The organism is Achromobacter sp. D10 (assembly GCF_035282245.1).
In the GTDB taxonomy this organism is placed as follows: domain Bacteria; phylum Pseudomonadota; class Gammaproteobacteria; order Burkholderiales; family Burkholderiaceae_B; genus Achromobacter; species Achromobacter insolitus.
This window is the reverse complement of record NZ_JAYJLE010000001.1, coordinates 56,204-112,930: the sequence shown is the minus strand read 5'-3', so window position 1 is coordinate 112,930 and position 56,727 is coordinate 56,204. Positions and strand designations below refer to the sequence as shown.

Annotated in this window: 49 protein-coding genes and 2 tRNA genes (2 of these 51 only partly in view); 28 read left to right on the top strand and 23 right to left on the bottom strand. The window is 65.6% G+C overall.

Annotated features, from left to right (window positions below; translation table 11 throughout):
* The 6 genes from VCS63_RS00520 to VCS63_RS00495 all read left to right on the top strand — a co-directional run.
* Positions 1-217 carry the 3' portion of a cupredoxin family copper-binding protein gene (locus tag VCS63_RS00520; protein WP_323877995.1) on the top strand. It extends 152 nt beyond the left edge of the window, so 217 of the gene's 369 nt are visible here — the last part of the coding sequence; the start codon falls outside the window, past its left edge; its stop codon occupies positions 215-217.
* 22 nt (positions 218-239) lie between these two features.
* A complete protein-coding gene (locus VCS63_RS00515; RefSeq protein ID WP_323877993.1) occupies positions 240-932 on the top strand; it encodes an RNA polymerase sigma factor in 693 nt (230 codons plus the stop codon).
* 232 nt (positions 933-1,164) lie between these two features.
* A complete protein-coding gene (locus VCS63_RS00510) occupies positions 1,165-4,905 on the top strand; it encodes a patatin-like phospholipase family protein (protein ID WP_323877991.1) in 3,741 nt (1,246 codons plus the stop codon).
* A 43-nt stretch (positions 4,906-4,948) separates the two neighbouring features.
* Positions 4,949-5,755, top strand: coding sequence for a peptidoglycan-binding protein (locus tag VCS63_RS00505; protein WP_253636271.1), 807 nt, complete (start codon positions 4,949-4,951; stop codon positions 5,753-5,755).
* A gap of 50 nt (positions 5,756-5,805) precedes the next feature.
* On the top strand, positions 5,806-6,441 hold the full coding sequence (locus VCS63_RS00500; protein WP_323877990.1) for a hypothetical protein: 636 nt from the start codon (positions 5,806-5,808) through the stop codon (positions 6,439-6,441).
* A gap of 33 nt (positions 6,442-6,474) precedes the next feature.
* Positions 6,475-6,834 carry a hypothetical protein gene (locus VCS63_RS00495; RefSeq protein WP_323877989.1) on the top strand — a complete coding sequence of 120 codons (360 nt, stop codon included), beginning with the start codon at positions 6,475-6,477 and terminating at the stop codon, positions 6,832-6,834.
* Between the two features lie 100 nt (positions 6,835-6,934).
* Here VCS63_RS00495 and VCS63_RS00490 read toward each other — a convergent pair whose 3' ends face one another.
* The 4 genes from VCS63_RS00490 to VCS63_RS00475 form a co-directional block, all read right to left on the bottom strand.
* On the bottom strand, positions 6,935-8,674 hold the full coding sequence (locus tag VCS63_RS00490; protein ID WP_242663704.1) for an ABC transporter ATP-binding protein: 1,740 nt from the start codon (positions 8,672-8,674) through the stop codon (positions 6,935-6,937).
* A gap of 112 nt (positions 8,675-8,786) precedes the next feature.
* Positions 8,787-8,862 (bottom strand) — tRNA-Phe (locus VCS63_RS00485).
* A 35-nt stretch (positions 8,863-8,897) separates the two neighbouring features.
* The gene (locus tag VCS63_RS00480; protein WP_323877987.1) at positions 8,898-11,387 is read right to left on the bottom strand and encodes a mechanosensitive ion channel family protein; all 2,490 of its coding nucleotides are present in this window, start codon (positions 11,385-11,387) and stop codon (positions 8,898-8,900) included.
* A gap of 220 nt (positions 11,388-11,607) precedes the next feature.
* Positions 11,608-11,683, bottom strand: a tRNA-Phe gene (locus tag VCS63_RS00475).
* Between the two features lie 306 nt (positions 11,684-11,989).
* Between VCS63_RS00475 and hemA the strand changes: the two genes are divergently transcribed.
* The 5 genes from hemA (at position 11,990) to VCS63_RS00450 (ending at position 16,262) form a co-directional block, all read left to right on the top strand.
* Complete coding sequence (gene hemA, locus VCS63_RS00470) at positions 11,990-13,264, top strand: glutamyl-tRNA reductase (RefSeq protein ID WP_042796220.1); 1,275 nt, start codon at positions 11,990-11,992, stop codon at positions 13,262-13,264.
* A 90-nt stretch (positions 13,265-13,354) separates the two neighbouring features.
* Complete coding sequence (prfA, locus tag VCS63_RS00465; RefSeq protein ID WP_042797529.1) at positions 13,355-14,437, top strand: peptide chain release factor 1; 1,083 nt, start codon at positions 13,355-13,357, stop codon at positions 14,435-14,437.
* 8 nt (positions 14,438-14,445) lie between these two features.
* Positions 14,446-15,270 (top strand): peptide chain release factor N(5)-glutamine methyltransferase, encoded by an 825-nt coding sequence (prmC, locus tag VCS63_RS00460; protein WP_323877985.1) that lies wholly within the window; start codon positions 14,446-14,448, stop codon positions 15,268-15,270.
* A 94-nt stretch (positions 15,271-15,364) separates the two neighbouring features.
* Positions 15,365-15,691, top strand: a complete 327-nt coding sequence (gene grxD / locus VCS63_RS00455) for a Grx4 family monothiol glutaredoxin (RefSeq protein ID WP_042797530.1) — start codon at positions 15,365-15,367, stop codon at positions 15,689-15,691.
* A gap of 7 nt (positions 15,692-15,698) precedes the next feature.
* Positions 15,699-16,262: a UbiX family flavin prenyltransferase gene (locus VCS63_RS00450; RefSeq protein WP_054457626.1), complete on the top strand. Its 564-nt coding sequence runs from the start codon at positions 15,699-15,701 to the stop codon at positions 16,260-16,262.
* A 72-nt stretch (positions 16,263-16,334) separates the two neighbouring features.
* On the opposite strand, the gene VCS63_RS00445 is transcribed toward VCS63_RS00450, so the two are convergent.
* From VCS63_RS00445 to VCS63_RS00420, 6 genes are read right to left on the bottom strand one after another with little or no spacing between them, the layout of a single operon-like run.
* Positions 16,335-17,375, bottom strand: coding sequence for a cyclase family protein (locus tag VCS63_RS00445; RefSeq protein WP_042796224.1), 1,041 nt, complete (start codon positions 17,373-17,375; stop codon positions 16,335-16,337).
* 5 nt (positions 17,376-17,380) lie between these two features.
* Positions 17,381-18,160, bottom strand: a complete 780-nt coding sequence (gene pcaD / locus VCS63_RS00440) for a 3-oxoadipate enol-lactonase (protein WP_253636266.1) — start codon at positions 18,158-18,160, stop codon at positions 17,381-17,383.
* Between the two features lie 19 nt (positions 18,161-18,179).
* Complete coding sequence (locus VCS63_RS00435; RefSeq protein ID WP_063641344.1) at positions 18,180-18,476, bottom strand: YciI family protein; 297 nt, start codon at positions 18,474-18,476, stop codon at positions 18,180-18,182.
* Positions 18,477-18,489: 13 nt separating this feature from the next.
* Positions 18,490-18,765 (bottom strand): muconolactone Delta-isomerase, encoded by a 276-nt coding sequence (catC, locus tag VCS63_RS00430; RefSeq protein ID WP_042796227.1) that lies wholly within the window; start codon positions 18,763-18,765, stop codon positions 18,490-18,492.
* 57 nt (positions 18,766-18,822) lie between these two features.
* Entirely contained in the window at positions 18,823-19,467 is a 645-nt protein-coding gene (locus VCS63_RS00425; protein ID WP_042796228.1) for a 3-oxoacid CoA-transferase subunit B, read from the bottom strand.
* Complete coding sequence (locus VCS63_RS00420) at positions 19,464-20,153, bottom strand: 3-oxoacid CoA-transferase subunit A (protein ID WP_042796229.1); 690 nt, start codon at positions 20,151-20,153, stop codon at positions 19,464-19,466. The genes VCS63_RS00425 and VCS63_RS00420 overlap by 4 nt, the downstream gene beginning before the upstream one ends.
* A gap of 145 nt (positions 20,154-20,298) precedes the next feature.
* Between VCS63_RS00420 and VCS63_RS00415 the strand changes: the two genes are divergently transcribed.
* On the top strand, positions 20,299-21,081 hold the full coding sequence (locus VCS63_RS00415) for an IclR family transcriptional regulator (RefSeq protein ID WP_042796230.1): 783 nt from the start codon (positions 20,299-20,301) through the stop codon (positions 21,079-21,081).
* Positions 21,082-21,128: 47 nt separating this feature from the next.
* On the opposite strand, the gene VCS63_RS00410 is transcribed toward VCS63_RS00415, so the two are convergent.
* The 4 genes from VCS63_RS00410 to ppc all read right to left on the bottom strand — a co-directional run bounded on the left by VCS63_RS00410 (position 21,129) and on the right by ppc (position 27,639).
* Positions 21,129-21,857, bottom strand: coding sequence for an SDR family NAD(P)-dependent oxidoreductase (locus VCS63_RS00410; RefSeq protein ID WP_323877982.1), 729 nt, complete (start codon positions 21,855-21,857; stop codon positions 21,129-21,131).
* A gap of 153 nt (positions 21,858-22,010) precedes the next feature.
* A complete protein-coding gene (locus VCS63_RS00405) occupies positions 22,011-23,351 on the bottom strand; it encodes a short-chain fatty acid transporter (RefSeq protein ID WP_042796232.1) in 1,341 nt (446 codons plus the stop codon).
* Between the two features lie 180 nt (positions 23,352-23,531).
* Positions 23,532-24,467: a 3-hydroxyacyl-CoA dehydrogenase family protein gene (locus VCS63_RS00400; protein WP_063641341.1), complete on the bottom strand. Its 936-nt coding sequence runs from the start codon at positions 24,465-24,467 to the stop codon at positions 23,532-23,534.
* A gap of 322 nt (positions 24,468-24,789) precedes the next feature.
* Positions 24,790-27,639 carry a phosphoenolpyruvate carboxylase gene (ppc, locus tag VCS63_RS00395; protein WP_063641337.1) on the bottom strand — a complete coding sequence of 950 codons (2,850 nt, stop codon included), beginning with the start codon at positions 27,637-27,639 and terminating at the stop codon, positions 24,790-24,792.
* 171 nt (positions 27,640-27,810) lie between these two features.
* On the opposite strand from ppc, the gene queC reads away from it, so the two are divergent.
* Positions 27,811-28,530, top strand: coding sequence for a 7-cyano-7-deazaguanine synthase QueC (gene queC, locus VCS63_RS00390; RefSeq protein ID WP_042796234.1), 720 nt, complete (start codon positions 27,811-27,813; stop codon positions 28,528-28,530).
* Positions 28,531-28,579: 49 nt separating this feature from the next.
* Here the strand turns inward: queC and VCS63_RS00385 are convergent, their stop codons facing one another.
* Together VCS63_RS00385 and VCS63_RS00380 are read right to left on the bottom strand one after the other, a co-directional pair.
* The gene (locus VCS63_RS00385) at positions 28,580-29,770 is read right to left on the bottom strand and encodes an MFS transporter (RefSeq protein ID WP_063961153.1); all 1,191 of its coding nucleotides are present in this window, start codon (positions 29,768-29,770) and stop codon (positions 28,580-28,582) included.
* Complete coding sequence (locus tag VCS63_RS00380) at positions 29,767-30,312, bottom strand: GNAT family N-acetyltransferase (protein WP_063641335.1); 546 nt, start codon at positions 30,310-30,312, stop codon at positions 29,767-29,769. Before VCS63_RS00380 ends, VCS63_RS00385 begins: the two co-directional genes overlap by 4 nt.
* Positions 30,313-30,426: 114 nt before the next feature.
* On the opposite strand from VCS63_RS00380, the gene VCS63_RS00375 reads away from it, so the two are divergent.
* Positions 30,427-31,317 (top strand): LysR family transcriptional regulator, encoded by an 891-nt coding sequence (locus tag VCS63_RS00375; protein WP_042796236.1) that lies wholly within the window; start codon positions 30,427-30,429, stop codon positions 31,315-31,317.
* On the opposite strand, the gene VCS63_RS00370 is transcribed toward VCS63_RS00375, so the two are convergent.
* Complete coding sequence (locus tag VCS63_RS00370; RefSeq protein WP_063961147.1) at positions 31,265-32,302, bottom strand: 2-isopropylmalate synthase; 1,038 nt, start codon at positions 32,300-32,302, stop codon at positions 31,265-31,267. The two genes, VCS63_RS00375 and VCS63_RS00370, sit on opposite strands and share 53 nt — an antisense overlap.
* A 344-nt stretch (positions 32,303-32,646) precedes the next feature.
* On the opposite strand from VCS63_RS00370, the gene VCS63_RS00365 reads away from it, so the two are divergent.
* Positions 32,647-33,462 (top strand): AraC family transcriptional regulator, encoded by an 816-nt coding sequence (locus tag VCS63_RS00365; RefSeq protein ID WP_104653975.1) that lies wholly within the window; start codon positions 32,647-32,649, stop codon positions 33,460-33,462.
* Between the two features lie 107 nt (positions 33,463-33,569).
* Positions 33,570-35,438 (top strand): dihydroxy-acid dehydratase, encoded by a 1,869-nt coding sequence (ilvD, locus tag VCS63_RS00360; RefSeq protein ID WP_042796238.1) that lies wholly within the window; start codon positions 33,570-33,572, stop codon positions 35,436-35,438.
* A gap of 398 nt (positions 35,439-35,836) precedes the next feature.
* On the opposite strand, the gene glpK is transcribed toward ilvD, so the two are convergent.
* Both glpK and VCS63_RS00350 read right to left on the bottom strand, forming a co-directional pair.
* Entirely contained in the window at positions 35,837-37,363 is a 1,527-nt protein-coding gene (gene glpK / locus VCS63_RS00355) for a glycerol kinase GlpK (RefSeq protein ID WP_063961145.1), read from the bottom strand.
* Complete coding sequence (locus tag VCS63_RS00350) at positions 37,350-38,804, bottom strand: DHA2 family efflux MFS transporter permease subunit (RefSeq protein ID WP_063641329.1); 1,455 nt, start codon at positions 38,802-38,804, stop codon at positions 37,350-37,352. The genes glpK and VCS63_RS00350 overlap by 14 nt, the downstream gene beginning before the upstream one ends.
* Positions 38,805-38,902: 98 nt before the next feature.
* Between VCS63_RS00350 and VCS63_RS00345 the strand changes: the two genes are divergently transcribed.
* The 4 genes from VCS63_RS00345 to VCS63_RS00330 all read left to right on the top strand — a co-directional run bounded on the left by VCS63_RS00345 (position 38,903) and on the right by VCS63_RS00330 (position 41,418).
* Positions 38,903-39,091, top strand: coding sequence for a DUF3460 family protein (locus VCS63_RS00345; protein ID WP_042796240.1), 189 nt, complete (start codon positions 38,903-38,905; stop codon positions 39,089-39,091).
* Positions 39,092-39,107: 16 nt separating this feature from the next.
* Entirely contained in the window at positions 39,108-39,998 is an 891-nt protein-coding gene (locus VCS63_RS00340; protein ID WP_042796241.1) for a segregation and condensation protein A, read from the top strand.
* A 36-nt stretch (positions 39,999-40,034) separates the two neighbouring features.
* The gene (gene panC / locus VCS63_RS00335) at positions 40,035-40,889 is read left to right on the top strand and encodes a pantoate--beta-alanine ligase (protein WP_042796242.1); all 855 of its coding nucleotides are present in this window, start codon (positions 40,035-40,037) and stop codon (positions 40,887-40,889) included.
* A 115-nt stretch (positions 40,890-41,004) separates the two neighbouring features.
* Positions 41,005-41,418, top strand: coding sequence for a response regulator transcription factor (locus tag VCS63_RS00330; protein WP_063641328.1), 414 nt, complete (start codon positions 41,005-41,007; stop codon positions 41,416-41,418).
* Positions 41,419-41,586: 168 nt separating this feature from the next.
* Here VCS63_RS00330 and VCS63_RS00325 read toward each other — a convergent pair whose 3' ends face one another.
* A complete protein-coding gene (locus VCS63_RS00325) occupies positions 41,587-42,366 on the bottom strand; it encodes a copper resistance protein NlpE N-terminal domain-containing protein (RefSeq protein WP_063641327.1) in 780 nt (259 codons plus the stop codon).
* 203 nt (positions 42,367-42,569) lie between these two features.
* On the opposite strand from VCS63_RS00325, the gene VCS63_RS00320 reads away from it, so the two are divergent.
* The 7 genes from VCS63_RS00320 to VCS63_RS00290 all read left to right on the top strand — a co-directional run bounded on the left by VCS63_RS00320 (position 42,570) and on the right by VCS63_RS00290 (position 54,265).
* Positions 42,570-43,418: a prepilin peptidase gene (locus VCS63_RS00320; RefSeq protein ID WP_278482544.1), complete on the top strand. Its 849-nt coding sequence runs from the start codon at positions 42,570-42,572 to the stop codon at positions 43,416-43,418.
* 31 nt (positions 43,419-43,449) lie between these two features.
* Entirely contained in the window at positions 43,450-44,097 is a 648-nt protein-coding gene (gene coaE / locus VCS63_RS00315; protein WP_175201914.1) for a dephospho-CoA kinase, read from the top strand.
* A 42-nt stretch (positions 44,098-44,139) separates the two neighbouring features.
* Positions 44,140-44,892 (top strand): cell division protein ZapD, encoded by a 753-nt coding sequence (gene zapD, locus VCS63_RS00310; protein WP_042796245.1) that lies wholly within the window; start codon positions 44,140-44,142, stop codon positions 44,890-44,892.
* Between the two features lie 356 nt (positions 44,893-45,248).
* Positions 45,249-46,523, top strand: a complete 1,275-nt coding sequence (locus VCS63_RS00305; RefSeq protein ID WP_175201915.1) for an MdtA/MuxA family multidrug efflux RND transporter periplasmic adaptor subunit — start codon at positions 45,249-45,251, stop codon at positions 46,521-46,523.
* 13 nt (positions 46,524-46,536) lie between these two features.
* Positions 46,537-49,635: an MdtB/MuxB family multidrug efflux RND transporter permease subunit gene (locus tag VCS63_RS00300; RefSeq protein ID WP_112966684.1), complete on the top strand. Its 3,099-nt coding sequence runs from the start codon at positions 46,537-46,539 to the stop codon at positions 49,633-49,635.
* Positions 49,632-52,745 carry a multidrug efflux RND transporter permease subunit gene (locus VCS63_RS00295; RefSeq protein ID WP_323877977.1) on the top strand — a complete coding sequence of 1,038 codons (3,114 nt, stop codon included), beginning with the start codon at positions 49,632-49,634 and terminating at the stop codon, positions 52,743-52,745. The genes VCS63_RS00300 and VCS63_RS00295 overlap by 4 nt, the downstream gene beginning before the upstream one ends.
* The gene (locus tag VCS63_RS00290) at positions 52,742-54,265 is read left to right on the top strand and encodes an efflux transporter outer membrane subunit (protein WP_042796247.1); all 1,524 of its coding nucleotides are present in this window, start codon (positions 52,742-52,744) and stop codon (positions 54,263-54,265) included. The genes VCS63_RS00295 and VCS63_RS00290 overlap by 4 nt, the downstream gene beginning before the upstream one ends.
* 55 nt (positions 54,266-54,320) lie before the next feature.
* Here the strand turns inward: VCS63_RS00290 and VCS63_RS00285 are convergent, their stop codons facing one another.
* Together VCS63_RS00285 and VCS63_RS00280 are read right to left on the bottom strand one after the other, a co-directional pair.
* Positions 54,321-54,590: a hypothetical protein gene (locus VCS63_RS00285; RefSeq protein WP_042796248.1), complete on the bottom strand. Its 270-nt coding sequence runs from the start codon at positions 54,588-54,590 to the stop codon at positions 54,321-54,323.
* Positions 54,591-54,600: 10 nt separating this feature from the next.
* Complete coding sequence (locus tag VCS63_RS00280) at positions 54,601-55,374, bottom strand: SDR family oxidoreductase (protein ID WP_042796249.1); 774 nt, start codon at positions 55,372-55,374, stop codon at positions 54,601-54,603.
* A 141-nt stretch (positions 55,375-55,515) separates the two neighbouring features.
* Here VCS63_RS00280 and VCS63_RS00275 point away from each other — a divergent pair, with 141 nt between their 5' ends.
* Positions 55,516-56,424, top strand: a complete 909-nt coding sequence (locus VCS63_RS00275) for a LysR family transcriptional regulator (protein WP_323877974.1) — start codon at positions 55,516-55,518, stop codon at positions 56,422-56,424.
* A 63-nt stretch (positions 56,425-56,487) separates the two neighbouring features.
* Here the strand turns inward: VCS63_RS00275 and VCS63_RS00270 are convergent, their stop codons facing one another.
* On the bottom strand, positions 56,488-56,727 hold the end of the coding sequence (locus VCS63_RS00270) for an amidase (protein WP_323877973.1). It continues 1,179 nt past the right edge of the window; 240 of the gene's 1,419 nt are visible here — the last part of the coding sequence; its start codon lies beyond the right edge, outside the window — the gene reads right to left on this strand; the stop codon is at positions 56,488-56,490.

The following is a 56,727-nucleotide window of genomic DNA, read 5'->3' as shown; positions in this document are numbered from 1 at the left end:
GTTCATGCCAGCGACGCTGATGGTCAAGCGTGGCGACAAGGTCACCTGGATCAATAAAGATCTGGTCCCGCATACCGCGACTGCCATTTCCAAAGCGTTTGATTCGGGTGTGATCGCGTCGGGCGCGTCCTGGACCTACACTGTGCGGGAGGAAGGGAGCAGCGCCTATGTCTGCCTGTTCCATCCGACCATGCAGGGAACCCTGATTGCGCAATGATGCGCGGGCGGAGGCCTGACCCATGACTGCACTTGCGGCGCTGGCGCCGACGCCGGCCGAGGATGATGACCTGGCCCTTGCGCATCGCATCGCGGCGGGCGAGGAAACTGCATTCGAATTCATGATGCGGCGGCACAATCGACGCCTCTACCGCCTGGCGCGCGCCACGCTGCGTAACGATGCCGACGCCGAAGACGCCCTGCAGGAGGCCTATCTGGCGGCCCACAGGCACATCGGAGATTTCCGCGGCGAATCGACCCTGTTCACCTGGCTGTCGCGGCTGTTGCTCAACGAGTGCTACGGCCGGTTGCGCAAGCACAGCCGCCGCGAGGCGCTGTTTCCCATCGCCGACGATATAGAGCATGAGGTTGATGCGATGACCATCAACGACTTCGACCCGCCATACCACGCCGCCGCCCGCGCTGAAATCAGAGGCTTGCTGGAAGCGCGGCTGGATTCCTTGCCCATCGCGTTCCGCACTGTGTTCGTGCTGCGCTCGGTCGAGGAACTGTCCGTAGAGGAAACGGCGCGCTGTCTGGACATCCCCGAGGCCACCGTCCGCAGTCGCCACTTCCGCGCCAATGCCTTGCTGCGTGAAGCGCTCGCGCGGGATATCGGGGCGGTGGAGAAGAGCCTGTTTGAGTTTGCAGGGGACGATTGCGATCGCATCGTTGCGACCACGCTTGCGCGCCTGCGGGAGCAGAAACGGACTTAAGTACATACCCAAAATTGGGGATGATCGACGTAGCAAGCGTCTAGTACAAAAGTGCGAATTGATTTCTGACGGTCCGGCGGCTCTAACCCCCGCACGAGGTGCGCGATTGCGCACTTCGCTGCGGAAGCGGTAATGCCGGCACACTGGTCCGGCTTGCCTAAAAGCGCGCCATTTCGTTCTTGGCTGCGCGGTCGGAGCCTATGTCGATAACCGCCGTCCAGCGGGAGGAGTCATGAGCACGATGTTGGATGCGTTGATCAAGGCCCGGCGCGAGGCGCTGGATGACCATACCTTGCCCCCAGATGCATCAAGAAAATGGGGACTCGCCCTGTCAGGCGGGGGAATTCGCAGTGCCACATTTTGTCTGGGGCTGATCCGATCTCTTGCCAGGCATGGAACCCTATTGCGCTTTGACATGCTGTCCACAGTTTCGGGCGGTGGCTACATAGCGGCCATGGTAGGCAGCCTGTTCAATCGTGCGAAAACGCCGTTGGAAGCGCAAGCAGTACAGAGCGCATTGGGCAACAAGAACGGAGCCTGGTTCTTGTGGTGGCTGCGAGCGAACGGTCGCTATCTGATTCCCAGCGGCATCAAGGATACGGTATTTGTTTGCGCGATGCTCCTCCGTAACCTCGCAGGCGTGCATTTCGAACTTGGTCTGTTGGCGCTGTTGTTAGGCATGTCTCTTGCCGTTGTAAACATGGCTGGCTGGGCGGCCATCGCCCAACTCGGGTTTATGGAGCCATCAGCCAGCTACTTCGATATGGTCCGATGGCTCCCGTCCTGGCTTCCGGTAGTTTGGCTTTTGCTGCCTGTCCTTGCCGTCGCCGGCGCCGTCTACGCAGTGGCATATTGGGCCCAGCCCATGGTCGCGACAAGTCTGCGCAACGGGAGACTTCTGTCGATATGGTTACTCGTGCTGTTGGCGGGGGGGGCGTTCGCGTGGGCATTCTGGCGTTATGGCCTGGTTGACGACGGTGTTGGTGCCCAGGTGCGCACCACGTTGTGGATTGCGGCGCTCGGCGCGTTGTTCGTCTGGCTGGTGGCAGTGCCATTGGTGCGCCGGCAACTGAAGAAGCGGGATGATTCGCAGCCAGGCCTGATAGACGCTCAGGTACGCAATGTCCTAACACGCAGGCTGGCATTCTGCTTGAGCGGATTTGGTGCGATTCTGATTCTGGGGTTGGTGGACCGGGCGGCCTGGGTTCTGGCATTCGAGCCAAATGGGCTGATGAGCGCGGGTGCCTTTCTGGTCGTGGCGGCAGCCGTCTTGCGTGCCGGCCTCCCACTGCTATCCAGTGCGACAAAGCCGCGCGGAAGCATTGCTATGGGAAGCTTGTTGTGGGTGGGCCGCATCGTAGGCTACATCCTGACGTTCTTGCTATGCGCATGGTGGGTATCGATCGTGTTCAAGGCGGCGATAGGAGCGGGCTTCCAGTCACCAGAGTTCCAGTATCAAAAAGCATTCGTCGTGCTGGCGCTTTTCTTTGCGCCCATCATGGCCTACATCGCGTTCACAGGAAGAAATTTCGCGTTTCTGAATAGATCGTCGCTCCACGCCTTTTACAAGGCTCGTCTCACACGCAGCTATCTTGGCGCAGCGAATGAGCGTCGGTTTGGCCAGGAGGGCCTACTGGGCGCCCTGGAAACGGTGCCGAACGTGTTGCTGGCCAGCCTGGCCGGGAAAAGGATCGGAGACGTCATGCCGGGCGATGACATGAGTCTTGATGCATACCGGCCGCAGGCTTCGGGAGGGCCGATCCACATGATCAATCTCTGTGTGAATCAGACACGGGACCCGCGCGGAGGGCTGTTCAACCGCGACCGGCTGGGGTTGCCGCTGACGCTGGTTTCAGGCGGATGGATGAATGTGGGTCAGGAGGGTTGGCGGAAACTGGCGGAAAGCGCCCAACTCAGCGTTGGGGCGTGGATAGCCATTTCCGGCGCTGCGGCAGCGCCTGGGCTGGGTGATCGGACTCGCGGGGGTTTATCTGCGCTTCTGACATTTGCGGGCGTGCGCACAGGGTATTGGTGGAGCGGCTCTGAACGAGCAGAACAGACGGGCGTGCAAACCAAGCATTTGCGTACACCGCGCCTGGCCAAATCGCGTGGCCTGCTTGATGAACTTTTCGGCGTATTCAAGGGCACGAATGGTGCGGACTGGTTCTTGACCGATGGTGGGCACTTCGAGAACACCGGCGCTTACGCTTTGCTGGCGGAACGTGCTCGCGTCATTGTGTTGGCCGACTGTGGTGCCGATCCCCTGTATGCGTTTGGCGATCTTGAGAACCTGGTTCGCAAGGCGCGCATAGATCTCAATGCGGAGATTCTGTTTCAGCGTCCGAAGAGGCCGAATCAGCCCGCTGGATTTGGTTCCCTCAATGAACTGGCTTCATCGTCCGGAACAGCTTGCCTGGCGGTCGCGCGGGTGATTTACGACGGTGATGCAGAGCAGACGGGAATCATGATCATCGTCAAGCCCAACCTATGCGAGGGATTGCCTGTGGATCTTGTGAATTTCAAGGCGAAGAACCCTGATTTTCCACAGCAGACTACGGCCGACCAATTTTTTTCCGAGGCGCAATGGGAAAGCTACTTCCAATTGGGCCAGTTCATGGGACGCAGCCTCAGCCCTTCCTTTCTCAGAGGTATGCTGAATAACTTGGCGGAAGAGTTCGAGGCCGACGAATGTACGCCGTTCGATATGTCACCGGCTGGATCGAAGCCAATCGGAGAACAGGGCAAGAGCGGAACGAATAGCCGTCTGCCTGCGAGAATTGCCGCGACGGCAGTCGGGACGACCATAGGCCTAGGCGCGGTTGCAACGATAGGTGTGTCTGCGTGGCAGTACGTCGAAAATAGCCGGGCGCAGCTTGACCAGAGAAATGTCGAAGAACGTAACGTATTCAAGGCTAGGGAACGCGAAGCGCTCCGGGAGCTGACCGCGCTTTGGCATGAACTTCCTTCAAGACCGGCTGATGGCGCGCCGCCGAACCTAGATCCCAAGGCCTATAGCCTGCTTGCGGCTGCATTGCTGCGAGTGTCCGACACCCTGTGTCCCGATACCGGCACAGGATGGTTACTCAAGTCGCCTTTGGCGCAACGGATCTATGACGATGGAATGCGGGGCTGCCGGGCCATCGAGGGGGCACAGCGCCCAGATGCATGCAACATGCTGGTCGAGACAGTTCTTCGTGATGCTCAGAACACTATGCTGAACTGCATGATTCCGTCCTCAGATCCGGAAGCAGCCAAGCCGAGATACTGGATCTACGACTATGGTCCCAGGGCTGATGTAGTTGCCATGCACCCTTGTGATCCTTTGCTGATGGAGACCCTGACGCGTCGACAGCTGCAGATGGAGAATTTTGGACTGGCCGGCAATGGATACTCTTCCGGGCTGCTGGCTTCCAACACTGCAAGGACGGTGGCCGGACGGTGTGGCGTGGTCCGTCCAGAGAACACGGCTACGGATGTCGCAGGCAGCGTGGAGAATGGTGTCACGGTAAGGGATATTGCAAGCAACATAGAGGGCAGTGCTACTGCTGCAGTGCGATCGGCATCGGCGCAGATGCCAGAAGAGGTACCGATACCGATACCGGTTCCGGCTTCTGCCTCGCATGCGTCTCTGAATGTCTGCAAGGATGTGACCGTATACGTGCAGATTTACGGTCAGACGCAGCGGGACGAGGTCAGAAAGTACCGGGAAGCGTGGCGCGAGTTGGGCGCAAGCGTGCCGCCGATCGAGGACGTGGTCGCCACTGCCGAGCGGGCGGGCCGCAACAGCCCTCGGCCTGTCAGCCGAAACACCGTGCGCTTTCATGACCAAAATTCTGCTGCATGCGCGAACGCCTTGGGCATGGCAGTAGGCATGGATAACTGGAGAATTGAGCCCCTGTCCGCCCAGTTCAAGTCCAGCAGGCGGACCGTGGAGGTCTGGATCGCGCCGCGCGCGTCCGCAGACAATGGTTGAAGCGCGCAAGGGCCACGCCGGGCGAAATCATCAGGAGAAAGCAATGGCAAACGGAACCTTGAGCGTTGGTGATAGTGGTCCGAAGGTCTTGCGCCTGCAGAAGGCGCTTGGCGATCATGGCTTCAGTCCCGGCCTGGCCGACGGTGAGTTCGGCCAGGGCACGGCGGCCGCTGTGACCGCATTCCAACGCAGCGAAAACCTTTTGGCTGACGGTGTCGCCGGCCCGCGCACGCAAGCCGCGTTGGGACTGATTGCGAATCCCAAGCTACGCGATGTATCCGGAGACGTGTCGGTGCAGGTGGTCGGACAGATGTTCCCGCAGACACCGCTGGCCAACATACGAAAGCACCTGCCTATCGTTCTTGATGCGCTGGTCGAACATAACCTCAGGGACAAGCCTATGATCCTGATGGCGCTTGCCACGATCCGCGCGGAAACCGAGAGTTTCCGTCCCATCAGCGAAGGCATTTCGCGTTTCAATACGTCGCCCCGCGGACATGACTTCGATCTCTACGACAACCGTCGTGACCTGGGAAACCAGGGTGAGCCAGATGGGGCTTCGTTCCGCGGCCGGGGCTTCGTGCAGCTGACCGGGCGGGCCAATTACAACAGATACGGTCCACGCCTCTCGCCCAAGGAGAGTCTGGTCGCCAATCCTGAGCGTGCCAACGATGCAAAGGTGGCGGCAAAGCTGCTGGCACTCTTTATCGGCGACCGGGAGCTGTCCATCAAGGATGCGCTGTTGCATGGAAATTTCCAGGCGGCGCGCCGCCTGGTAAACGGTGGCGTACACGGTCTGGACCGCTTCATGGACGCCTATCGGCGCGGAGATGCGCTGCTTACGGGTTGATCGAATCACTGTGAAGAGTCGCGTTTTGCAATGTCGGGCCGGGAGCGGGTATGAAGACGCATCTGCATTTTTTTCGTGGGAATGGCTTCTTGCTGGCAATGCGCTGGCTGTTGGGATATATGGCGATCGCGCTGACTGCGTGCAGCATCCAATTGGCTCCTCGATCCGACCAGGCGCTCCTTGACGGCATACAACAGGTCAACAAGCAAATCATGGAGGTATACGCAAGCGCGTCGATGGGAGCGAGCCGCGATACCTTCCCGATGCGCGTCGAGCAGTACAACCGGATCATTGGAACGCTCGATGCGTTGGCATTGCAGGCGAAGAGCAGGCCGATGCCGGATGCGAAAACGCAGGGCAGGATTGCGCAAGCGCTGCGAGACCTGGGGAAGACCGATGGGCTGATGGGCACGGATCTGTCGGGCCCGATGGCCCGTATGGCGGCGGATTGCGCGGCCATACGCAAGGTGAACGCGCCCGCGGTCAATGTCCCCGACCCGACTCCCTCGACGGCTTATGTCCCGGCGAGCGCCACCGCTCTGATGCAGGCTTCTCGCGGTATCACCTTTCTTCGCGATTCGGATTGCGTGAATGGGCTGGACGCGGGCCGCGTGGCTGTGAATCGCGGCTTCGTGACGCATTTTATGGCCCAGGCCATCATCTACGAAACCTATCTCAAGGAATAGCGGCGTTCACTTGGATTGACGGGGAGAGGCACCATGGCACTCGATCTCAACGCGGCATCACACACTTTCCTGCGTGGCATTTCGGATGCGGTCGCGAATACCGCCAAGAAGGAGTTGGTAACGATCAAGGGATTTAGCGAGAGTCAGTTGAACTCATTGGCGCAACAGTCGGCTCTTGTGGCTGGCATGATTGAGGCCAATATGTTTACCGACGCAGAGCGGGATTTCTATCTCGAGGGGCTCCAGGCAATGGCAAAGGGCTTTGTGGACACCATGGCACAACTGCTCGACATCCTGATTGAGGAGCTTTGGGACGCCGTGGTCGGCGTCATCTGGAAGACTATTAGTCAGTTGGCTCGCGTGGCGCTCAATGTTCCGGTGCTGGCGGCGTGAGGAGGGCGGCTAGGCAGATGGCAAAGCCGCCAGAGCGTGGGAAGTTGGTGGTTGCGTCATGGATATCCAGTGTAGAGGCCTGACCGGGAAGTGCCGCGCATCAAAGCTTGTGCCGGGCCAGCACCTCGTCGCGCGGTCCCGCATCCACCACGCGCCCCGCTTCCATTACCACGATGGTGTCAAAGCGGTTGAGCAAGCTGGGACGGTGCACGGAGGCCACGATGCATGCCGAAGGAAACGCGGCGTACATGCGATCGAACACCCGGCCTTCGGCTTGCGGGTCCAGCGCGCTGGTGGGCTCGTCCAGCAGCAGCAAGCTGCTTCCCTGCGCGGCAAGCGCCCCGCGCGAGAGAGCCAGGCGTTGCCGCTGGCCGCCGGAAAGATTGCTGCCCCGCTCGTTCACCGGGCTGGCCAGGCCATTGGGCATGCGTTGCAGCACTTCGTCGAACACGCCGGTATGCACGGCGGCTTGCAGCGCCTGTGCATCGGCGGATTCGCCAAAGGTGAGGTTTTCCTGCACGCTGGCTTCGAAGACTTCGGCTTCTTGCGGAATCAGCGTGGCCAGCGTGCGCAGTTCGGCCCAGGCTACCGGTTTGCCGTCGCGCAGCAGTTCGCCTTGTTGCGGCGGATAAAGTCCGGCGAGGGTGCGCAGCAGGGTGCTCTTGCCGCCGCCGCTGGCGCCGATCAGCGCTACGCGTGAGCCCCGGCGCAACACCAGGTCGACGCCATGCAGGCCGCCGCGTCCTTCGTCCGAATAGCGCCAGGTCGCGCCGCGCAACTCCAGGGTCTGCCACGGCGCGTCTGCGCGCACGGCCGGCACGGCCGCTTTGGGATCTCCGGGGGCCTGCCAAATGGGCTCGGCGCTGCTGTAGTCCGTGTGCATGCGCGAGAAACTCTGGAAGTTCGAGGCGATGGCGCTGACGACCGAGGCGGCCTGCTGGGCATATTGGTAGATCATGAAGATCGTGCCCAGCAGCAGCGCCTGGCCGGGTTCGCGGTGCCGCAGCACATATTCCACGACCAGAATCCAGGTGAGGCACATGCCCGCCAGGTCCACCACGCACCACTTGACCTCGTTGACCCACAGGGCGCGACGCAGGGGCTTCATGACGGTTTCCAGGCGGCGGCCGAGGATCTTGCGCGAGGCGGCCTGCAAGCGCAGGCCGATCACGGTGCCGGCATTGCTGATGAAGTCGAGCAAGGCCGCGACATAGCGGCGTTCCTCGTCGTTCTCGGCACGCGCCAGCCGCATCAGCGCCAGGTCGAACCGCAGCGTGACCAGGGCGATGATCAGATAGCCGGTCACGGCGACGATGCCGCTGACGTGCGATAGCAGGGTCAGCGCCACCAGCGGGCCGATGAAGTTCAGGGCGCTGTGCAGGTATCCGTACATGCCCCGGGCAAATCCCGACAGCGCGCGGCTGGATTGCAGCACGCGGTGCTGCAGGTCGCCGGAATGGCGGCCATCGCGCCAGGTCAGCGGAGCGGCCGCGATGCGGGCGTAGAGGTCGTCGGCCAGCCGCTCGCGGACATGCACGCCCACATTGCCCTCCAGGACGCGCCCCGGACCGTGGAACACCCAGGACATCATGTAGCTTCCGACCAGGAACAGGATCCAGAGGCCGGCCGTGGACATTTCGTTCTGCTGCAGGGCGTTGATGGCGTGGGAGGCCAGCCAGGGCAAGGTCAGCTTTACCAACTGCGCACCCGACAGCAGGGCGACGGCGCCCATCAGTTGCCGGCGCGCGCCCTCGGCGTATTGCCATAGCGCGCGATACAACACGAGCGCGGCGCGGCCCATGCCGATGGAGGAAGACGGGGAAGAGGAATCAGGCTTCATCGCGTAAGAGGAAAGTCAGGGGGCAAGCCGTTGACTATGCTATCCGACCAGCGCCGCCGGGGCTCCAAAGCAAAAAGCCCCGCCAAAGGCGGGGCCAAGTGCTTGAATTCATTGGTGGCCTGGGGCGGAATCGAACCACCGACACAAGGATTTTCAATCCTCTGCTCTACCGACTGAGCTACCAGGCCAACGCGAAAGTCCGCCACTATACACAATATCCGCGTTACGTGGGGGCGGGGCCGTTGCCGGACGGGGCGCGGCGGGCTTGCGTGAGCACGGCGCCCGCGTCCTCGGAAATGCTGCGCAGGTGCAGGTCGGTCTGCGGGAACGGTATCCCGATGCCCGCACGCGTCAGCGCCTCATACATCCGTGTCAGCATGTCGCTGCGGATGGACATCCACTGGTCGAAGTCGGGCGTCCACGCGCGGACGCTGAAATCCAGGGTGCTGGCGCCAAAACCCATGAAAAGCGCAATGGGCGCCGGCTGCGAGGAGACGCCCAGCGTTCCGCGCGCCACCGAGCCCAGCAGTTCGATGGCCTGTGCGGGATTCGTGCCGTAAGCCAGGCCGACGTTGATTTCTATGCGGCGGTTGCGGTCCAGCATGGTCCAGTTGGTCAGCTTTTCCGACAGCAGGGTGCCGTTCGGGACTACCACGTCGGCGCCTTCGAAGGTCTTGATCCGGGTGGCGCGCATGCCGATGTCGCGCACCTGCCCCGAGGTGTCGCCGATCTCCACCACGTCGCCGGGCTGGATCGGGCGCTCGAACATCAGGATCAGGCCGGACACGAAATTGTTGACCACGTTCTGCAGGCCAAAGCCTATGCCCACGCCCAGGGCGCCGAGCACGATCGCCAGTTGGCTGGTCTTGACGCCGGCCGCCGACAGGGCGACCGCCAGGCCCAACAGCAGAACCGAGTAATAGGTCAGCGAGGCGATGCTGTTTCCCACGCCGCGGGGCAGCGGCATGCGGGCCAGCACTTCGTCGTGCAGCACCAGGCGAATGGCCCGCGCGGCCCAGAACGCGATCAGCACGGAAATCGCGAACACCAGGATGTTGCCCAGGCTGAGCGTGATGTCCCCAAGCGCCAGCGTGTACGACAGCACCTTGGTCGTGATGGCGTAGGTGGCCCGCAGAATGCGGAATCGGTCCATCGTGTACAGCGTCCAGCCCACCACCGCGGCGGCCGTCACCAGGCGGATCAACAATTGCACGAGAGGCGGGGCATGTTCGCGCGCGATGCGGAAGCGCGACACCCCTGGCCGAGCCAGCATCAATTGCAGCAGGGTGATGATGATGGTGACTCCGGCGTACAGCATCAAGCCGAAATAGCCGCTGCTGATGATGGCGCTGGTCAGCATTTCGGCCATCGACAGATTGCCGACCAGATTGGCGACGCCGGCGGCGGCCAGCAGGACCACGGCGCCCCAGGCGCTGACGCGCAATATCCGGTGCAGCCGGCCGGGCGCCTGCGTGTCGCCGCGGCGCTTGGCGCGGGCAAGCAGCCACAGCGCGGTCACCAGGGCCAGCAGGGTCATGGCCAGGTTGTGCAGGCGGTAAAGCGTTTCGCTGGCAAGGAAGAAGACGCCCAGCCGCTCCACCAGATAAAGGCCCGTGATCGCATAGGGCCACAGGTCCAGGGGTTCGCGCGTGGTCGGCGGCAACAGGCGCAGGACGGGCACCACGGCCAGCAGCAGCGCTATCTGCAGCACGATCAAGGGCGCGTCGGGCTCCAGCAGCTGCACGCCCATCATGGCCAGCAGCAGCCAGGCGGACAGCGGGCGGCCCAGCACCCGCGCAGCCGTCTCGCTCATTTCGCCAGCGCGGATGGTATGACGGCTGTGCCAGGCCAGCCAGAGCAGCAGCGGCAGCAGCACGAGCTGCAGCACGTGCAAGGCGCGCTGGTTGCTGGTGTCGGCCGCGGCGTACTGGCGGGCGAAGCGCAGTTCGAGGTCCAGGCCGCTGCGCAGGTAGGCCATGGCGTCGCTGCGGGCGGTAGAGGTGAAGGTGGCGTCCCAGAGCGGTGGAGCGTCCAGTTCGAGCAGGCGGGCATCGATGTAGTTGATGGCGTCGGCGACCGCGCGTTGTCCCGCCTGGATGCGTTCTTCTACGGAGTTGGCGCGTTGGCCCAGTGCAATCTGGCGGGCGAGCGGCACCGAAAGGGCTTGTTCGGCACGCGCCAGCTGGGCGATGACGGAGTCGATACGGCCTGTGAGGGCAGGGGGCAGGTCAGCCGCGCCGGGCGCGTTCTTGAGCGCCTGCCATGCTTCCCGCCGGCGGGCCAGTTCGGCGGCATCGCTGGCGTAGGCGGCGGTCGCCTGCCGCATGTCCTCCTGCCAGCTCGCGAAACGGCGGGCGTCGAACATCCAATGCCGCTCCAGGCTTTCCAGCCGCATGATGGGCAGGGTGCGCAGCTGGGCGGGCTGGAATTGCTGGAGCTTTTCGTCGATGGACCGGGAAATCGCTTCCAGGCGCGGTGCGAGCGCGTCGGTCGGGTCGGCTCCGGCGATGCGCTCCAGGACCCCTTCGGCGTAGCGGTGATCGGTGTCCGCGCGCAGCGGAATGTCCGCCACCAGGATGGCCTGGGCCTGCGTGGTGGGTGGGGCGAGATGGGCAGGCGCCGTCGCGGCGCTCTGTCCGAACGCGGGGCCAAGCAGGCCGGCCAGCAGTGCAATCAGGCCGAATAGCGCTTTTGCTGTTGCTTGGGCGCGCATGTCGCGGCTCCGGTGGATGGAAGGCGGCGGGCTACGGAGAAGGGCGTCTTACGATATCGCGGAAGCGTGGGCGGGGGAAAGGGGCGGAAACGGCGCGCCTCTGGAACTGCGCTGCAAGCGGAAAACAAAAAGCCCAGCCGGCAAGGGCTGGGCTTTTCTGGAATGCCAACCTGCTTTTGAGCGGGCCGGCCCCCTGATGAATCAGGAGTTCCAATAATTCTGGTGGCCTGGGGCGGAATCGAACCACCGACACAAGGATTTTCAATCCTCTGCTCTACCGACTGAGCTACCAGGCCAACGAAGTCCGCAACTATACACAATTTTTGAGGCTTGCGCCAGCGTAGGGCAAAAATCTTGGGGTGCCGCCGTCCCCGGCAGGCCGCAACCCTCGGACTGTTGGGCGTACGGCACGAAAGGTGCGACCCAGGGTCGCGCCCGAGGGCAGAACTGGCCTGGGGATAACCCGCAGGGGTATAATCGTTAGCGGTCTGACGCTGCGGACTGGTTTAGAACCCCCGGTTTGGAACCCCCGGTTTGCGGCGCCTCGTTCTTAGTGGCAGTACTTAACGCTTACGCACGGATGGCCCGGCCATCCCTTCTACATGTCGGTAGCTGTCCTTGCCTTCGGTCTGAATCACACGTCCGCGCCGGTTTCGGTCCGCGAACGCGTGTCCATGCCCGTCGATCTGGTGAAGCCCGCGCTGGAAGGCCTGCGTTCGGCATTCGGCGGCTCGGTCCGCGAAGCCGCCATCCTGTCCACCTGTAACCGCACCGAAATCTATTGCGCAGCCGACGGCCACGTGGCCGATCAACTGCCCGCCTGGCTGGCTGATTACAACCGCCTGGACGCCGGCACGCTGCGCCCGCATCTCTATCGCCATCACCAGGACGACGCCGTGCGTCACGCTTTCCGCGTGGCCAGCGGCCTGGATTCCATGGTGTTGGGCGAAACCCAGATCGTGGGCCAGATGAAGGACGCCGTGCGCGCCGCCGGCGAAGCCGGATCGCTGGGCACCCTGCTGCACCAGATGTTCCAGCGGACCTTCTCCGTGGCCAAGGAAGTCCGGTCGCAGACCGCCATCGGCGCGCAGTCCGTGTCCATGGCCGCTGCCGCGGTGCGCCTGGCCGAGCGCGTGTTCGGCAATCTGGACCAGGCCCGCACGCTGTTCATCGGCGCGGGCGAAATGATCGAATTGTGCGCCACGCACTTCGCCGCGCAGCGTCCGCGCAGCATGGTGGTGGCCAACCGCACGGCCGAACGCGCCGAAGTCCTGGCCAACCGCTTTGCCGCTAGCACCATGAAGCTGTCGGACCTGACGGACCGCCTGTCCGAGTTCGACGTCATCGTGTCCTGTACGGCAAGCTCCCTGCCCATCCTCGGCCTGGGGATGGTGGAACGGGCGACGCGCCTGCGCCGCCACCGCCCCATGGTCATGATCGACCTGGCCGTGCCGCGCGACATCGAACCCGAAGTCGGCCGCCTGGACGACGTCTACCTGTATTCGGTGGATGATCTGGGCCGGCTGGTGCAAACCGGCACTGACGCGCGACGCGCGGCAGTGGTGCAGGCTGAAGCGATCATCGAAACCCGTGTCCAAGGCTTCATGCACTGGATGCAATCCCGCGAAGTGGTGCCTGTCATCCGCGACCTGCATCAGGCCGCCGAAGACGTGCGCAGCGCCGAGCTGGAACGCGCCCGACGCCTGCTGGCGCGGGGCGAATCGCCGGAGGCCGTGCTCGAGCAACTGGCCCACGGCCTGACGCAAAAGTACCTGCACGGCCCGCTGGCGGCTTTGAACCGCAGCGAAGGCGACGACCGCAAGCAACTGCTTGCCTGGATGCCGCGCCTCTTTCCCGGCCGCGACTCCCGCCGTTAGCGACTCTGCCCTACGCCCCGCCTCCTGGCGGGCGTTCGTCTTTTGGGCGCCCGCTATCCGCTTTCCCGCTTTTCTTTTTGGTCATTCCCCATGAAATCTTCCATGCGCAGCCGGCTGGAGCACCTGTGTCACCGCCTCATCGAGGTCGACGCCCTGCTCGCCGAACCGGAGACCGCGTCCGATATGGACCGTTTCCGCAAGCTTTCGCGCGAACGCGCGGAACTGGAGCCCGTGGTCGAGGCGTTCACCGCCTTCGCCCGCACCGAAGATGACCTGGCCGCGGCCCAGGAAATGCTGTCTGATCCGGACCTGAAATCCATGGCCGAGGACGAGATCAAGTCCGGCCGCGCCAAGCTCGAGGAACTGGAAGGCGCGCTGCAATTGCTGCTGTTGCCACGCGACCCCAACGACGGGCGCAGCGTGTTCCTGGAAATCCGCGCCGGCACGGGCGGCGACGAAAGCGCGCTGTTCTCTGGCGACCTGTTGCGTATGTACACGCGTTACGCCGAACAGCGCGGCTGGCGGGTGGAGCTGATGTCCGAGAGTCCGTCCGAGCTCGGCGGCTACAAGGAAGTGATCGCGCGTATCGATGGCGACGGCGCCTATGGCCGCCTGAAATTCGAATCCGGCGCGCACCGGGTGCAGCGCGTGCCCGCCACCGAGGCGCAGGGACGCATTCATACCTCGGCGTGCACGGTCGCGATCATGGCTGAAGCCGACGAAATGTCGGAAATCGTCATCAACCCTAGCGATCTGCGCATCGACACCTTCCGCGCCAGCGGCGCGGGCGGCCAGCACATCAACAAGACCGATTCGGCGGTGCGTATCACCCACCTGCCGACCGGGCTGGTGGTGGAGTGCCAGGACGACCGCTCCCAGCACCGTAACAAGGACAAGGCCATGCAGGTGCTGGCCGCGCGCCTGAAGGACAAGGAAACCCGCGAACGGCAGAGCAAGGAAGCCGCCGAGCGCAAGAGCCTGATCGGCTCGGGCGACCGTTCCGAGCGCATACGCACCTATAACTTCCCGCAAGGCCGCGTGACCGACCATCGCATCAACCTGACGCTGTATAAGCTGCAGCAGATCATGGAAGGCGATCTGGAAGAGTTGACCGGCGCGCTGATCTCCGAACACCAGGCCGAGCAGCTGGCGGCCCTGGGCGACGACATCTGAGCCTGCCCATGACACCGCCCCAGCTGAAAAGCCTGCTGCTCGATACGCGCCTGCCACGCCTGGAAGTGCGCATGTTGCTGGAGCACGTGCTGGCCAAGCCACGTGCGTGGCTGCTGGCGCACGACACGGACCCCTTGCTGCCCGAGACGGCTGCGGCCTACGAGGCCTTGGCCCAGCGGCGTCTGGCGGGGGAGCCCATGGCTTATCTGGTGGGCCATCGTGAATTCATGGGCCACCGCTTCCGCGTGACGCCGGATGTGCTGATTCCACGCCCAGACACCGAAGTGCTGGTGGAAACCGCGCTGGAATGCCTGGCCGGCCTGGCCGCGCCGGCGGTGCTGGACCTGGGCACGGGCAGCGGCGCGATCGCGATTTCGATCGCCTTGGCGCGGCGCGATGCGCGGGTGATGGCGTCGGACCTCAGCGCGGCCGCGCTGGCGGTGGCGGCCTCCAACGCCTGGGACCTGGCCGCCTCCGTGCGCCTGGTCGAAGGCAGCTGGTATGACGCCGTGCCGGCGGGCGAGGGCTTCGACCTGATCGTGTCCAATCCCCCCTATGTCGCCTGCGACGATCCGCACCTGGATCAGGGCGACGTGCGTTTCGAGCCGCGTGGCGCGCTGACCGATGAAGCGGGCGGCCTGGAAGACCTGGCCCGCATCATCCAGGGCGCGGGCCGCCATCTCAAGCGGGGCGGCGCCCTGTGGCTGGAGCACGGCTGGGACCAGGCGCAAGCCGTGCGGGACCTGCTGGCGGGGGCCGGATTCCAGGATGTGCACAGCCGCAAGGACCTGGCTGGCATCGAGCGGATTTCCGGCGGCCGGCTGTCCGCCTGACCGGATTCCCGGTGCGGGGCCCGGGGTATCCGGGCGGATTTCCCCGCTGTACCTATAATTGGCGTATTCCGTTATGCCTGTCCAAGAGACCACCATGAGCGACGTTCAAGAATTCATCCGCGAAACCGTGACCCAGCACCCCGTCGTGCTGTTCATGAAGGGCACTGCCCAATTCCCGCAATGCGGCTTTTCCGGCAAGGCCATCCAGATCCTGAAGGGCTGTGGCGTGAAGAAGCTGGTCACCGTCAATGTGCTGGAGGACGACGAAGTCCGCCAGGGCATCAAGGAATTCTCCAACTGGCCCACGATCCCGCAGCTGTACGTGGCCGGCGAATTCATCGGCGGCTCGGACATCATGAACGAGATGAACGAATCCGGCGAACTGAAGACGCTGCTGGACCAGTCCGGCGCCACGGCCTGATCAGTCCATGCGGCGACTGGTCATCGGCATCACGGGCGCCACGGGCTCCCTGTACGCCGTGCGCATGCTGCAGGCATTGCGCGGCGTGGACGATGTCGAAACGCATCTGGTGGTGTCGGCGTCCGGCGTGCTTAACATCAAGCACGAGCTGGACGTCAGCCGCCACGATGTTTATGCCCTGGCGGACCACGTGCACAGTGTGCGCGACGTGGGCGCTACGCTGGCCAGCGGCGCCTTCCAGACGGCCGGCATGGTCATCGTGCCGTGCTCCATGCGCACCTTGGCAGCGGTGGCTCACGGCCTGTCGGATAACCTCATTACCCGCGCCGCGGACGTTACCCTCAAGGAACGCCGGCGCCTGGTCATGATGGTGCGCGAGACGCCTTTCAACCTGGCGCACCTGCGCAACATGACTGCCGTCACTGAAATGGGCGGCATCGTGTTTCCGCCGCTTCCGGCGTTCTACCACCGGCCCGCTTCCATCGAGGAAATGGTGGACCACACCGTGGCGCGGGTGCTGGAGCTGTTCGATATCATCGTGCCCGGGCCGCATTGGGAAGGCATGAAGTAACGATCGCTGCATAAAAAAGAGCTCCAGTCCGGAGCTCTTTTTGTTTGCGCGACGGCGGCGGGTTGTTGACGCCTACACCGTTGCGATCGGGGTGACCGGCGATCCAATGGCGTGCGGCAGACGCAGGGGCGGGGCGGTCAGCATGAAGTGGTGGCGGCCGTTGGCGTGCAGCCAGTCCGCCAGGTCCTTCAGGTACCAGAGTTCCGCCAGCGGCAGACCCAGCTTGAACAGGCAGTGGTGATGCAGCGGCAGCATGGCGCGCGGGCCGGTCTTTTCGCGCGCGGGGTAAGCTTCCACGGCGTAGTTGTCGGCGCAGATGGCGGCAATGCCGCTGTCCGTGATCCATTGCAGCAGCGCTTCGTCGGTGCCGTCCAGCGCGGCGCCGTAGGTGTGCAGCGTTTCGGCGTCGGGCTTGCCGTTCATGGCAACGACCGCTTCCGCGTAGCCGGTGCGCAGCACCAGCATGTCGCCCGCTTCGACGCTGATGTTGTCGGCCTTCAGCACGTGCATCAGTTCCGCGTGGCCGATCAGCGTGCGCCCGGGGCCGTAGTGGCGGAACAGGTCCACCAGCACGCCGCGGCCCTGCATGCCTTTCTGTGCCAGGTTTTCGACACCCAGCTTCAACGCCGCGGACGGGCCGCCACTGTTGCAGCCGCAACCGGTGTGGTCGCCGTCGGCCGGGCCGATGACATCCACGCCGGCCTGGTAGCCGTTGTAGTAGCGGAGCTCAGCCTTGCCGTCGCCATCGGCGTCGAACAGCGCGCCCACGTGGGCCAGCGCGTCCCATTGCGTGGAGTACTGCATGGACAGCAGTACCTGGTCGTCGCTCAGCACATCCACCGCGTCCGGGTTGACGTTGCGTAGCGGGAAGTTCAGGTAAGGCGTGTCCGCGAGACGCGTCGGGCTCAGCTGCGGCGGATGGCGGCGCGGGTTGAGCACGTTGCCGCCGGGCAGGTCCAACGGCAGCGACAGGCAGAAGGTCTTGCCGGCGCGGATTTCTCGCGCGCCTTTCAGGACCTGTTCTTCGGTGATGAGGTTCAGGCGGCCGAGTTGGTCGTCGGGTCCGAAGTCGCCCCAGTTGGAGCCTTCGGGCCGGTTTTTCCAGCGCTGCATGCCGTTTACCCCTTCAGGAAGTCGACGACCGCGCGGGTGAAGGCTTCCGGTTGCTCCCAGTTCGAGATATGGGAGGTGTTCAGTTCGACATAGCGCGCGCCAGGAATGGCTGCGGCCAGTTCACGGCCTTGGGCCGGGGTGGCCGCCAAGTCGTGCGTGCTGCTGATGACCAGCGTGGGCGCCTTGATCGAGCCTACCTGCTCGCGGAAGTCGGCGTCGCGCAGCGCGGCGCAATTGCCCGAGTAGCCGGCGTCCGGCGTGCGGCGCAGCATGTCGATCAGGACCTGGGTCAGTCCCGGCTCCGCGGCGCGGTAGCTGTCGGTGAGCCAGCGCTCGACCAGCGCGGGCGCCATCTTTTCCAGCGTCTGCTCGGCGACCGCGGCGATGCGGGCGCTCCAGCCTTCGGCCGAACCGATGCGCGCGGCCGTATTGCACAGGATGAGCTTGTCCAGCAGCTCGGGACGCGCCAGCGCCAGCCACAAGCCGGTGGGGCCACCCATCGACAGGCCGCAGAAATGCGCGCGCTTGATGCCCAGGTGGGCCAGCAGCTCGGCCACATCGTTGCCCAACTGCTCGAAGCTGTATTCGCCTTCGGGGATGGACGACTTGCCATGGCCGCGGGTGTCGTAGCGCAGCACGCGGAAGTGCTTGGTCAGTTCGGGGATCTGGCGAGCCCACATGTCGGAGCAGGTGCCCAGCGAGTTGGAGAGCACGAGCACCGGCGCGTCGGCGGGGCCATCGATGACGTAGAACAGCCGTGCCTGGCTGATATCGGCGTAAGACATGCGGGTTTATTCCTTGCGATTACAGATGGCAGACGCCGTCGACGTAGGCCTTGCGCCAGCGCGTGATGGTCACGCGTTCGAAGAGGTCGGCCTTGGAGAACGGATCGGCGTCGATGAACTGCTGCGCGGCTTCGCGCGTTTCCAGGGCCACGATGTACAGGCCGCCGCCGGCGTCCTTGCCGTCGTCCTGCAGCTTGGCGCCGCAGGCCAGCAGCAGTTGCTTGTTCGCGTCCAGGTATTCCAGGTGCGCGGCGCGATGCTGCTGGCGCACTTCCTGGTGGCCGGGCTTGTCGAAGGTTTCGATGATGTAGGGCATCGGCCGCTCCTGATCAGATTGCCGAGGGGTGGCGTGCCAGCGCCGTGACGTTGATGTCCATGTACGGGAACAGCGGCAGCGACGACAGCAGCGTGTGCAGTTCGTCGTTGCTTTCGACGTCGAAGATGCTGACGTTGGCGTAGCGGCCGGCCACGCGCCACAGATTCTTCCACTTTCCGTCGCGCTGCAGTTGCTGCGCCAGGGCCTTCTCATCGGCCTTCAGCTTGTCGGCGCGCTCGGCGGGCATGTCGACGGGAAGATTGACTTGCATTTGAACCATGAACAGCATGATGACTCTCTCCAGTAATGCCGCTCCGGCCGGGCCGGAGCGCGGGATCACGAAAACTCAGCGGGAAAACTTCAGCGGCAGGCCGGTCAGGCGCAGCAGCTCGTCGGCAGTGGTGTCGCCGAACATGTCGATGACGGTTACGCCGTCGGCGCGGATGTCGAACACGGCCACGTCGGTGTACACGCGCGATACGCAGCGCACGCCGGTCAGCGGATAGGTGCAGGCTTCGACCAGCTTGCTCTGGCCTTCGCGGGTCTGCAGTTCCATCATCACGAAGACGTCCTTGGCGCCGATGGCCAGGTCCATCGCGCCGCCCACTGCCGGAATGGCGTCGGGCGCGCCGGTGTGCCAGTTGGCCAGGTCACCATGCTGCGACACCTGGAAGGCGCCGAGCACGCAGATGTCCAGGTGGCCGCCGCGCATCATCGCGAACGAGTCGGCGTGATGGAAGAACGAGCAGCCCGGCAGCTCGGTCACGGGCTGCTTGCCGGCGTTGATCAGGTCGTAGTCCTCGTCGCCCTTGGCGGGGGCGGGGCCCATGCCCAGCATGCCGTTTTCGGTGTGCAGGATGACTTCACGGTCGGCCGGCAGATGGTTGGCGACGAGCGTGGGCAGGCCGATGCCCAAGTTCACGTAGGCGCCTTCAGGAATGTCCTGCGCGACGCGGGCGGCGATCTGGTCGCGGGTCAGTTTGGTGCTCATTGCTGCTCCTTGGCGGCCGGGGAGGCTTGGATCTGCACGACGCGTTTCACGAAGATGCCGGGGGTCACGACGGTTTCGGGGTCCAGCTCGCCCAGTTCGACGACTTCGCGCACTTGTGCCACGGCGACACGGGCGGCGCTGGCCATGATGGGACCGAAGTTGCGGGCGGTCTTGCGATAGACCAGGTTGCCCCAGCGGTCGCCGCGCTCGGCCTTGATGAGCGCGTAGTCAGCATGCAGCGGATACTCCAGCACGTACTGGCGGCCGTTGATCTCGCGGATTTCCTTGCCGTCGGCCAAGGGCGTGCCGTAGCCGGTGGGCGTGAAGAACGCGCCGATGCCGGCGCCGGCGGCGCGGATGCGCTCGGCCAGGTTGCCCTGGGGCACGAGCTCAAGCTCGATCTTGCCGCTGCGGTACAGGCCGTCGAAGATTTGCGAGTCCACCTGGCGCGGGAACGAGCAGATGATCTTGCGCACGCGGTTGGCGCCCAGCAGGGCGGCCAGGCCGGTGGTGCCGTTGCCGGCGTTGTTGTTGATGATGACCAGGTCCTTGGCGCCCTGCTCCAGCAGTGCGTCGATCAGTTCCATGGGCTGGCCGGCAGTGCCGAAGCCGCCGATCATGACGGTGGCGCCGTCGGGTACGTCCGCCAGGGCGGCCGCCGCGCTTGCAACAAGCTTAGAAATCATGATGTTTGCTCATAGGTGGCGTGTCATAATTTGTTCTTAATTAGAACTTTCGTTCTTCTGAAGAACATCGTTTCATGGGGATGAGCCGAGCGTCAAGGCGAGCCGGCGCGGCGTAATCTCCATTTACTCTTTTTGCGGTAGACGGATGGCCGAGCAAGATACCCAGCAACCCAGCGACAGCTACGTGCAGTCCTTCGCGCGCGGCTTGTCCGTGATCCGGGCTTTCGGCCCCGACCGTTCGCAGATGACGCTGTCCGAGGTCGCGGCGGTGACAGGGCTGACGCGCGCCGGCGCGCGCCGCATCCTGCTGACGCTGGAGCACCTGGGCTACGTCACTGTCGACGACCGCAAGTTTTCCCTGACCCCGCGCATCCTGGAACTGGGCTATGCCTACCTGTCCGGCACGCCGCTGTGGAACCTGGCGCTGCCGTACATGGAAGAAGTGGCCGAGCAGACGCGCGAGTCGTGTTCGGTGTCTGTGCTGGAGGGCGCGGACATTGTCTACATCCTGCGCCTGTCCACGCACAAGGTCATGACGATCAACCTGGCCGTCGGCAGCCGCCTGCCGGCCTGGGTGACCTCGATGGGCCGCGTGCTGCTGGCGGGGTTGACGGAGCCGGAGCTGGACCGGGTGCTGGCGCAGAGCCAGATCCAGTCCTATACGCCGCACACCGTTACCGATATTGCCGAGCTCAAGCGCGTGCTGGCCCGCGTGCGCGCCGACGGCTACGCCTGCGTCGCCCAGGAGCTGGAGCCGGGGCTGCAGTCGGTCGCGGTGCCCATCATGGACCGCAGCGGCCGCGTGATCGCCGCGATGAACGTCAGCGGCCATGCCAATCGCTTCACGCGAGAGGAAATGCTGGAGGCCTTCCTGCCTCCTCTGCGCCGCGCGGCCGACCAGATCAACCACGCCCTGCTGCGCCGCTAGGCGCGCCAGGGGGCGGAAGAGGGCGGCGGGCGTGCGCATGGCGGGCCTCAGATGGGGGCGACGCCCAGCGTCGTGCCGCCGCAGACGTACAGCATCTGGCCGGTGACGAAGCCGTTGTCAGGCGACAGGAAGAACATCGCGGCGCGCGCCACGTCTTCCGGCGTGCCCAGGCGCTTGACCACGATACTGTTGATGATGCGTTCGGTTTGCGGCGCGCCTGCCGGATTGCTCTTGGTGAAGAGGTCGGTGGCGATGGGGCCCGGTCCGATGGCGTTGACGGTGATGCCGTCGCCGCCCAGTTCCATGGCCAGCGTGCGGGTCAGGCCGACCAGGCCCGCCTTGGTGGCCGAATAGACCACGCGGTCCGGCTTGCCCAGCGCGGCGCGCGACGACATGTTCACGATGCGGCCGAAGCCAGCCTCGCGCATGGCGGGCAATGCCGCCTGCACCAGGATCAGCGCGGTGCGCAGATGCAGGTTGACTACGTAATCCAGGTCCGCCAGCGTGGCCGTGTCGGCCGTGCCAGGGCGCGTCGCGCCGGCATTGTTGACCAGGCCCACAATGTTGTAGGCCTCGGTCACTTCCCGGGCGACTTCCTTGGTGCGGGCTTCGTCGGTCAGGTCCGCCTGATACGACACCAGTCCCGCGGGCGGATCCTCGGGCAGCTTGTAGTCGATGTTGACGACCTTATGCCCCGCATCCAGCAGCATGCGGATGATCGCCGCCCCGATCCCGGCGCTGCCGCCGGTCACGAGATACGCAGTAGGTTTGCTCATATCAGTTCCCTATTCCAAATTCCAACGCAGGCTGAAACGCTGCCGGTACTAATTCGTCTGTCCTCTCCCCTGGCTGGGACACCGCCAGATCCGGCTTTGCCGGTCTGCAGGTGTCGTCCCCAGGGGCGGCGCGCGTAAACGCGTATGGGGGGCTTAATGCGTCAAGTAACCCCAGAGGAGGACCGCGGTGATGTGGATCACACCGACCCACAGCATCATGATGACGGTATAGCCCATGACGTCGCGCAGCTTGAGCTTGGACAGCGCCAGCGCGGGCAGGATCCAGAAGGGCTGCACCAGGTCGTTCCAGGCGTTGCCCAGCATGACGGCCATGGTCGTCTGGTTCAGCGCGCTGCCGATTTCCTTGGCGGCGTCGATCATGAACGGACCCTGGATGACCCAGTGGCCGCCGGCCGACGGTGCGAAGAAGTTGATGACAAACGAGCTGATCAGGCCCCAGAACGGCAGCGATTCGGGCGTGGCCACGTCAACGAACACTTGCGAGATCGTGGTGACCAGGCCGGAAGCGGCCATGATGGCCATGATGCCGGCGTAGAAGGGGTACTGCAGGATGATGCCGGAGATCGTCTTGATGCCTTCGGTGAGCTTGGCGACGTAGGCGGCCGGGGTGCCCAGCAGGATGATGCCCAGGAACAGGATGATGAAGTTGATCAGGTTCAGGTCCAGCGAACCGCCGTCCATGAAGTGAAACGTCACGTAGGCGATGCCGAGCGCGCCGATCAGCAGGCTCAGGATGCGGCTGTTGTTCAGCTTCGAGGCCAGGGTGCCCTTTTCCAGCAGATCTTCGGCGGCGCTGGCGGTAGCGGTGTCGCGGTCGATGGCCGGGTCCACTTCAACGATCTTCTCGCCCTTTTTCGGGTGCAGCCAGGCGTTGAGCAGCGGCAGCGTCACGATGATGACCAGGCTGGTGATCAGCATGGGCACCGAGAAAATGGTTTCCGACAGCGGGATGGTGCCCATCTGCTTGGCGGTGGGGTGGTTCGGGGTGGCGACCAGCACGGGGATGCTGGCCGACAGGCCCAGGCCGTACATGGTGAAGCCGCTGTAGGCGGCGGCGATGATCAGCGGATAGTGCACGCCCTTGACCTTAAGCGCCAGCTTCTTGGCGACGATGCCGCCGATGACCAGGCCGAAGCCCCAGTTCAGATAGCTGCCGATGCCGCCGACCAGCGTCGCCACGATGATGGCGGTGTGCGGCTTGTGCACGTGACTGACGATGCGGTTGAGCAGGCGGTCGGTGAGCGGCGCGGTGGCCAGCACATAACCCATCGCCAGGATCACGGCCATTTGGGTCGTGAAGGCCAGCAGGCTCCAGAAGCCGTTGCCCCAGGCGCGCGTAATGTCGCCGATGCCTTTGCCTTCCACTCCCATGGCCAAGAGCACGGTGAGCAAGGTCAGCGCGATGGCGAACACGAAGGGGTCGGGCAGATACTTGCGCATCAGCTCCGTAAAGAATGAAGCCAGTTTATTCATGGTGCCTCCTACGAACTCCGGTAAGGCTAAGTTTTCTCGTGTCTTGCGCCGCCCTGGCGCCGGGTGTCGGCGGGGGCGGGTGGGACGATGGTTTTCTTTGTGTGGTTGGGCTTGTGGCCCGATGGCGCTGGTGGCGGAAAGCCCCGCGCCTTATGTAGTGAATGCTTGCTGGCGCGGCCGTCAGGACCCGCTGGCCTTCTCGTTGAGCCAGGCGGCGAGTTCGCCGAGCGCGGCGCTCTTTTCGCGCAGCACGCGCTCACGGCGCTCCGGGCTCCAGGTGTAGAACCCCTGGCCGCTCTTGGCGCCGATCTGCCCGCTTTCAACCTTGCTCTTCAGCAGTTCGGAGGGTTCGGTGCGGTTTTCCAGGTCTTTGTAGAGATAGCTGGCGATCGCGTAGTGCACGTCGATGCCATTCATGTCGCGTTGTTCCAGCGGACCCGACAGGGCCAGGCGGATGCCCAGGCTCCACTTGACCACTTCGTCGATGTCTTCGGCGCTGGCTACGCCTTTCTCCAGCAGCGAGATGGCCTCGCGGGCCAGGGCGTGCTGGATGCGGTTGGCGATGAAGCCCGGAATGTCCTGGCGGACCAGCACCGGGCGCTTGCCGGCGTGGCGCAATGTGGCCATGACCTTGGCAACGGTGTCCTCGGAGGTGCCGTCGTTGCGCACGACTTCCACCAGGGGGATCACGTCGGCGGGCGTAAAGAAGTGGGTGCCCACGAAGCGGTCGCGACGCACGACGGCGCTGGCGATGGCGTTGATGGACAGGCCGGAGGTATTGGTGGCGAAGAGGGTGTGCGCGGGGCAGAGGGAATCGAGCTTGGCGAAGATGCCGCGCTTGAGCTCCAGGTTTTCCGGCACGGCTTCGATGACCAGGTCGCTGTTGCAGGCCGCTTCCAGCCCGGGCGCGACCTGAATGCGCTGCATCGCTTCCTGGACCTGGCCGGGCGCGTACACATTCAGTTGGCGGTCTATGGTTTGGAGCGCGCGATCCAGCGCGCCTTCCATCGGATCGATCAGGACGACATTCAATCCCTTCGAGGCGAACAGCGCGGCAATGCCGCTGCCCATGGCGCCTGCGCCGACGATGGCGAGATTCTTGAGGGGGGTATCCATGATGGTTCGCTCGGTACTGATATGCCGGGCTTTGCGGGCGGGCACGTGCGGAACCAGGATGCTTTCTGTCTCTTCCGGTGTGCCTTCCTGTGCGCCTGGCCAGAAAAATCGTTTTGTTCTATATACGAACATTTGTGCGTATATAGAATTTCTGAAAGAGATAGTACTAAAAGTCGCGGGGGGCGGACAAATGAGGAATTTTCGGTGTCCGTCTGGTGGACGCCTGAGGAGGGAGCGGGCCGCCCCGCGCCGGAATGGCGCGGGCCAGGTCCCTCACCCAATGGAGGTCTTGCATGCCGCGCGCCGCGGCGCGAGCAATGCGTCAGCCCGAGTTGCGCAGCCCCGCCGCAATCCCGTTGATGGTCAGGTGGATGGCGCGCTGCACGCGCTTGTCGACCTCGGCCTCGGGATGCTTCTGTGCCGCGCGGTGGCGGCGGATCAGGTCGATCTGCAGGTAGTTGAGCGGATCGATGTAGGCGAAGCGCTCGCGCAGCGACGCCTGCAGCGTAGGGTTGTCGGCCAGCAGTTCGCGCTGGGTCAGCAGCTTGAGCATGGCCAGCGTGCGGCCGTGCTCGGCGCTGATGGATCCGAAGATGCGTTCGCGCACGCCGCGTTGCGGCACCAGTTGCGCATAGCGCGCGGCGATCGCCAGGTCGGATTTGGCCAGCACCATTTCCATGTTCGACAGCAGCGTGCGGAAGGCGGGCCAGTCGCGTGCCATTTCGCGCAGCTGCGCGAGGCGGCTGCGGCGCGAGCGCGGCGCGTCCGGGGCGCCGGTTTCAAGATAGGCCTCGATCGCCGAGCCCATGCCGTACCAGCCGGTCAGCATCAGGCGGCATTGCGCCCAGGAAAAGCCCCAGGGAATGGCGCGCAGGTCTTCGATGCGCTGGCCCTTTTTGCGCGAGGCGGGGCGCGAGCCGATATTCAGGCCGGCGATTTCGCTGATGGGCGTGGCGGCGAAGAAGTAGTCGGCGAAGCGCGGGGTGTCGTAGACCAGGCCGCGGTAGGTGCGCTGTGCGGTATCCGACATGAAGGACATGGCCGGACCGTGCTGGGCCATGTGCGCGTCTTCGGCGCTGGTGGCTTCGGCGCGCGGCGCCAGGCTGGATTCCAGCGTGGCGGCGACCAGGAGTTCAAGGTGCCAGCGGCCGACCTCGGCGTCCTTGTACTTGCTCTGGATGACTTCGCCTTGTTCGGTGAGGCGGATCTGGCCGGCTACGGTACCCGGAGGTTGCGCCAGGATGGCGTCAAAGCTGGAACCGCCGCCGCGGCCTACCGAACCGCCGCGGCCGTGGAACAGGCGCAGGCGCACGTTGCGGGCGGAGAACACGTCGACCAGCGCGCGCTCGGCCTGGTAGAGAGACCAATTGGACGTGAGGAAGCCGCCGTCCTTGTTGCTGTCCGAATAGCCCAGCATGACTTCCTGCGCGCCGTTCTGCGCCAGCTTCACGCGTTGGCGGACTTCGGGCAGGTCCAGCCAGGCGGCCATGATGTCGGCCCCGCGTTGCAAGTCGGGGATGGTTTCGAACAGCGGCACGACCATCAGGCCATCCTCGGGCTGGATTTCCTGTCCCGCCGGCGCGATGAGGCCGGCTTCCTTTTGCAGCACCATCACTTCCAGCAAGTCGCTCAGCGTTTCGGTATGCGACACGATGGTCTGGCGCACGGCCTGCTTGCCATAGCGGGCCCGTCCGGCCGCAGCCGCGCGCAGCACGGCAAGTTCGCGCGTGGTGTCTTCGGTATAGGCGATCCAGGGGGAGGCCAGCGGGCGCGCCTGCGCCAGCTCGGCGCGCAGTAGTTCGACGCGTTGCTCCTCGGTCAGGGCCAGATAGTCCAGCGGCTTGCCATCGTGCTGCGTGCCCGCGCAGGTGAACAGTTCGGCCAGTGCGCGCTCGTGCACGTCGGAGCTCTGGCGCAGGTCCACCGTGGCCAGATGGAAGCCGAACACTTCCACGGCCTGCTGCAGGCCGGCCAGGCGCAGCTTGCCGATGGGCGAGCCGTGGTGGGCGGCCAATGATGCGGCGATGACGGCCAGGTCCGCGGACAGTTCTTCAGGCCGCTCGTAGGGGATGGCGGCGACGGTGCTGCGTCGTGCGAGGTCCTGGCCCGTCAGGCGCTGCGCGGTGGCGGCCAGGCGGGCGTATACGCCGACCAGCGCGCGGCGGTAGGGTTCGTCGCGGCGGTGGGGAGAATCGTCGCCGCTGGCGTCGGCCAGCGCCAGCAGTTGGGCGTCGACACCGATCAGCAAGGTGGTGACCGATAGCTCCGCGCCCAGCGCGTGCACTTCTTGCAGATAGTGTTCGAACAGTACGGTGGCCTGGCGCAGCAACGCGCGTTCCAGGGTATTGGCGTCCACGTTGGGATTGCCATCGCGGTCGCCGCCGATCCAGCTGCCCATGCGCAGGAACGGCTCAAGCGGCGGGGGCGGCGCGGCAAACGGCTTGGCGGATTCGCGGTTCAGCAGCTTGGACAGGTCGCCGTACAGCCGAGGAATGACCTGCAGAAAGGTGCTGCGGTAGTACGACAGCGCGTTTTCGATTTCGTCGGCCACGGTGAGCCGCGTGTAGCGCAGCATGCGGGTCTGCCACAGCGTGGCCACGCGACCGAGCAGCGAAGCGTCCAGGTCGGCCAGTTCCTCGGGGGTGAGGGGGCCTTCGCGCTGCGTCAGCGCGGCGGCGATTTCGCGGTGCACATCCAGCGTGCTCTTGCGCTGCACCTCGGTGGGGTGCGCGGTCAGCACCGGCATCACGCAGGCCTCGGCCAGCAGGCGGCGAATGCGCGCCACGCCCACTCCGTGGCGCCCCAGCGTCTGCACGGCTTCGCGCAGGCTGCCGCGTGCGGGCGTGTCGTCGGCGATGGCGCGCGCGCGCTGGCGGCGGTTCTGATCGCGGTCTTCAGCGATGTTGGCCAGGTGCAGGAAGTAGCTGAAGGCGCGCGCGACCGAGTTGGGATCGCTGCCTTGCAGGCGCTTGACGCGCTGCTCCAGCAACCTGCCGTCCGCGTCGTTGCCTTCGCGGCGGAACTTCACCGCCGTGCGGCGCAGGGTTTCAATGGTGTCGAAGACGCGTTTGCCCTCGCATTCCTCGATGACGGTGCCCAGTAATCGGCCTAACAGCCGGATATCGTGACGCAAGGGTTCTGCTGAATCGGACTGCGGGCGCATGGCATTCATCTGGCGGGGATCCGTCGAGGCTGCTGAAGGGGAAGGAAGACAATACGGGGCGTTGCAGGTAAACCGGAAAATGAATCTGACCGACGATTTTACGCAGCGATCCTTACGGCGAAGTCGTGCCGCTGCGTTAAAGTCCGACTAATTCCTTCGTCTTTCCAGAAGCCCCCTTTTATGCAAAATCACCAACGTCGCGCGCTCGTGCTGTTTTCGGGCGGCCAGGATTCCACGACTTGCCTGGCCTGGGCGCTGGACCGCTACGCCCATGTGGAAACCGTGGCCTTCGATTACGGCCAGCGCCACCATATCGAACTGTCCGCGCGGCTGAATGTGCTGCGCGAGATCCGCGGCAATTTCCCCGACTGGGCGCCACGCCTGGGCGAGGACCATCTGCTGGACCTGAAGGTGCTGGGGCAGGTGGGCGACACCGCCATGACCAGCGACCGCGCCATCGAGATGCAGGCCAACGGCCTGCCCAACACCTTCGTGCCCGGCCGCAACCTGCTGTTCCTGACGCTGGCCGCCGCGCTGGGCTACCGCCGCCAGCTGGACGTGCTGGTGGGCGGCATGTGCGAAACCGATTTCTCCGGCTATCCCGACTGCCGCGACGACACGATCAAGGCGCAGCAGGTGGCGCTGGGACTGGGTCTGGGCTCCCGGGTCACGATCGAGACGCCTCTGATGTGGATCGACAAATCCGAGACCTGGGCGCTGGCGCACCAACTGGGCGGCGACGCGCTGGTGGAAACCATCGTCGAGGAAAGCCATACCTGCTATCTGGGCGAACGCGGCGCGCGCCATGATTGGGGTTACGGTTGCGGTGAATGCCCGGCTTGCAAGCTCAGGAAGATCGGCTGGGAGAAATGGGTCGTGGCTTCCGCCGCCGAAGGTTGACCCGCTGGCGCCGGGACCCGCGCCGAGGCGCGGGCGCGTTTGCCGGGTCTCAGGCGTACGCCGCGCGCGCTCTTTGTATGAACTTGCACCTTAGCGCGAACGCCGCCGCACAGATTGCCGCCGCCAGGCCCGCCGATAGCGCCATCGCGCTACGCGCGCCGTAGCTGTCTACGATGTAAGCATAGGCCACCGGCGAGGCGGCGGTAAGCAGGAAGCTGGGAATCAGCAGGGCGCCGACCAGCGCGCCGTAGCTGCGAAAGTCGAACAGCGCCAGCGGCAAGGTGCCGCGTGTAATGGTCAGCAGGCCATTGCAGGCGCCGTAGAGCAGGGCATAGGCGGCGGTCGCATAGAGATTGCCGCCGGACAGCAACGCCAGCAGAAAGCAGAGCGGCAATACCGCGCAGACCGCCAGCGTAAGCGTCAGAGGATGCAGGCGAGAACCCAGCGCCACGTCGGCCAGCCGGGCCGCGAACTGACCGACTCCCCATAGTGCCGCAACGCTGACCGCGGCGGCAGCCGCGAGGCCCAGGCCCGACAGCAGCGAAATTAGATGGGCGGCGTTGCCCGCCGCCAGGAAATTGGTCAGCATGGCGATCAACGCGTACAGCACGCCTGCCAGCCGGCGTTCGGCTGCGTTGCGCGCGAGGCCGGACGAAGCCTTGTCCTTGCCGCCCGCTGCCGCGAAGTAGCGTCCGCGGGGCAGCGCCAGATACAGCGGCAGCGTGGCCAGCGCCAGGGCGGCATACGCCAGCACCGCAGCGCGCCAACCCAGCCATTCCGACAGCGCGTGGCCCACCGGCCACATCACCGTGGACGCCAGTCCGCCGAACAACGTGATCTGCGACATGGGCCGGCGTGCCGAAGGGCCGGCGGCGCGGGCGAGCGACGCAAAGGCCGCGTCGTACAGGCACAGCCTCATACCCACGCCCAGCACGGCCCAGGCCAGGAAGTACCCGGGAAGGGCGTGCACCATCGAAAGGCCCGCGCAGCCCAGCGCGCCCAGCACCGCGCCCGCGGGCATGACGCGGTGTCCACCCCAGCGGTCCACGGCCATGCCGGCCAGTGGGGATACCATGGCCATCACCACGATGGCCGCCGAGAATCCGCCATACACGGTGGCCGCGTTCCAGCCGAGGTCAGCGGCCATGGCCGGGCCCAGGGCGCCTATCAGGTAGTACGTCACGCCCCAGCCGACCAGTTGGGTCAGCCCCAGGCAGACGATGGCGCGCGGCGGGATCACGGCCGCTGCGGCGGTGTGGTGTCGCCCTCGCCCAACGCGCGCTGCATCAGCACCGTATCGCGCCATTCGCCGTGTTTATGTCCGACCGAGCGCAGCGTGCCGGCGGGGTGAAAGCCCTGGCTGGCGTGCAGCGCCAGCGACGCAGCGTTGCGGCTGTCTCCCACCACGGCCAGCATCTGGCGCCAGCCTGCGGCGGTACAGCGTTCGATCAGCGCGGCCAGCAGCTTGCCGCCGATGCCCAGGCCAGAGCGGCCCGCTTTCACGTACACCGAATCCTCCACCGTGTGCCGGTAGGCAGGACGCGGGCGATAGGGCGTGACGTAGGCATAGCCGACGACCTCGCCATTGATCTCGGCCACCAGATAGGGCATTTCCTTTTCCAGGACGCTGGCGCGGCGTTGGCGCATTTCGGCAATGGAAGGCGGTTCCAGTTCGAACGAGGCCGTGCCGTGCTGCACGTGGTGGGCATATATCGCCTTGATGGCGGGCAGATCGGCTTCCGCGCTATCGCGGATGAGGACGGTGGAGGTGGGAGACGACATGGCGGGCCGTGAGGGCTATCGAGGAAGGAACAAGCCGCCAGTGTCGCGCAAGCTTATTTATTAATAAAGCTTTGGTTTATTATGATTTGAATAAGTAAAACTTTGGGTGTAGCGATGCGCGGCCTCAACCTGGACCATTTGCGCACCTTTGCGCAGGTGATCGAACTGGGCAGCTTTTCCGCTGCGGCGGAACGGGGCGGGGTGACCCAGCCCGCCGTCAGCCTGCAGGTCCGCCAACTGGAACGGCGCTTTGGCCTGAAGCTCGTGGAACGCGTCGGCCGCCGCGCCGGGCCGACCGCGGCCGGGCTGGAACTGCTGCAGCACGTGCGGGTCATCGACGCCGCGCTGGCGCAGGCCGAGCTCGCCATGACCGCGCATGCCTCGCAGGTATCCGGCCGCGTCCGGCTGGGCACGGGCGCCACCGCCTGCACCTATCTGCTGCCCCCCATCCTGGCCGACCTGCGGCGGCGTTTCCCTGCCCTGGACATCGTCGCCAGCACCGGCAACACGGCGGACATGCTGCGCGGACTGGAGAACAACACGCTGGATATCGGACTGGTCACTTTGCCTGCGCCAGGGCGTATGTTTCAGGTTACGCCGGTGCTGGAAGACGAGTTCGTGGCAATTTTTCCCGCCGGCGATCCGGCGTCCATTCCCGCTGCCGCCACGCCGCAGGCGCTGGCGCAGTTGCCGCTGGTGTTGTTCGAACCGGGCGCGCGCACCCGCCGCCTGGTGGACGACTGGTTCGAGCAGGCCGGCCTGGCCGCCAAGCCGGTCATGGAGCTGGGCAGCACAGAGGCCATGAAGGAGATCGTCGCCGCCGGCCTGGGGTGCGCGATCCTGCCCAGGCTGGCCGTCACAGGCGCGGGGCGGCGCAAGGCGCTGGAGCTGCGGTCGCTTGCGCCGCGTCTGTCGCGCAGCCTGGCCATCGTGCTGCGCCGGGACAAACCGCTCAGCCGCGGGCTGCGGCACCTGCAGGAGTCGCTGCTGGCGTTGCGTGAGTGAACGCATACGGGTGGAATACGTCCACGGGCAGCTGGTTGCAGGCTTCCACGCATTCGCGCACCGCCGCCATGTCCGAGAAGTCCAGGCCGCTGCGCACGCCGTGCAGGTCCAGATTCAGGGCCAGCGTCACCAGGTCCACGTTGCCGGTGCGTTCGCCGTTGCCGAACAGGCAGCCTTCCACGCGCTCTGCGCCGGCCAGCACCGCCAGCTCCGCCGACGCTACCGCCGTGCCACGGTCATTGTGCGGATGCACGCTGAGGATAATGCTGTCGCGTCGTGCCAAATTGCGGTGCATCCACTCGATCTGGTCGGCATAGACGTTGGCCGTGGTGCACTCTACGGTGGACGGCAAGTTGATGATCATCTTGTCCTGCGGCGTCGGCCCCCAGGCCTCGCTCACGGCATCGCACATTTCCAGCGCAAACTCCAGTTCCGCCAGGCTGAAGGTTTCAGGTGAGTATTCATAGATCCAACGGGTTTCGGGGCGGGCATCGGCCAGCGCGCGTATCTGGCGCGTGCCGGCCAGGGCGATCTCCTTGATCTCCGCCTTGGTCATGCCGAACACGATTCGGCGCCATTGCGGCGCAATGGGCGCGTAGAGGTGCACGATCGCCCGGGACACGCCGCGCAGTGCCTCAAACGTGCGTTCGATCAGGTCGGGACGCGACTGGGTCAGCACTTCGATGGTGACGTCGCCGGGAATGCGGCGCTCTTCGATCAGCTGGCGCACGAAATTGAAATCGGTGTCGGAGGCCGAGGGGAAGGCCACCTCGATCTCCTTCAACCCCACGGCCACCAATTGTTCAAAGCAGCGCAGCTTGCGCGCCGCGTCCATCGGCTCGATCAGCGCCTGGTTGCCGTCTCGCATGTCGGTGCTCATCCAGATGGGCGGCGTCGTCAGGCGCCGCGACGGCCAGGTGCGTTCCTCATAGTCGCGGGCGAAGGGAAGGGTGGGACGGTATTTGTGTTGGGGTTGTTCAAGCATGGAAAGCTCCGGCCGGGATGCGGCGGCAGTCGGCCGCCCGCGTTCAGAGGCGGGACGGCCAGGCAAGGGGAGGTGGCGGCAGGGTCCGTCAGAGGGCCCTGGGCTGCCGGGCGGCCACGGGGCGCAAGGCCCGGCAACCGCGCGCTAGTCGCAGCGCTAGAACAGGGCGGCCCATCCCGCCAACCCGCGCGCAGCCGGCGGCCGCAAGCGCGGCACGGAGGCGGATAGCGGCGGACTGGGCGGACACGGACATGGGGTGAATTGGGGAAAGACTGAAGGATGCGAGGATGATAGGTACACTGGAAACGACCGTCTAACGCCATTCTGGCCACAATCATCGCAAAATGGACACACCCGCCGCCCGCGCGCCCTACAAACCCGCAGATCTGGATTTGTTCCCCTACGAGTCCTCGCGCCGTCCGGTGGCCGGGCTCGCCGTGGATTACGAGGACGGCCATCGCATCCGGCGCCATCGGCATCGCCGCGCCCAGCTGGTTTATGCGATCTCCGGGGTGATGGTGGTGGATACGGACGCAGGAATCTGGGTGGTGCCCCCCACCCGCGGCGTGTGGGTGCCTGCCTGGGTGCCGCACGGCATCCGTATGAGCGGCCAGCCGCGCATGCGCACGGTGTTCGTCGAACCCGGCGCCGCTGACCACTTGCCCGACCAGTGCTGCGTGTTGTCGATCTCGCCCCTGTTGCGCGAGCTGATGGTCGCCGCGGCGGAGGTACCGCTGGACTGGGCGCCCGGCACGCGCGACGGCCGGTTGATGATGCTGCTTTTGGACGAATTGCGTCAGGAGCCCGCGTTGCCCCTGCATCTGCCGCAACCCACCGAACCTCGTCTGGCGCGTATCTGCCGCGCCATCGTGCGGCATCCGGAACGTCAGGACGGCGCGGCCGACTGGGCGCGCGCGCTGGGGGTGGACCCGAAGACCGTGCACCGGCTGTTCCTGCGCCACACTGGCATGACTTTCGGGCGCTGGCGCCAGCAGGCGCGGCTGCTGGCGGCGATGGAGCGGCTGGCGCGCGGCGAGCGCGTGCTGGAAGTGGCGCTGGACCTGGGCTACGAAAGCCCGAGCGCGTTTGCCGCCATGTTCCGCAAGGCCGTGGGCGAGCCGCCCAGCGCATTTGCGGCTCGCGGGGTGGCGTCCGCCTGATGGCCGCGGCGGCGTCCCGTGGACGGCCCAGAGACGGCCGGCCCCGGAACCAGCGTATTATTTAACGTTTTGCCGCCTACGCTAACAGCTACAGCCAGAGACAAACCATGCCGCACTACCGCTCCCGCACCTCGACCCACGGCCGCAACATGGCCGGCGCCCGCGCCTTGTGGCGCGCCACCGGAATGAAGGACGGCGACTTCGGCAAGCCGATCATCGCGGTAGTGAACTCGTTTACGCAGTTCGTGCCGGGCCACGTGCACCTGCGCGACCTGGGCGCGCTGGTTGCCAAGGAAATCGAGGCTGCCGGCGGTGTCGCCAAGGAATTCAACACCATCGCCGTGGATGACGGCATCGCGATGGGCCACGGCGGCATGCTGTATTCGCTGCCCTCCCGCGAACTGATCGCCGACTCGGTCGAATACATGGTCAACGCGCATTGCGCCGACGCCATGGTCTGCATCTCGAACTGCGACAAGATCACCCCCGGAATGCTGATGGCCGCCATGCGCCTGAACATCCCGGTCGTATTCGTGTCGGGCGGTCCCATGGAAGCGGGCAAGGTCAAGTCGCCCACGGACGGCAAGGTCATCGCCAAGATCGACCTGATCGACGCCATGATCAAGGCCGCGGACCCCAACGTATCTGACGCCGATGTGGCCGAAGTCGAACGCAGCGCCTGCCCGACCTGCGGCTCCTGTTCCGGCATGTTCACCGCCAACTCGATGAACTGTCTGACCGAAGCCATTGGCCTGGCCCTGCCGGGCAACGGCACCATCGTCGCCACGCACGCCTGGCGCCGCGGCCTGTTCGAACAGGCCGGCCGCCTGGTGGTGGACCTGTGCCGCCGCTATTACCAGGAAGAGGACGCCTCGGTCCTGCCGCGCAGCATCGCCACCAAGAGCGCGTTCCAGAACGCCATGGCGCTGGACGTGGCGATGGGCGGTTCCACCAACACCGTGCTCCACCTGTTGGCCGCGGCGCAGGAAGCGGGTGTGGATTTCACCATGGCCGACATCGACCGCATCTCGCGCAAGGTGCCCTGCCTGTGCAAGGCGGCGCCCGCCACCGACAAGTACCACATCGAAGACGTGCATCGCGCGGGCGGCATCCTGGGCATCCTGGGCGAACTGGCGCGCGCGGACCTGCTGGACCTGTCCTGCGGCAACGTGCACAGCGGCACGCTGGGTAATGCAATCAAGCAGTGGGACGTGGCCGGCGGCGCCGGCGAGGAAGCACAGAAGTTCTATCGCGCGGCCCCCGGCGGCATTCCCACCACGGTGGCTTTCAGCCAGGATGCCACCTTCCTGACGCTGGATACGGACCGCAAGACGGGCTGCATCCGCAGCAAGGAAAACGCTTATTCGAAGGATGGCGGCCTGGCCGTGCTGTACGGCAACCTGGCAGAAAAGGGTTGCATCGTGAAGACGGCTGGCGTGGACGAGTCGCAATGGGTCTTCACTGGCCGCGCGCGCGTCTTCGAAAGCCAGGATGATGCCGTCGAAGGCATTCTGGGCGACAAGATCGTTCCGGGCGACGTGGTGGTGATCCGCTACGAAGGCCCGAAGGGCGGTCCGGGCATGCAGGAAATGCTGTACCCCACGTCCTACCTGAAGTCCAAGGGCCTGGGCAAGACCTGCGCTCTGTTCACGGATGGCCGCTTCTCGGGCGGCTCGTCGGGTCTGGTGATCGGCCACGCTTCGCCGGAGGCGGCGGAAGGCGGCACCATCGGCCTGGTGGAAGAGGGCGATGTGATCGAGATCGACATCCCGAACCGCAAAATGCATCTGGCCGTGTCCGACGAGGAACTGGCGCGCCGCCGCGCGGCGATGGATGCGCGGGCCGACGGCTGGGAGCCGGTCGGGCGCGAGCGTGTCGTGTCGCAGGCATTGCAGGCTTATGCTGCGTTGGCGACTTCAGCGGATCGCGGGGCGGTGCGGGATTTGTCGCAGCTGAAGCAGAAGGGCAAGCGGTGATTGTTGACTGCTGACTTTTGAGTAGGGCGGCGCTTTTGGGCGCCGCTTTTTTTTATGGCTGTTGTTGTGGCTCGCGCTTCTTAGGTCGCCCGTTGGCGAGGGCGGCGTGGCGGCGAGCGCCCACGATTGCGGCCCGGAGCCTTCGCTCCGGGCTGCCCCATCCTCATCCTCGTCCAGGCCTTCGGCCTTCCCTTCGGATTCCGTCGGGCGCATCGAGGTTGCTCGCCGCCACGCCGCCCGCGCGGCCGAGGGTGACGGGCAACCCAAGCCTCATCCCCGACCGTAATTCCAGCAGCGTAACAAGCCGAGACTCAAGTAGCACGTCGGCGCGGACGGCTGGGTGGCCTACGAAGAGCAACGGCCTTTGCCAGCAATCTGCAAACCCAAGAAGCCCTCGCCTACTTCCCCGCGCTATCCGCCCACCCCTTGGACAACTCCACGGCCTGCCTCCACCGCTTCATCCGCGCATCCCGCACAGATTCCGGCCAAGTCGGCTCGAACGTGCGTTCCGCCTGCCACTTCGAGGCAAACTCATCCAGCCCAGACCAGAATCCCACCGCCAACCCCGCCAGGCCGGCAGCTCCTAGCGCCGTCGACTCCGATACCCGGGGACGCACGACCGGTACGCCCAGCAGATCCGCCTGCATCTGCATCAGCAGGTCATTGCGGGCGGCGCCGCCGTCCACGCGCAGTTCGGTCAGCGCGATGCCGCTGTCCCCGTTCATGCAGGTGAGCAGCTCGGCGCTTTGCAGCGCGATGGATTCCAGCGTGGCGCGGGCGATGTGAGCGCGGGTAGTGCCGCGGGTCAGGCCGACCAGCGTGCCGCGCGCATAGGGATCCCAGTGCGGCGCGCCCAGGCCGGCAAAGGCCGGGACCATGAAGACGTCGTCGGTATCGGCCACGCTGGCGGCCAGGGATTCGATTTCTTCCGAACGCTGGATGATGCCCAGCCCATCGCGCAGCCATTGCACCGCCGCGCCGGCCACGAACACGCCGCCTTCCAGCATGTAGGTCGGGCGCCAGCCCTCGTCGGCGGCCTGGGGCAGGCCCCAACCCACCGTGGACAGCAGATTGTTTCGGGACTGTACCGGCTTCTCGCCCACGTTCATGAGCATGAAGCAGCCGGTGCCGTAGGTGTTCTTGGCCATGCCGGGCGTGAAGCAGGCCTGGCCGAAGGTGGCGGCCTGCTGGTCCCCGGCATTGCCGGCGATCGGGATCGAGCCGCCCAGCCATTCGGGCAGGGCTTCGCCCACCACGGCGCTGCTGGGCGCGATTTGGGGCAGCACGCTGCGCGGGATCTTGAGCAGCGCCAGGATCTCGTCGTTCCAGTCCTGGGTATGCAGGTCGAACAGCATGGTGCGGGACGCGTTGCTTGGGTCGGTGGTGTGCACGGCACCGCCGGTCAGTTGCCAGATCAGCCACGTGTCCACCGTGCCGAAGGCCAGTTCGCCGCGTTCGGCCATCTGGCGCGCGCCCGGCACGTGGTCCAGCAGCCAGGCAAGCTTGGTGCCGGAGAAATAGGCGTCCAGCACCAGGCCGGTCCGCGATTGCAGGAATGCGGCATGGCCGTCCTGGCGCAACTGGTCGCACATCGGCGCCGTGCGGCGATCCTGCCAGACGATGGCGCGCGCAAGCGGGCGGCCGGTGGCGCGTTCCCAGATCAGGGTGGTTTCGCGCTGGTTGGTGATGCCGATGGCGGCGATGTCGGCGGCGGTCGCGCCAGCATTGCGCAGGGCCTCACGCGCCACGTCCAGCTGGCTATGCCAGATCTCGCTGGCGTCGTGCTCTACCCAGCCCGGCCGCGGATAGTGCTGGCGGAATTCGCGCTGGCCTACGCCGCGCACCACGCCTTCACGATCGAACACGATTGCGCGGGAGCTGGTCGTTCCCTGGTCCAGGGCTAGGACAAATTCATTCGTCGTCACTTTGTTTGGCGCCGTTCAGGTGTGCCCCGGCCAGAGGGTCGAGGCGTCTAAAGGAGAAGGTCGAAGCCATGCACAGCACGCCGACGACGATGAAGCCCGCGACGACGTCGCGAATCGCCAGCGTTTCCGCGCCGCGCAAGGACATGCTGATGTTCAGCGTCACCGCGGCCACGCCCACGCCCAGGCTGATGCCCAGCTGTTGCGCCATGGCAGCGAAACTGCTGGCGCGGCTCATCTTGGACGGGGGGATGTCAGCATAGGTTAGCGTATTTACCCCGGTGAATTGCAGCGAACGGAAAAAGCCGCCGACTAGCAGCACGGCGATCATCAGCCACACCGGCGTCGTGGGTGTGAATGCGCCGCAGACCACGATGAACGCGCCCGCCAACAAGGCGTTGACGGTCAGCACGCGGCGAAAGCCGAAGTACCTGACGATGGGCGTGGCCACGAACTTCATCAATAGCGCGCCCGCGGCGCTGGCGAAGGTGATCAGGCCGGCCGAGAACGGCGTGAGGCCGAAGCCGACTTGCAGCAACATGGCCAGCAGGAAGGGGGTGGCGCCCACGGCGAAGCGGCACAGGTTGCCGCCCAGCGTGGAGATGGCGAAGGTGGGGATCCGCATCAGGGACAGGTCGATGATGGGATGTTCCGTACGCCGAGCGTGCCAGCCATAAAGCAGGCCGCAGATGGTGCCCACGGCGATCAGTCCCAGCAGCACAGGCAGGGGCATCACGTCGCGGCCGATGGCCTCGAAGCCGCTGACCAGGGTGGCCAGGCAGATCGCGCTCAGCAGGAAGCCCGGCCAGTCCAGGCGCGGAGCGGATTCCTCGCGGATTTCCGCGACATAGCGCAGCACCAGAAAAATGCCCAGCACGCCGATCGGGATATTGATCAGGAAGATCCAGTGCCAGGACATGTAGGTGACCATGAACCCGCCCAGCGGGGGGCCGATCACCGGGCCCAGCAAGGCCGGAATGGAAAGAAAGGACATGGCCTTCAGCAAGTCCTGCTTGGGCACGGTGCGCAGCAGGATGATGCGCCCCACGGGGACCATCATCGCGCCCGCCATCCCCTGGACGATGCGGGCCAGGACCAGCTGCGGCAGGTCCTGGGACAGCGCGCAGGCCACGGAGCTGAGCGTGAACAGGCCGATAGCCGCCACGAACACGCGCCGCGCGCCGTAGCGGTCGGCTGCCCAGCCGCTGACAGGGACGAATACCGCCACCGACAGCAGATAGGACGTAATGGCCACGTTCAGCCGCACGGGGGTGGATCCCAGGGCGTGCGCCATGGCTGGCAGAGCGGTGGCCACCACGGTGGCGTCCAGCATCTGCATGAACAGCGCGCAGCCTACGATGAAGGGGATCATGCGCGCCGCGCGCGCTGCTTGCTCACTGGCGGACGAGGCGGGGCGGGCTGCTGCTGCGGTTTCTGCGGACATGGCGGGAGGGGGCGATGGGTGCCGCGAGATTGTAACGCCGGGGGGTAGCCCGCCGTGAAGTAAACTCCCCCTATCCGAAACCCATTGAAATTGGTGCCATGGCGACCAACTACGAATCCGAGATCACCCTTTTCCTGAAGGACTACAAGAAATCGCACCCTGGCACTGAAGAGCGCCAGCGCGAGGGCCGCGCCCGTCTTTGGGACAAACCGCAGGACTCGGAACTGCTGGAAGGCTTCCGCGCGGCCCGCGTGCCGCAAAAGCCGTACGTCTACCAGGCCGATTGAGCCCATTGCGGCAACCATGGCCCAACACGCTTCCGTCCCGGGCGACGCCCTGGCCGCGCTAGTGGAACCGCCGGTCGACAGCACGCCTGACACGATCGACAGCGTGGCGTTCGCTCGCCTCTATGGCGAGCCCCTGTTCCAGATGCCCACGGACCTGTACATCCCGCCGGATGCGCTGGAAGTGTTCCTGGAAGCGTTCGAAGGGCCGCTGGACCTGCTGCTCTACCTGATCCGCAAGCAGAACTTCAACGTGCTGGACATCCCCATGGCGGATGTCACGCGGCAGTACCTGTCGTATGTGGACCAGATCCGTATCCACAACCTGGAACTGGCCGCCGAGTACCTGCTGATGGCGGCGATGCTCATCGAGATCAAGTCGCGCATGCTGCTGCCGGTCAAAAAGACCGACACCGGCGAAGAGCCGGAAGATCCGCGCGCCGAACTCGTGCGCCGCCTGCTCGAGTACGAGCAGATGAAGCTGGCCGCCCAGAAGCTGGACGCGATGCCGCAGCTGGGCCGCGACTTTGTCAGCAGCCAGGCGGTGGCCGACCTGAGCGTGGAGCGCATGCTGCCGGAAGTCAGCGTGGACGACCTGCGCGCGGCCTGGGCTGACATCATGAAGCGGGCCAAGCTGAACCAGCATCACCACATCACGCGCGAACAGCTGTCCGTGCGCGATCACATGACGCACATCCTGCGGCGCCTGAACGACGTGCGCTTCATGGAATTCGGCGACCTCTTCATGGAGCGCGTCCGCGAGGGCGCGCCCGCGGCGGTGGTTGTCGTGCATTTCATCGCCATGCTGGAGCTGGCGCGCGAGTCCTTGCTGGAAATCACGCAGGCCGAGCCCTATGCTCCCATCTATGTGCGCCTGGCCTATACCAGCGTGGCGGCGGTCGCGGCCTGATCCTGACCGGGCTGCCCCCAACCCCGGAGAAATCCCTTGAAAGTCGTACACACCATCCAGGAATTGCGCGATCACCTGCGCGGCCAGAATCGCGTGTCGTTCGTGCCCACCATGGGCAATCTGCACGAAGGCCACTTATCCCTGATGAAGCTGGCGCGCCAGCATGGCGACCCGGTGGTGGCCAGCATCTTCGTGAACCGGCTGCAATTCGGCCCGAACGAAGACTTCGACCAGTATCCCCGCACGCTCGCTGCGGACATCGAGAAGCTGGAGCGCGAGCGCGACGTCTATGTACTGTTCGCGCCGAACGAACGCGAGATGTACCCGGAGCCGCAGAATTTCCGCGTCCAGCCGCCCGATGACCTGGGCGACATCCTGGAAGGCGAATTCCGTCCCGGCTTCTTCGAAGGCGTCAGCACCGTGGTGCTGAAGCTGTTTTCCTGCGTGCAGCCGCGCGTGGCCGTATTCGGCAAGAAGGACTACCAGCAGCTGATGGTCGTGCGCAACATGTGCCGGCAGTTCCAGTTGCCCGTGGAAGTGCTGGCGCACGAGACCGTGCGCGCGGAAGACGGCCTGGCGCTGTCCTCGCGCAACCGTTATCTCAGCGACGCCGATCGCGCCGAGGCGCCCGCGCTGTATGCCGCGCTACGGCATGCCGGCCAGCGCCTGGCGCAGGGCGAGCGCGACGCCGCCGCCCTGGAGCGCGAAGCCATCGACACCCTGACTCAGCGTGGCTGGCAGGTGGACTACGTGGCCGTGCGCCGCCAGCGCGACCTGAAGCGTCCGGAGGCGGCCGACCTGCAAGCCGGCGAACCGTTGGTGGCCTTGGCGGCCGCCAAGTTGGGCAGCACTCGCCTGATCGACAATCTGGAACTGGCCTACACGGCCTGAGGCGGCAAAACGGGGGGTGGCGTCTATGTCCACCCCCTGACAGAATTGCCAGCTTATATCTCGGCGGGCGGCGGATCAGACTCGGTGTAATCCTACATTGCAAGCGAGTCGCCCCATGCACATGCCCCGTCCTGATCTGGAAGCTGTTCTTTCTTCGCTCACTCCCCGCGAACGGCAGATCGTCACCTACGTGGCAGCCGGCCGTCCCAACAAGGTCATTGCCATAGACCTGAGCATTTCGCTGCGCACCGTCGAAGCCCACCGCTCCCGCATTTTCACGAAGCTGCAAGTCCGTAACGCCATGCAATTGGCTTGCCGGTTGTGCGAACACGGGCGTTCCGGTGCGTCGCCCGTGCCGGGCGCGGCCGGCACGGATGGCCCACGCGGGCTGCCGTTGCCGCCCGGGCTGGCCGCAGCGGGCAGCCCGGGTTCGGCCCATGTCTTGCATGAACAGCCTGCGCCGGCGTACGGCAATTGTCAGACGGGCCTCGCGCCTACCCATTCCAAGGCGGACCCCGATCCAGGATAGGTCTGCGCTGACAGCCATCCGCCGGATGGGCTAGTCCAAAAGCATCGGGCCTGACGAACGCAGTGTTCGTCAGGCCCGGCGTGGAGCTTCAGGTTGCCGAGCGGCGGCGCGTAAGGCGGCGCTTAACGGCCGCGCTTAACGGCCGCGCTTAACGGCTGCCGGCAGGCGTCACGGGCACTTGGGCGCTGCGGCCTTGGCCAGTTCGTCGATCGGGTCCAGATCCGGCTGGCGGGTCAGGTTGTAGTTGAGATTGGGCGTCTGGCCGTCGATGGAGCGCACGCGCAGCACGTTGTTGGCCGCAACCACGAACTCCGCGCGGCCATTGCCCTTGCTATCCATCAGGATGACGCGCGGCGGGCGCTCGTCGGTGGCGTCCCAGCAGCCTTGCTCGGTGACGGGCGGACCTTTCTTGGGGTCATCTTCCAGATAGGCTACCCGGCCGCGCCAGCGACCATTGGGCGCCAGAGTCAGTGTCACGCGCTGCGCGGTGCACTGCATGGCGGGCGAGAAGCACGGCAGCGTGCCCATGTAGGTCTGCGGTTGCGGCACCAGGTTCTGCACGGCGGCGTTGGGGGCGGCCGGGCTGGCGACGGGGGCGCTCGCCGCCGATGCCGAGGTGGCGGTATGTTCGGTTTCCGCAGGAACGGCCTGGCCGTCTTCGGTGGTCTGGCCACCGGCGGCAGCCTGGGCGGCCTGGTTCTGTTGCTTGCGCGGAGCGTCGGGCTTGAGCGCGATCTGCACCTGCGACGGCGCGCGGATGACGCTGCGGTAGCCCGCGCCCGAACCCTGGTACTGCGCGTCGGTCACGGTGCTTTCGGCAGGCGGGTCGTAATAGCCTTCGGTTTTCTGTTGGGCACAGCCAGCCGCGCCCAATGCGGTGCCTGCGAGCAGCAGCCCCATGACGCTGAGTTTGCGGGAGCGGGTACCGAGTTCTACGCGCGCGGTCATGGCAGCTTATCCGTGTGGTGAGTCTGTCTCCGATTTTACGCACTTATGCGAAGATTCGATACGTTCCCCTTAGCCGCTCTTGGGTATCGTCAACACTTTATGCACTATTTACGACACGGCCGCTGCCGACCCGCTCCACGCTCCGCCGCCAGCCCTGGTGGCGGCGGCGTTGCGGCCGTGCGCCACGCGGGCGGATGACGGCGATGCGGCATGTCTTCGATCTGCCCCTGAGCGCCTTCATCGGCCTGGCGGCGCTGGCGGGCCTGTTCGTCGGCAACTGGCTGACGGTGCTGACGCACCGGCTGCCACGCATGATGGAACAGGAATGGCAGGCACACTGCCAGGACGCCGCGGGCAAGCCGCCGTCCGATATCCGCTACGGCTTGTGGTCGCCGGCCTCGCACTGTCTCGCCTGCGACAGCCCGGTGGTCGGCTGGCGACGGCTGCCATTGCTGGGATGGTTATTGTTGCGGGGCCGCTGTGGCGCTTGCGGCGCCGCCATCGGCTGGCGTTACCCAGCCATCGAGTTGCTGACCTGCGCGCTATTCGCCGCATGCGCCTGGAGGTTCGGCGCGACTCCGCTCGCCGTGTCGGCCATGGGGCTGTCGGCCGTGTTGGTGGCGCTGGCCTGGATCGACTTCGAATCCACGCTGCTGCCCGATGTGCTGACGCAGCCGTTGCTTTGGGCCGGATTGCTGGTCAATTTGTTCGATGCCTACACCAGCTTGCAGATGGCGGTGGTGGGGGCCGTGGCGGGCTACGTCTTCCTCTGGGTTATCTTTCATGTATTCCGCCTGCTGACGGGGCGTGAGGGCATGGGCTATGGCGATTTCAAGTTGCTGGCGGCGCTGGGCGCATGGTTCGGCGTGGAAGCCCTGCCGACGCTATTGCTGAGCGCATCGCTGTTGGGCGTGTTGATCGGTGGCGCGCTGACGTTAAGCGGCCGCGCCCGTCGCGGACAGCCGCTGCCCTTCGGCCCCTATCTGGCACTGGCGGGCGTCGTGACGCTGCTGGCAGGCGGCGACCAGGGGCTCGGGCAGTTTTTGCAGTAGGGCGGTTCATGCCCTGCATGGGATGGTCGGTATGTTGAAAATAGGTCTGACGGGCGGCATCGGTTCGGGCAAGTCCCGCGTGGCGGACATGCTCGCGGAGTGGGGCGCCACGTTGGTCGATACCGACGAGATCGCGCGTGCGCTGACCGCTGCTGGCGGAGCCGCCATGCCTGCGATCGAACGTGAGTTCGGATCCCGTGCCTTGACGCCTGATGGCGCGCTGGACCGCGGGTGGATGCGCGAGCAGGCATTCACGGATCCGCAGGTGCGCCAGCGCCTGGAGGCCGTGCTGCATCCGGTCATTGGGCAGGAGACCGAGCGCCAGGCTGCCGCGGCGCGGGGCGCCTACCTGGTCTTCGTGGTGCCGCTGCTGGTGGAGTCGCTGCCGCGCTGGCGTGCGCGCCTGGACCGCATCTGCGTGGTGGACTGCGACCCGGACACTCAGGTGGCGCGCGTGCAGCAGCGCAGCGGGCTGACGGAGCCAGCCATCAGGCGTATCATGGCAGCACAGGCTGCGCGGACAAGCCGTCTGGAAGTTGCCGACGACGTCATCATCAATGACGGCGACACGACGCCAGAACAATTGCGCGCGCAGGCGAAGACCCTGCATGACCGCTGGCTGGCGCTGGCGAGCACGACGGGCCGACCTGCCCAAGGCCAGGCCGGCACCCCTGAATAATATTGGCCCGCCGGCCAAACACAGATGGGCCTGTAAAAAAGCGTGATTGTTTACGAATACCCCTTCAATGAGCGCATCCGCGCTTATCTGCGGCTGGAGTACCTGTTCGACAGGCTGTTCTTCTTTGCTCGCGAGGGGGACTCGCGGCAGCATCAGGTTGCCGTCACCTCCCTGTTCGATCTGCTTGACGCCTGCGAACGCACCGACGTCAAAGGCGCGGTCCTGCAAGACCTGGAGCGCCAGCGCCTGGCGCTGGTTGGGCTGCGCGACCATCCCGGCGTGGCGCAGGATGCGCTTGAAGCGATGCTGCGCGAAATGGAAAAAGTGACCACCGCATTGGCCGCGCCGGGCAAGACCGGCCAGTCCCTGCGGGAAAACGAATGGTTGACCAGCCTGCGAGGCCGCCTGTCCGTGCCCGGCAGCGCCACGCAGGTGGACATGCCCTCGTACTTTGCGTGGCAGAACAAATCGGAAGCCGCCCGCTGCGCGGATCTGCAGGCCTGGGTGGCGCCCTTCATTCCCCTGTATGACGGCCTGACCCTGGCCTTGCGCCTGTTGCGCGAATCCGGCCGCAAGGCCGACATCGTGGGCGAGCAGGGCGCTTACCAGCAGATGCTGGGCGGCAAGCAATACCAGTTGCTGCGGGTGTGGCTGGACCCCAGCCAGGGCGTATTTCCAGAGATTAGCGCCAATAAGTACATGATCTGGATACGTTTTTCTACGCAGGACGGCGAATTCAAACCCCAGCAGGTCGCGCGCGACGTCCCCTTCCAGATGACGCTCTGCAGCTCCTGACAGCGGCGCGGCGGGCCTCCTTGCCTTAAGGCAGGGCCGCTTAAGGCAGGGCCGCTTAGGGCAGGGCCGCGTAAGGCAGGGCCACTTAAGGCAGGGCCACTTAAGGCAGGGCCGCTTAGGGCAGGGCCACTTAAGGCAGGGCTACTTAAGGCAGGCCCGGCTGGTCGCCGCGCCAGGCAGCCCTGCGGCGCGTAGCCGCCGCCGGAGGCGCCTGACGGAAGTGGCCGGGCAGCCGCCCGCGCGTTTCGCTCGGCCAGATTCCTGTTGCTCCCAGTTTCAACTCGGCCTCGCGGCGCTGGAAACCGGGACGGTCTGGTAGACAATACGGCTTTCTCCGCCTGTGCCGGAACTGTTCCATGCCTGATAGCCGTCCCGTATCTCCGCCCTCCCGTTGGACCCGCCGCCGCCTTGTCGGGCTGGCGCTGGTATTGCTAGTTGCGGCGGGCATCGCCTGGCTGGTGCTGCGGCCCGCGGCCAAGCCGGGCGGCGCAGGCGGGCCCGGGGGGCGGCCAGGGGGCAGGCCTGCGGCGGGAGCCGTGATGAATCCCGCGGTGCCGGTGCGCATCGCCACCGCCACCAAGCAGGACATCGACATCTACCTGAAGTCGCTGGGCACGGTCACCGCCTACAACACCGTCACTGTGCGCAGCCGGGTCAGCGGCGAACTGGTGGAAGTGGCCTTCCAGGAAGGCCAGCGGGTCAAGGCCGGCGACCTGCTGGCGCAGGTGGATCCGCGGGCGTTCCAGGTGGCGCTGGATCAGGCCCGCGGCACGCAGATGCAGAACCTGGCGCAGCTGGAGAACGCCCGTCGCGACTTGCAACGCTACCAGGCGCTGTACAAGCAGGACTCGATCGCCAAGCAGCAGGTCGATACGCAGGCGGCGTTGGTGCGTCAGTATGAAGGCACGGTCAAGAGCGACCAGGCCAATGTGGACAATGCCCGTTTGCAACTGGACTATGCGCGGATCACCGCGCCGATCAGCGGGCGCCTGGGTCTGCGCCAGGTCGACCGCGGCAATCTGGTGTCCAGCTCGGACACGAACGGCCTGGTGGTCATTACGCAGACCCAGCCGATTTCCGTGGTATTCACGCTGCCCGAAACCCAATTGCCCGAGGTGCGCGCCGAGATCGCGGCCGGCAAGACCCTGGCCGTGGACGCCTATGACCGCGCGGACACCCGGCGCATTGCGACGGGTCAGCTGGAAACGATGGACAACCAGATCGACGTGACCACCGGCACCCTGAAGCTGAAGGCGCGCTTCGAGAACGCGGATGATGCGCTCTTCCCGAACCAGTTCGTCAACGTGCGCCTGCACGTGCTCACGCGCAAGGATGTGACCGCGATTCCCACCGCGGCCATCCAGCAAGGCTCGGCGGGCGCCTTCGTATTCCTGGTGCAACAGGACAACACCGTGCAGGTGCGGCAGGTGAAGCTGGGCGCGGTCAACAACGGCATGGTGGCCGTCAATGAGGGCCTGCAGCCGGGTGACCGCGTGGTCGTCGAAGGCACCGACCGCCTGCGTGCCGGCGCCAAGGTCGAGGTGGTGGGCGGCTCGGACGTGATCCCCGCCACCCGCGACAAGACCCTGGGCGCGGGCGCCCCGGCCGGCACCACGCCGCCGTCCAAGTAAGCCGGTACACGCCGTGAGCCCGTCGCGCCTCTTCATTCTGCGTCCGGTGGCCACCACGCTGTCCATGGTGGCCATCCTGATCGCCGGTTTCATCGCCTACCGGTTGCTGCCCGTTTCGGCCCTGCCGGAAGTGGACTATCCGACGATCCAGGTGGTGACGTTGTACCCGGGCGCCAGTCCCGATGTGATGACTTCGCTGGTCACCTCGCCCCTGGAGAGGCAGTTCGGGCAGATGCCGGGCCTGAACCAGATGTCGTCCACCAGTTCGGGCGGCGCGTCGGTCATCACGCTGCAGTTCAACCTGACTTTGCCGCTGGACGTGGCCGAGCAGCAGGTGCAGGCGGCGATCAACGCGGCCTCGAACCTGCTGCCCAGCGACCTGCCGGTGCCGCCCACGTACAACAAGGTCAATCCCGCTGACGCAGCGGTGCTGACGCTGGCGATCACTTCGCCCACCATGCCATTACCGCAGGTGCGCGACCTGGTGGATACGCGGATCGCCCAGAAACTGTCGCAGATTCCTGGCGTGGGCCTGGTCAGCGTGGCGGGCGGCCAGCGGCCGGCCGTGCGCGTGCAGGTGAACCCGCAGGCCCTGGCGGCCAACGGCCTGTCCTTGTCGGATCTGCGCACCGCCATCGTAGGCGCCAACGTCAACCAGCCCAAGGGCAATCTGGATGGGCCGCAGCGGTCCACCACCATCAACGCCAACGATCAGCTCAAGACGCCCACCGACTACAACGACCTGATCATCGCGTACAAGAACAATGCGCCATTGCGCCTGTCGGACGTGGCGCGCGCGGTCGAGGGCGCGGAAGACACGCGCCAGGCGGCGTGGGCCGGCGACAAGCCCGCCATCCTGCTCAACATCCAGCGCCAGCCTGGCGCCAACGTGATCGATGTGGTCAACCGGATCCAGGCGCTGCTGCCGCAACTGCGCGCCGCCTTGCCGGCGACCCTGGACGTGAGCGTGGTGTCGGACCGCACGCAGACCATCCGCGATTCGGTGGCCGACGTGCAGTTCGAGATGATGCTGGCAGTGGCACTGGTGGTCATGGTGACCTTCGTGTTCCTGCGCAGCCTGACGGCCACATTGATTCCCAGCGTGGTCGTGCCGCTATCGCTGGTCGGTACCTTCGGCATCATGTACCTGGCTGGCTTCTCCATCAACAACCTGACCTTGATGGCGTTGACGATCGCCACCGGCTTCGTGGTGGATGACGCCATCGTCATGATCGAAAACATCGCCCGCCACATCGAGGAGGGCGAGACCCCGCTGCAGGCCGCGCTCAAGGGCGCCTCGCAGATCGGCTTCACGCTGATTTCACTGACCTTTTCTTTGATCGCGGTGCTGATTCCGCTGCTCTTCATGACCGAGGTGGTGGGACGGCTGTTCCGCGAGTTCGCCATCACGCTGGCTGTGTCCATCCTGATATCGCTGGTGGTGTCGCTGACCTTGACGCCGATGATGTGCGCGCGCCTGCTGCGCGCCGAGTCCGAACAGAAACATGGCCGTTTCCATCAGGTGACGGGCGCCTTCATCGACCGCGTGATCGCGGGCTATGACCGCTGGCTGCAAGTGGTGCTGCGCCATCAGCCGTTGACGTTGCTGGTGGCGCTGGCGACCTTTGCCTTGACCGTGCTGCTGTATCTGGTGATTCCGAAGGGGTTCTTTCCGCAGCAGGACACCGGCCTGATCCAGGCGATTACCCAGGCGCCCCAATCAATTTCTTTTCCTGCCATGGCCGAACGCCAGCGCGCGGCCGCCCGCCTGGTGCTGGAAGATCCCGACGTGCAGGCCGTTTCCTCCTTTATCGGGGTAGACGGCAGTAACGCCACGCTCAGCGCCGGACGCATGCAGATCGCGCTAAAGCCGCAGGCCGAACGCAACGGCGACCTGCGCACGGTCATGGCGCGCCTCGCGCAGTCCCTGGACAAGCAGGACGGCCTGACGGTCTATATGCAGCCGGTGCAGGACCTGACCATCGAGGACCGCGTGAGCCGCACGCAGTACCAGATGACCCTGTCCAATCCCGACCTGAAGGTACTGAGCGAGTGGACGCCCAAGCTGGTGAATCGCCTGCGTCAGGTGCCCGGCCTGAAGGACGTGACCGACGACCTGCAGGACGACGGGCTGCAGACTTGGGTCGAGATCGACCGCGACGCCGCGTCGCGCCTGGGCATCACGGCGGCGGTGATCGACGAGGCGCTGTACAACGCCTTTGGCCAGCGGCTGATTTCCACCATTTTCACGCAGTCCAACCAGTACCGCGTGGTGCTGGAGGTCGAACCGCAGTTCCAGGTGACGCCGGCCTCGTTGGGCCAGATCCACGTGCCCACGTCCACCGGCGCGCAGGTGCCGCTGTCGTCCGTTGCCCACATCAGCGAAGGCAAGACGGTGCTGGCCGTGAACCGGCTCGATCAGTTCCCCATGGTGACGGTGTCCTTCAACCTGGCGCCCGGCGCCTCGCTCTCCAGCGCAGTTGTGGACATTGCGGCGGCCGAGGCCGAGATCGGCCTGCCCACCGGCATCGAGACGCGCTTCCAGGGCGCGGCGCTGGCGTTCCAGAATTCGCTGTCCAGCACCCTGTGGCTGATCCTGGCCGCGGTGGTGACGATGTACATCGTGCTGGGGGTGCTGTACGAAAGCTACATCCACCCCATTACCATCCTGTCCACGTTGCCATCGGCAGGCGTGGGGGCGCTGCTGGCGCTACTGATCAGCGGCACGGAATTGGACATGATAGGCATCATCGGCATCATCCTGCTGATCGGCATCGTGAAGAAGAACGCCATCATGATGATCGACTTCGCGCTGGACGCGGAGCGCAAGCGGGGTTTGAGCCCGCGCGCGGCGATCCATGAGGCGGCGCTGCTGCGCTTCCGGCCCATCCTCATGACTACGCTGGCCGCCTTGTTCGGCGCGCTGCCGCTGATGCTGTCGACCGGCACGGGCGCCGAACTGCGCCAGCCGTTGGGCCTGGTGATGGTGGGCGGGCTGCTGTTGTCTCAGGTGCTGACCCTGTTCACCACGCCGGTCATCTACCTGATGTTCGACCGCATGTCGCGCCGCTGGCGCGGCGTGGACCAAGCGCCTGCGGGGGATGCGTCATGATTCTGTCGGCACCGTTCATCGTCCGGCCGGTGGCGACCACGCTGCTGAGCCTGGCGGTCGTGCTGGCGGGTCTGCTGTCGTTCTTCCTCTTGCCCGTGGCGCCGTTGCCGCAGGTGGACATCCCCACCATTTCAGTATCCGCCAGCCTGCCGGGCGCCAGTCCTGAGACCATGGCGTCCAGCGTGGCCACGCCGCTGGAGCGCTCGCTGGGCAGCATCGCGGGCGTGACGGAAATGACCTCCAGCAGTTCGCAGGGGTCCACCCGCATCACGCTGCAATTCGATCTGTCGCGCGACATCAACGGCGCGGCCCGCGATGTGCAGGCCGCCATCAACGCGGCGCGTTCGTTGCTGCCGACCGGCCTGCGCAGCAATCCCACGTATCACAAGTCCAATCCTTCCGATGCGCCCATCATGACCCTGGCGCTGACGTCCGACACGCTCAGCCAGGGACAGCTCTACGACATTGCGTCCACCATCGTGGCGCAGAAGCTCTCGCAGGTGGACGGCGTGGGCGAGGTGACGGTGGGAGGCAGTTCCCTGCCGGCGGTGCGCGTGACCGTGCTGCCGGGGGCGCTGGCAAACCGCGGCGTGTCGTTGGACCAGCTGCGTACCACGCTGGCCAATGCCAATGCCAACCGTCCCAAGGGCGTGCTCGAGAACGACCGCTACCACTGGCAGGTGATGGCCAGCGACCAGCTCAGCCGCGCCGAGCAATACCGGCCGCTGATCGTGGCATGGAAGGACGGCGCGCCGGTGCGCGTATCCGACGTGGCCCGCGTGGAGGATTCGGTCGAAGACCTGTACCAGACCGGCTTCTACAACGATCGCAAGGCGATCCTGATGATCGTCAGGCGCCAGGCCGACGCCAACATCATCGAAACCGTGGATGCCGTGCGCGCCCAGTTGCCGATCTTGCAGGCACTGATGCCCGCGGACGCCAACATGACGGTGGCGCAGGACCGCACCCCCAGTATCCGGGCCTCGCTGCACGAAGCCGAGCTGACGCTGATCATCGCGGTGGGCCTGGTGGTGCTGGTGGTGCTGCTGTTCCTGCGGCGCTGGCGGGCGGCCATCATTCCCAGTGTGGCGGTGCCGGTATCGTTGATCGGCACGTTCTGCATCATGTATCTCAGCGGCTTTACGCTGAACACCATCTCGCTGATGGCGCTGATCGTGGCGACCGGCTTCGTGGTGGATGACGCCATCGTGGTGCTCGAGAACATCATGCGCCATGTGGAGCGCGGCATGTCGCCCATGCGCGCGGCGCTGCGCGGTTCGCGCGAAGTGGGCTTCACCGTGCTGTCCATGAGCCTGTCGTTGGTGGCGGTGTTCATTCCCATCCTGTTGATGGGGGGCGTGGTCGGGCGCTTGTTCCGCGAGTTCGCGGTAACGCTGTCGGCCGCCATCCTGGTGTCGCTGGTGGTGTCGCTGACCCTGACGCCGATGATGTGCGCGCGGCTGCTACGCCAGGAGACGCCCGAGGAAAAGCCGGCGGGTAGGCTGGCGCGCTGGTCCGAGCGCGGTTTCGACGCCATGATGGACGGCTATCGCAGCACCCTGCGCTGGGCGCTGACGCACAGCCGTCTGATGATGCTGATACTGGCCGTCGCGGTGGGGCTGAACGTCTACCTGTACACCGTGGTGCCCAAGGGCTTCTTCCCGCAACAGGACACGGGCCAATTGCTGGGCTTTTTCCGCGTGGACCAGGGCACCTCGTTCCAGGCCACCCTGCCCAAGCTGGAGGCCTTGCGCAAAGTAGTGCTGGCGGATCCCGCTGTGCAGAGCATGACGGGCTATGCGGGCGGACGGGGCGGCAGCAACAGCAGCTTCATGCAGATCCAGCTCAAGCCCCTGGGCGAACGCAAGGTTTCGGCGGACGTCGTCATCAACCGCCTGCGCGGCAAGCTGCAGAATATGCCCGGCGCGCGCATGTTCCTGGTGTCGCAGCAGGACATACGGATCGGCGGCCGCCAGAGCCAGGGCTCCTACGATTACACGCTGATGGCGGGCGATCTGCAGCTGCTGCGCACCTGGATGCCTAAAGCGCAGCAGGCGATGGCGCAGATTCCCGAGATCACCGATGTGGACACCGACGTCGAGGACAAGGGCCGCCAGATCAACCTGGTGATCGATCGCGAGGCGGCTACCCGCCTGGGCGTCAGCATGTCCACCATATCCACGGTGCTGAACAACTCGTTCAGCCAGCGCCAGGTGTCGGTAATGTACGGGCCGCTGAACCAGTACCACGTGGTGCTGGGCGTGGACCCGAAATTCGCGCAGGACATCGAATCGCTCAGGCAGGTGGAGGTCATTACCGAGGCCGGCGCGCGCGTGCCGCTGTCGGCCTTCACGCGTCTGGAAAACGCCAACGCGCCGTTGAGCGTGCAGCACCAGGGGCTGTTCGTGGCCGACACCATCTCTTTCAGCCTGGCGCCGGGTGTGTCGCTGGGCCAGGCTACCAGCGCGATCGATGCCGCCGTGGCGCGCATCGGCCTGCCGTCGGACCAGATACAGGCGGGTTTCCAGGGCACGGCCGCGGCCTTGCAGCAGACATTGGCGCAGCAGCCCTGGCTGATCCTCGCCGCGCTGGTCACGATGTACATCGTTTTGGGCATCCTGTACGAAAGCTTCGTGCACCCGCTGACCATTCTGTCGACCCTGCCGTCGGCCGGCCTGGGCGCGCTGCTCGCGCTGCTGTTGGTGCGCTACGACTTCACGCTGATTGCCCTGATCGGGGTGTTCCTGCTGATCGGCATCGTCAAAAAGAACGCCATCATGATGGTCGACTTTGCCCTGGATGCGGAGCGCACCCAGGGCATGAGTCCGCGGGACGCCATTTTCCAGGCATGCCTGACGCGTTTTCGTCCCATCATGATGACGACGATGGCCGCCATCTTTGGCGCGTTGCCGCTGGTGCTGGCCACCGGCGCAGGCGTCGAGATGCGCCAGCCGCTAGGCATTACCATCGTCGGCGGTCTGGTCCTGAGCCAGATCCTTACGCTGTACACCACACCCGTGGTCTATCTTTACCTGGACCGCTTCCGCCTCTGGGCCGCGCGCCGGCGCGCGCCCAAGGACGGGTCCTCCGCTTCCATAGAACCCATATGATGCGCAACGCCACGCCAGTCCCGAGCCTCTTTCTTTCCCGCAGCATCGCCGCGGCCGCGCTGTGCGCGCTGCTGGGCGCATGCGCGGTCGGCCCTGATTACGAGCGCCCCGCGCTGGACGTGGGCGCCGCCTACAAGGAAGGCCAGGGGGAGGTCGAAGGCTGGAAGCCCGCCCGGCCGCTGGACCAGGCGGAACGCGGCGAATGGTGGCGCGTGTATGACGACGCGACGCTGAACGATCTGGTGGCGCGCTTGAATGCCTCGAACCAGACCGTTGCCCAGGCCGAGGCCAACTACCGGCAGGCCCTGGGCCTGGTGCGCGGCGCGCGCGCCGGTTTCTTCCCGACGGTGGGCGCGGGCGCGGGCATGACGCGTGCGGGGAGTGGCGGCGGACAAAACGGCTCCTCGTCGTCGTCGGGCAGCAACGTCTCGAACCAGTATTCGCTGACGGGCAGCGTCAGCTGGGAAGTGGACTTGTGGGGCCGGGTGCGGCGCAGCGTGGAATCCTCGGAGGCGAGCGCCGCCGCCAGCCTGGCCGACCTCGGCGCCACGCGCCTGAGCGCGCAGGCCGCGCTGGTGCAGGCTTATCTGCAATTGCGCGTGCTGGATGAGCAGAAGCGCCTGCTGGATGCCACGGTGGCTGCTTACGAAAAATCCCTGCAGCTGACGCAGAACCGCTATGCCGTGGGCGTGGCTGGCCAGGCCGACGTGGCCGTGGCGCGCACGCAGGTGGAAAGCACGCGGGCGCAGTCCATCGACCTGGATTGGCAGCGCGGCCAGCTTGAACACGCCATCGCCGTGCTGATGGGCCAGGCGCCGTCGCAATTCAGCCTGCCGCCCACGGTGTTTGCCTTGCAATTGCCGCAGATTCCGGTGGGCTTGCCGTCCGAGCTGCTGGAGCGCCGTCCGGACGTGGCGGCGGCGGAGCGCCGCGCTGCGGCCGCCAATGCGCAGATCGGCGTGGCGCAGGCCGCGTGGTTCCCCAGCCTTACGCTGTCCGCGGATGGGGGCTTCCGCAACGGCCAGTTCGCCGAATTGCTGACGGCGCCGGCGCGTTTCTGGTCGCTGGGGCCGGCGCTGGCGCTGACGATATTCGACGGCGGTGCGCGCGAAGCGCAAGTGGAACAGGCCCGCGCATCCTACGACGCGCAGGCGGCCGCCTATCGCCAGACGGCCCTGACCGGGTTGCGCGAGGTCGAGGATTATCTGATCCAGCTGCGTGTCATGGAGAATGAACAGGTGGTGCAGCGCCGCGCACTCGAAGCGGCGCGCGAATCGCTGCGGCTCACCCAGAACCAGTACAAGGCGGGCCTGGTGGATTACCTGAGCGTGGCGGTGGTCGATGCCACGGCGCTCAATAGCGAACGCAATGCGCTGAGCCTGCTGGGCAACCGCTTCGCGGCCAGCGTCAACCTGATCGTGGCCCTGGGTGGCGGCTGGGAAGGACTGCCGCGCGCGGCAGAGCAGGCGCGGGCTGACCAAGCGGCGCCCGCGAGCGCCGCGCCGCCCGCGCAGCCCTGACGTTCGGGCGCGCTGGACGTGGCCGAACGCCGGTGCCGCCGCAGCCCGCCCGCGGTCAACCGCGAGGCAGGAAGGTAATGACCAACCAGGCCGCCGCCGCGGGCACCGCGAACACCAGCAGCAGGATGGGCAGTTCCTCTCGCACCGTGTAGCCGGCGCGCGTGACGCCGACCCACATGTTGACGATCGCCATCAGCAGCCACGCTGGCAGGAACAGTTTGGCGGCGGCAATCGAGCCGGCGGCGTCGCCGCCCCATTGCTTGCCGAACAGCGCGAACACGGCCAGCAGCAGCAGGCCTCCGACGATGGTCAACAGTACGTGCATGACGCGGCTCCTATTTGGTGGTGTAGCCGCCGTTGATCAGAATCGTCTGGCCGGTGATCCACCAGCCATCCGACACCAGGAACCGGATGAAGGGAACGACGTCTTCAATATCGGTCAATCCGGTTTTCGAGAATGGCGACAAGGCGGCTGCGGTCTTATGGTACGCCACGGCGTCGGCGCCTTCGGCCGGATAGAAGAACGGCGTGTCCATGGGGCCCGGTCCCACGGCGGTCACGGAAATGCCACGTTCGCCGAATTCCTTGGAGGCGGCGCGCGTGTAGTGCTCCACAGGCGCCTTGGTGCCGGCGTAGGCTGCGTAGAAGGGCGTGTAGGCGCCCAGCAGCGACGTCACCAGGGTGCAGATCTTGCCGTTGTCGTTGACGTGGCGGCCGGCTTCCTTCAGGAAGAAGAATGCCGACTTGGCGTTTACCGCCGCCATATCGTCGTACTCCGCTTCGGTGATTTCGGTGAAAGGCTTCTTCAACACCTTGCCGACGGTATTGATCGCGATGTCCGGACGGCCTACCGCAGCTGCCGCGTCGGCAAAGAGTTTCTCCATCGCGCCGGCCGAGGTCAGGTCGGCCTGCAGGGCAACTGCCTGCGCGCCGGCGGCCTTGACGGCGGCGACCGTCGCCTCCGCGTCCGCCTTGGTGCTCGCGCTGTTGTAGTGCACCGCCACTGCCCGGGCGCCCTGTTGCGCCAGGTCGCGCGCGATCAGTCCGCCCAGATTTTTCGCGCCGCCCGCGATGATGACGGTTTTGCCTTTGATTCCGTGGTCTGCCATGGTCCTCTCCGCTATCGGCCCGCCGGATGCGAGCCCCAATGCAGACGATGATATATTCCAAAAAAACCGCATAAAACCGCTATTCCTGGTATGTATATCCAGAAATCGCGAACAATGTTGCCTTGCTGGAGAGGCCCGCCCATGGATCGCATCGATCTGTTCCGCGTCTACGCCCGCGTTGTCGAATGCGCGAACTTCTCGCGCGCGGCGGATACGCTGGGCCTGCCGCGTTCCACCGTGTCCGCCGCCGTGCAGGAGCTGGAGGGACGGCTGGGCGCGCGGCTGCTCAATCGCACCACGCGGCAAGTGGCGCCCACGCAGGAGGGCGCGGCCTTCTATGAGCGTTGCCTGCGCCTGGTGGCCGACATGGAGGAAGCGGAGAATCTATTTCGCCATGCCTCGGTGGGCCCCAGCGGCATGTTGCGCGTTGACGTGCCCGGGCGCGTGGGCCGCCTCATTGTGGCGCCGGCGCTGCCGGCATTCCTGGACGCCTATCCGCAGATCGACGTCACGCTGGGGGTGACCGACCGCGCGGTCAACCTCATCGAGGAAGGCGTGGATTGTGTGTTGCGGGTCGGCGTATTACCCGATTCCGGCCTGGTGGCGCGGCCGATAGGCATGCTGCGCCTGATCAACGTCGCCAGTCCGGCCTATCTGGCGAGCCATGGCCTGCCCTTGACGCCGGACGACCTCGCGGCCGGCCATGGCTGCGTGAACTACGCCTCGCCCTCGACCGGCCGGCTGGCGCCCTGGGAATGGCAGGATGGTGGCGTGTTGCGCACCCTGCAATTGCGCGGACGGGTCACGGTCAATAGCGCCGAAGCCTACATCGCCAGTTGCGTCGCCGGGTTGGGACTGATCCAGATTCCGGCCTACGACGTACAGCCGCAGATTGCCGCGGGTGAACTGGTCGAAGTCATGCCGGACTATCGGCCCGCGCCGATGCCGATGACATTGCTCTATCCGCAGCGGCGCCAGCCATCGCGGCGAGTGCAGGTGTTTGCGGATTGGCTGGAAACGCTGTTGCGGCCGATCTGCGAGAGGCAATGAATAAAACAGGCCGGCCGCCGCGAGGGGCTGGCCGGCCTTTTGGGGGATTCCCGCCAGCGGCGGCTACAGCTGGATCGCCGACAGGTCAGGGCGACGCAGGTGCCAATCGGTCGCGGCCTGGAAGGCCATGCCGATTCGGCCCAGCGCGCCTTCGCCATTGGGCTTGCCCAGCAATTGCACGCCGATGGGCATGCCGTCCGCGGCAAATCCGGCGGGCAGGGCCAGTCCGGAAGCATTGACGTAATTGCCGGGGCGGGTGAAAGCCGCCAGCGGCGTGGCGGCTTCGTCCACTTCCTCCAGCGG

Bases quoted from the DNA above. Each gene is read 5' to 3' on its own strand.
- VCS63_RS00290 (WP_042796247.1), top strand. From the start codon at position 52,742: ATGATGCGCAACGCCACGCCAGTCCCGAGCCTCTTTCTTTCCCGCAGC.
- VCS63_RS00410 (WP_323877982.1), bottom strand. From the start codon at position 21,857: ATGAGCAAACCTACTGCGTATCTCGTGACCGGCGGCAGCGCCGGGATC.
- coaE (WP_175201914.1), top strand. From the start codon at position 43,450: ATGTTGAAAATAGGTCTGACGGGCGGCATCGGTTCGGGCAAGTCCCGC.
- queC (WP_042796234.1), top strand. From the start codon at position 27,811: ATGCAAAATCACCAACGTCGCGCGCTCGTGCTGTTTTCGGGCGGCCAG.
- VCS63_RS00415 (WP_042796230.1), top strand. From the start codon at position 20,299: ATGGCCGAGCAAGATACCCAGCAACCCAGCGACAGCTACGTGCAGTCC.
- VCS63_RS00330 (WP_063641328.1), top strand. From the start codon at position 41,005: ATGCACATGCCCCGTCCTGATCTGGAAGCTGTTCTTTCTTCGCTCACT.
- VCS63_RS00345 (WP_042796240.1), top strand. From the start codon at position 38,903: ATGGCGACCAACTACGAATCCGAGATCACCCTTTTCCTGAAGGACTAC.
- VCS63_RS00495 (WP_323877989.1), top strand. From the start codon at position 6,475: ATGGCACTCGATCTCAACGCGGCATCACACACTTTCCTGCGTGGCATT.
- pcaD (WP_253636266.1), bottom strand. From the start codon at position 18,160: ATGTCTTACGCCGATATCAGCCAGGCACGGCTGTTCTACGTCATCGAT.
- VCS63_RS00280 (WP_042796249.1), bottom strand. From the start codon at position 55,374: ATGGCAGACCACGGAATCAAAGGCAAAACCGTCATCATCGCGGGCGGC.
- VCS63_RS00480 (WP_323877987.1), bottom strand. From the start codon at position 11,387: ATGCGCGCCCAAGCAACAGCAAAAGCGCTATTCGGCCTGATTGCACTG.
- VCS63_RS00375 (WP_042796236.1), top strand. From the start codon at position 30,427: ATGCGCGGCCTCAACCTGGACCATTTGCGCACCTTTGCGCAGGTGATC.
- VCS63_RS00445 (WP_042796224.1), bottom strand. From the start codon at position 17,375: ATGCAGCGCTGGAAAAACCGGCCCGAAGGCTCCAACTGGGGCGACTTC.
- VCS63_RS00435 (WP_063641344.1), bottom strand. From the start codon at position 18,476: ATGCCCTACATCATCGAAACCTTCGACAAGCCCGGCCACCAGGAAGTG.
- VCS63_RS00380 (WP_063641335.1), bottom strand. From the start codon at position 30,312: ATGTCGTCTCCCACCTCCACCGTCCTCATCCGCGATAGCGCGGAAGCC.
- VCS63_RS00340 (WP_042796241.1), top strand. From the start codon at position 39,108: ATGGCCCAACACGCTTCCGTCCCGGGCGACGCCCTGGCCGCGCTAGTG.
- VCS63_RS00500 (WP_323877990.1), top strand. From the start codon at position 5,806: ATGAAGACGCATCTGCATTTTTTTCGTGGGAATGGCTTCTTGCTGGCA.
- VCS63_RS00295 (WP_323877977.1), top strand. From the start codon at position 49,632: ATGATTCTGTCGGCACCGTTCATCGTCCGGCCGGTGGCGACCACGCTG.
- VCS63_RS00350 (WP_063641329.1), bottom strand. From the start codon at position 38,804: ATGTCCGCAGAAACCGCAGCAGCAGCCCGCCCCGCCTCGTCCGCCAGT.
- ilvD (WP_042796238.1), top strand. From the start codon at position 33,570: ATGCCGCACTACCGCTCCCGCACCTCGACCCACGGCCGCAACATGGCC.
- VCS63_RS00400 (WP_063641341.1), bottom strand. From the start codon at position 24,467: ATGGATACCCCCCTCAAGAATCTCGCCATCGTCGGCGCAGGCGCCATG.
- grxD (WP_042797530.1), top strand. From the start codon at position 15,365: ATGAGCGACGTTCAAGAATTCATCCGCGAAACCGTGACCCAGCACCCC.
- VCS63_RS00405 (WP_042796232.1), bottom strand. From the start codon at position 23,351: ATGAATAAACTGGCTTCATTCTTTACGGAGCTGATGCGCAAGTATCTG.
- catC (WP_042796227.1), bottom strand. From the start codon at position 18,765: ATGCTGTTCATGGTTCAAATGCAAGTCAATCTTCCCGTCGACATGCCC.
- VCS63_RS00305 (WP_175201915.1), top strand. From the start codon at position 45,249: ATGCCTGATAGCCGTCCCGTATCTCCGCCCTCCCGTTGGACCCGCCGC.
- VCS63_RS00285 (WP_042796248.1), bottom strand. From the start codon at position 54,590: ATGCACGTACTGTTGACCATCGTCGGAGGCCTGCTGCTGCTGGCCGTG.
- prmC (WP_323877985.1), top strand. From the start codon at position 14,446: ATGACACCGCCCCAGCTGAAAAGCCTGCTGCTCGATACGCGCCTGCCA.
- VCS63_RS00515 (WP_323877993.1), top strand. From the start codon at position 240: ATGACTGCACTTGCGGCGCTGGCGCCGACGCCGGCCGAGGATGATGAC.
- VCS63_RS00320 (WP_278482544.1), top strand. From the start codon at position 42,570: ATGCGGCATGTCTTCGATCTGCCCCTGAGCGCCTTCATCGGCCTGGCG.
- VCS63_RS00325 (WP_063641327.1), bottom strand. From the start codon at position 42,366: ATGACCGCGCGCGTAGAACTCGGTACCCGCTCCCGCAAACTCAGCGTC.
- VCS63_RS00425 (WP_042796228.1), bottom strand. From the start codon at position 19,467: ATGAGCACCAAACTGACCCGCGACCAGATCGCCGCCCGCGTCGCGCAG.
- hemA (WP_042796220.1), top strand. From the start codon at position 11,990: ATGTCGGTAGCTGTCCTTGCCTTCGGTCTGAATCACACGTCCGCGCCG.
- VCS63_RS00505 (WP_253636271.1), top strand. From the start codon at position 4,949: ATGGCAAACGGAACCTTGAGCGTTGGTGATAGTGGTCCGAAGGTCTTG.
- VCS63_RS00370 (WP_063961147.1), bottom strand. From the start codon at position 32,302: ATGCTTGAACAACCCCAACACAAATACCGTCCCACCCTTCCCTTCGCC.
- VCS63_RS00365 (WP_104653975.1), top strand. From the start codon at position 32,647: ATGGACACACCCGCCGCCCGCGCGCCCTACAAACCCGCAGATCTGGAT.
- ppc (WP_063641337.1), bottom strand. From the start codon at position 27,639: ATGAATGCCATGCGCCCGCAGTCCGATTCAGCAGAACCCTTGCGTCAC.
- VCS63_RS00510 (WP_323877991.1), top strand. From the start codon at position 1,165: ATGAGCACGATGTTGGATGCGTTGATCAAGGCCCGGCGCGAGGCGCTG.
- VCS63_RS00490 (WP_242663704.1), bottom strand. From the start codon at position 8,674: ATGAAGCCTGATTCCTCTTCCCCGTCTTCCTCCATCGGCATGGGCCGC.
- VCS63_RS00275 (WP_323877974.1), top strand. From the start codon at position 55,516: ATGGATCGCATCGATCTGTTCCGCGTCTACGCCCGCGTTGTCGAATGC.
- prfA (WP_042797529.1), top strand. From the start codon at position 13,355: ATGAAATCTTCCATGCGCAGCCGGCTGGAGCACCTGTGTCACCGCCTC.
- VCS63_RS00420 (WP_042796229.1), bottom strand. From the start codon at position 20,153: ATGATTTCTAAGCTTGTTGCAAGCGCGGCGGCCGCCCTGGCGGACGTA.
- VCS63_RS00450 (WP_054457626.1), top strand. From the start codon at position 15,699: ATGCGGCGACTGGTCATCGGCATCACGGGCGCCACGGGCTCCCTGTAC.